This is a genomic window from Stenotrophomonas sp. 3(2025), from assembly GCF_052665395.1.
In genome coordinates, this window is record NZ_JBQOIF010000021.1 from 1 (window position 1) to 54,797 (window position 54,797).

The 54,797-nt window shown below is 64.7% G+C and carries 57 protein-coding genes (1 of these 57 running past the window's edge); 26 read left to right on the top strand and 31 right to left on the bottom strand.

All coding sequences use genetic code 11. The features are described from left to right. Nucleotides 1-274: 274 nt before the first annotated feature. The 5 genes from ACUXVE_RS15290 to ACUXVE_RS15310 form a co-directional block, all read right to left on the bottom strand. A complete protein-coding gene (locus ACUXVE_RS15290) occupies nt 275-835 on the bottom strand; it encodes a queuosine precursor transporter (RefSeq protein ID WP_445514715.1) in 561 nt (186 codons plus the stop codon). A 74-nt stretch (nt 836-909) separates the two neighbouring features. Next, nucleotides 910-1,425, bottom strand: coding sequence for a hypothetical protein (locus tag ACUXVE_RS15295; RefSeq protein WP_025878222.1), 516 nt, complete (start codon nt 1,423-1,425; stop codon nt 910-912). A gap of 32 nt (nt 1,426-1,457) precedes the next feature. After that, a complete protein-coding gene (locus ACUXVE_RS15300) occupies nt 1,458-1,949 on the bottom strand; it encodes a hypothetical protein (RefSeq protein WP_093820978.1) in 492 nt (163 codons plus the stop codon). Between the two features lie 18 nt (nt 1,950-1,967). After that, entirely contained in the window at nt 1,968-2,816 is an 849-nt protein-coding gene (locus ACUXVE_RS15305; RefSeq protein ID WP_445514716.1) for a DUF2145 domain-containing protein, read from the bottom strand. 150 nt (nt 2,817-2,966) lie between these two features. Beyond that, the gene (locus tag ACUXVE_RS15310; RefSeq protein ID WP_025878217.1) at nt 2,967-3,926 is read right to left on the bottom strand and encodes a mitochondrial fission ELM1 family protein; all 960 of its coding nucleotides are present in this window, start codon (nt 3,924-3,926) and stop codon (nt 2,967-2,969) included. A gap of 122 nt (nt 3,927-4,048) precedes the next feature. Between ACUXVE_RS15310 and ACUXVE_RS15315 the strand changes: the two genes are divergently transcribed. Together ACUXVE_RS15315 and ACUXVE_RS15320 are read left to right on the top strand one after the other, a co-directional pair. Then, nucleotides 4,049-4,639: a malonic semialdehyde reductase gene (locus ACUXVE_RS15315; protein ID WP_025878215.1), complete on the top strand. Its 591-nt coding sequence runs from the start codon at nt 4,049-4,051 to the stop codon at nt 4,637-4,639. Nucleotides 4,640-4,724: 85 nt separating this feature from the next. Continuing rightward, the gene (locus ACUXVE_RS15320; RefSeq protein WP_025878214.1) at nt 4,725-5,435 is read left to right on the top strand and encodes a YceI family protein; all 711 of its coding nucleotides are present in this window, start codon (nt 4,725-4,727) and stop codon (nt 5,433-5,435) included. A gap of 207 nt (nt 5,436-5,642) precedes the next feature. On the opposite strand, the gene ACUXVE_RS15325 is transcribed toward ACUXVE_RS15320, so the two are convergent. Then, on the bottom strand, nt 5,643-6,044 hold the full coding sequence (locus ACUXVE_RS15325; protein ID WP_315830253.1) for a hypothetical protein: 402 nt from the start codon (nt 6,042-6,044) through the stop codon (nt 5,643-5,645). 285 nt (nt 6,045-6,329) lie between these two features. Here ACUXVE_RS15325 and ACUXVE_RS15330 point away from each other — a divergent pair, with 285 nt between their 5' ends. Then, nucleotides 6,330-7,163, top strand: a complete 834-nt coding sequence (locus ACUXVE_RS15330; protein WP_445514717.1) for a hypothetical protein — start codon at nt 6,330-6,332, stop codon at nt 7,161-7,163. Between the two features lie 73 nt (nt 7,164-7,236). On the opposite strand, the gene ACUXVE_RS15335 is transcribed toward ACUXVE_RS15330, so the two are convergent. Together ACUXVE_RS15335 and ACUXVE_RS15340 are read right to left on the bottom strand one after the other, a co-directional pair. Beyond that, nucleotides 7,237-8,034 (bottom strand): siderophore-interacting protein, encoded by a 798-nt coding sequence (locus ACUXVE_RS15335; RefSeq protein ID WP_222387864.1) that lies wholly within the window; start codon nt 8,032-8,034, stop codon nt 7,237-7,239. A 59-nt stretch (nt 8,035-8,093) separates the two neighbouring features. After that, a complete protein-coding gene (locus ACUXVE_RS15340) occupies nt 8,094-8,654 on the bottom strand; it encodes a PadR family transcriptional regulator (RefSeq protein WP_445514718.1) in 561 nt (186 codons plus the stop codon). Between the two features lie 648 nt (nt 8,655-9,302). Between ACUXVE_RS15340 and aceE the strand changes: the two genes are divergently transcribed. The 3 genes from aceE (at nt 9,303) to ACUXVE_RS15355 (ending at nt 14,417) form a co-directional block, all read left to right on the top strand. Further along, complete coding sequence (gene aceE, locus ACUXVE_RS15345; RefSeq protein WP_445514719.1) at nt 9,303-11,990, top strand: pyruvate dehydrogenase (acetyl-transferring), homodimeric type; 2,688 nt, start codon at nt 9,303-9,305, stop codon at nt 11,988-11,990. 112 nt (nt 11,991-12,102) lie between these two features. Then, the gene (locus ACUXVE_RS15350) at nt 12,103-13,431 is read left to right on the top strand and encodes a DNA cytosine methyltransferase (RefSeq protein ID WP_445514720.1); all 1,329 of its coding nucleotides are present in this window, start codon (nt 12,103-12,105) and stop codon (nt 13,429-13,431) included. After that, on the top strand, nt 13,431-14,417 hold the full coding sequence (locus tag ACUXVE_RS15355; protein WP_445514721.1) for a PmeII family type II restriction endonuclease: 987 nt from the start codon (nt 13,431-13,433) through the stop codon (nt 14,415-14,417). The genes ACUXVE_RS15350 and ACUXVE_RS15355 overlap by 1 nt, the downstream gene beginning before the upstream one ends. A gap of 230 nt (nt 14,418-14,647) precedes the next feature. On the opposite strand, the gene ACUXVE_RS15360 is transcribed toward ACUXVE_RS15355, so the two are convergent. Both ACUXVE_RS15360 and ACUXVE_RS15365 read right to left on the bottom strand, forming a co-directional pair. Beyond that, nucleotides 14,648-15,421 (bottom strand): HNH endonuclease, encoded by a 774-nt coding sequence (locus ACUXVE_RS15360; protein ID WP_445514722.1) that lies wholly within the window; start codon nt 15,419-15,421, stop codon nt 14,648-14,650. 198 nt (nt 15,422-15,619) lie between these two features. Beyond that, nucleotides 15,620-15,763, bottom strand: coding sequence for a hypothetical protein (locus ACUXVE_RS15365; protein ID WP_445514723.1), 144 nt, complete (start codon nt 15,761-15,763; stop codon nt 15,620-15,622). Between the two features lie 223 nt (nt 15,764-15,986). Between ACUXVE_RS15365 and ACUXVE_RS15370 the strand changes: the two genes are divergently transcribed. Beyond that, nucleotides 15,987-16,580 carry a hypothetical protein gene (locus ACUXVE_RS15370; RefSeq protein ID WP_445514724.1) on the top strand — a complete coding sequence of 198 codons (594 nt, stop codon included), beginning with the start codon at nt 15,987-15,989 and terminating at the stop codon, nt 16,578-16,580. Between the two features lie 8 nt (nt 16,581-16,588). Here the strand turns inward: ACUXVE_RS15370 and ACUXVE_RS15375 are convergent, their stop codons facing one another. The 7 genes from ACUXVE_RS15375 to ACUXVE_RS15405 form a co-directional block, all read right to left on the bottom strand. Then, complete coding sequence (locus tag ACUXVE_RS15375; RefSeq protein ID WP_445514725.1) at nt 16,589-17,191, bottom strand: XVIPCD domain-containing protein; 603 nt, start codon at nt 17,189-17,191, stop codon at nt 16,589-16,591. A gap of 833 nt (nt 17,192-18,024) precedes the next feature. After that, nucleotides 18,025-18,504: a hypothetical protein gene (locus ACUXVE_RS15380; RefSeq protein WP_445514726.1), complete on the bottom strand. Its 480-nt coding sequence runs from the start codon at nt 18,502-18,504 to the stop codon at nt 18,025-18,027. A 372-nt stretch (nt 18,505-18,876) separates the two neighbouring features. Then, the gene (locus tag ACUXVE_RS15385) at nt 18,877-19,239 is read right to left on the bottom strand and encodes a hypothetical protein (protein ID WP_445514727.1); all 363 of its coding nucleotides are present in this window, start codon (nt 19,237-19,239) and stop codon (nt 18,877-18,879) included. A 99-nt stretch (nt 19,240-19,338) separates the two neighbouring features. Next, complete coding sequence (locus ACUXVE_RS15390) at nt 19,339-19,707, bottom strand: hypothetical protein (RefSeq protein ID WP_445514728.1); 369 nt, start codon at nt 19,705-19,707, stop codon at nt 19,339-19,341. A gap of 476 nt (nt 19,708-20,183) precedes the next feature. Then, the gene (locus ACUXVE_RS15395; protein WP_445514729.1) at nt 20,184-20,405 is read right to left on the bottom strand and encodes a hypothetical protein; all 222 of its coding nucleotides are present in this window, start codon (nt 20,403-20,405) and stop codon (nt 20,184-20,186) included. Nucleotides 20,406-20,509: 104 nt separating this feature from the next. Next, the gene (locus ACUXVE_RS15400; RefSeq protein ID WP_445514730.1) at nt 20,510-21,835 is read right to left on the bottom strand and encodes an XVIPCD domain-containing protein; all 1,326 of its coding nucleotides are present in this window, start codon (nt 21,833-21,835) and stop codon (nt 20,510-20,512) included. A 20-nt stretch (nt 21,836-21,855) separates the two neighbouring features. Beyond that, a complete protein-coding gene (locus ACUXVE_RS15405) occupies nt 21,856-22,725 on the bottom strand; it encodes a hypothetical protein (protein WP_263930246.1) in 870 nt (289 codons plus the stop codon). A gap of 206 nt (nt 22,726-22,931) precedes the next feature. Here ACUXVE_RS15405 and ACUXVE_RS15410 point away from each other — a divergent pair, with 206 nt between their 5' ends. Further along, nucleotides 22,932-23,531 (top strand): hypothetical protein, encoded by a 600-nt coding sequence (locus tag ACUXVE_RS15410; protein WP_445514731.1) that lies wholly within the window; start codon nt 22,932-22,934, stop codon nt 23,529-23,531. Between the two features lie 33 nt (nt 23,532-23,564). On the opposite strand, the gene ACUXVE_RS15415 is transcribed toward ACUXVE_RS15410, so the two are convergent. Further along, complete coding sequence (locus ACUXVE_RS15415) at nt 23,565-26,552, bottom strand: XVIPCD domain-containing protein (protein ID WP_445514732.1); 2,988 nt, start codon at nt 26,550-26,552, stop codon at nt 23,565-23,567. An 11-nt stretch (nt 26,553-26,563) separates the two neighbouring features. Beyond that, nucleotides 26,564-27,064 (bottom strand): hypothetical protein, encoded by a 501-nt coding sequence (locus ACUXVE_RS15420; RefSeq protein WP_127564123.1) that lies wholly within the window; start codon nt 27,062-27,064, stop codon nt 26,564-26,566. A 246-nt stretch (nt 27,065-27,310) separates the two neighbouring features. Here ACUXVE_RS15420 and ACUXVE_RS15425 point away from each other — a divergent pair, with 246 nt between their 5' ends. From ACUXVE_RS15425 to ACUXVE_RS15450, 6 genes are all read left to right on the top strand, one after another. Beyond that, nucleotides 27,311-28,237, top strand: coding sequence for an XVIPCD domain-containing protein (locus ACUXVE_RS15425; RefSeq protein ID WP_445514733.1), 927 nt, complete (start codon nt 27,311-27,313; stop codon nt 28,235-28,237). Next, nucleotides 28,234-28,869 carry a hypothetical protein gene (locus ACUXVE_RS15430; protein WP_099782605.1) on the top strand — a complete coding sequence of 212 codons (636 nt, stop codon included), beginning with the start codon at nt 28,234-28,236 and terminating at the stop codon, nt 28,867-28,869. Before ACUXVE_RS15425 ends, ACUXVE_RS15430 begins: the two co-directional genes overlap by 4 nt. 2 nt (nt 28,870-28,871) lie before the next feature. Next, on the top strand, nt 28,872-29,882 hold the full coding sequence (locus ACUXVE_RS15435; RefSeq protein ID WP_445514734.1) for an XVIPCD domain-containing protein: 1,011 nt from the start codon (nt 28,872-28,874) through the stop codon (nt 29,880-29,882). Between the two features lie 179 nt (nt 29,883-30,061). Continuing rightward, nucleotides 30,062-31,210, top strand: coding sequence for a YncE family protein (locus ACUXVE_RS15440; protein WP_445514735.1), 1,149 nt, complete (start codon nt 30,062-30,064; stop codon nt 31,208-31,210). Nucleotides 31,211-31,353: 143 nt separating this feature from the next. After that, nucleotides 31,354-31,929 (top strand): hypothetical protein, encoded by a 576-nt coding sequence (locus tag ACUXVE_RS15445; protein WP_445514736.1) that lies wholly within the window; start codon nt 31,354-31,356, stop codon nt 31,927-31,929. A gap of 40 nt (nt 31,930-31,969) precedes the next feature. Then, nucleotides 31,970-33,067, top strand: a complete 1,098-nt coding sequence (locus ACUXVE_RS15450; RefSeq protein ID WP_445514737.1) for a hypothetical protein — start codon at nt 31,970-31,972, stop codon at nt 33,065-33,067. 47 nt (nt 33,068-33,114) lie between these two features. On the opposite strand, the gene ACUXVE_RS15455 is transcribed toward ACUXVE_RS15450, so the two are convergent. Then, nucleotides 33,115-33,513 carry an XVIPCD domain-containing protein gene (locus ACUXVE_RS15455; protein WP_445514738.1) on the bottom strand — a complete coding sequence of 133 codons (399 nt, stop codon included), beginning with the start codon at nt 33,511-33,513 and terminating at the stop codon, nt 33,115-33,117. A 234-nt stretch (nt 33,514-33,747) separates the two neighbouring features. Between ACUXVE_RS15455 and ACUXVE_RS15460 the strand changes: the two genes are divergently transcribed. Then, complete coding sequence (locus ACUXVE_RS15460; RefSeq protein WP_445514739.1) at nt 33,748-34,206, top strand: hypothetical protein; 459 nt, start codon at nt 33,748-33,750, stop codon at nt 34,204-34,206. Between the two features lie 22 nt (nt 34,207-34,228). Here the strand turns inward: ACUXVE_RS15460 and ACUXVE_RS15465 are convergent, their stop codons facing one another. Continuing rightward, a complete protein-coding gene (locus ACUXVE_RS15465) occupies nt 34,229-34,711 on the bottom strand; it encodes a DUF4440 domain-containing protein (RefSeq protein ID WP_445514740.1) in 483 nt (160 codons plus the stop codon). Nucleotides 34,712-34,937: 226 nt separating this feature from the next. Between ACUXVE_RS15465 and ACUXVE_RS15470 the strand changes: the two genes are divergently transcribed. After that, entirely contained in the window at nt 34,938-35,750 is an 813-nt protein-coding gene (locus ACUXVE_RS15470; protein ID WP_445514741.1) for an alpha/beta fold hydrolase, read from the top strand. 24 nt (nt 35,751-35,774) lie between these two features. Then, complete coding sequence (locus ACUXVE_RS15475; protein WP_099782623.1) at nt 35,775-35,945, top strand: hypothetical protein; 171 nt, start codon at nt 35,775-35,777, stop codon at nt 35,943-35,945. 4 nt (nt 35,946-35,949) lie between these two features. Here the strand turns inward: ACUXVE_RS15475 and ACUXVE_RS15480 are convergent, their stop codons facing one another. Continuing rightward, a complete protein-coding gene (locus tag ACUXVE_RS15480) occupies nt 35,950-36,666 on the bottom strand; it encodes a hypothetical protein (protein WP_445514742.1) in 717 nt (238 codons plus the stop codon). 93 nt (nt 36,667-36,759) lie between these two features. Here ACUXVE_RS15480 and ACUXVE_RS15485 point away from each other — a divergent pair, with 93 nt between their 5' ends. The 3 genes from ACUXVE_RS15485 to ACUXVE_RS15495 all read left to right on the top strand — a co-directional run bounded on the left by ACUXVE_RS15485 (nt 36,760) and on the right by ACUXVE_RS15495 (nt 39,294). Continuing rightward, nucleotides 36,760-37,416, top strand: a complete 657-nt coding sequence (locus ACUXVE_RS15485; RefSeq protein WP_445514743.1) for a hypothetical protein — start codon at nt 36,760-36,762, stop codon at nt 37,414-37,416. 110 nt (nt 37,417-37,526) lie between these two features. Continuing rightward, nucleotides 37,527-38,243 (top strand): hypothetical protein, encoded by a 717-nt coding sequence (locus ACUXVE_RS15490; RefSeq protein ID WP_222387837.1) that lies wholly within the window; start codon nt 37,527-37,529, stop codon nt 38,241-38,243. 82 nt (nt 38,244-38,325) lie between these two features. Next, nucleotides 38,326-39,294 (top strand): polysaccharide deacetylase family protein, encoded by a 969-nt coding sequence (locus tag ACUXVE_RS15495; protein ID WP_445514744.1) that lies wholly within the window; start codon nt 38,326-38,328, stop codon nt 39,292-39,294. Nucleotides 39,295-39,297: 3 nt separating this feature from the next. Here ACUXVE_RS15495 and ACUXVE_RS15500 read toward each other — a convergent pair whose 3' ends face one another. The 4 genes from ACUXVE_RS15500 to dmeF all read right to left on the bottom strand — a co-directional run bounded on the left by ACUXVE_RS15500 (nt 39,298) and on the right by dmeF (nt 42,102). After that, on the bottom strand, nt 39,298-40,140 hold the full coding sequence (locus ACUXVE_RS15500) for a class I SAM-dependent methyltransferase (RefSeq protein ID WP_445514745.1): 843 nt from the start codon (nt 40,138-40,140) through the stop codon (nt 39,298-39,300). Between the two features lie 76 nt (nt 40,141-40,216). Continuing rightward, on the bottom strand, nt 40,217-40,540 hold the full coding sequence (locus tag ACUXVE_RS15505) for a hypothetical protein (protein ID WP_445514746.1): 324 nt from the start codon (nt 40,538-40,540) through the stop codon (nt 40,217-40,219). A gap of 75 nt (nt 40,541-40,615) precedes the next feature. Next, nucleotides 40,616-41,032 carry a hypothetical protein gene (locus tag ACUXVE_RS15510; RefSeq protein WP_025879201.1) on the bottom strand — a complete coding sequence of 139 codons (417 nt, stop codon included), beginning with the start codon at nt 41,030-41,032 and terminating at the stop codon, nt 40,616-40,618. Nucleotides 41,033-41,124: 92 nt separating this feature from the next. Beyond that, a complete protein-coding gene (gene dmeF, locus ACUXVE_RS15515; RefSeq protein ID WP_445514747.1) occupies nt 41,125-42,102 on the bottom strand; it encodes a CDF family Co(II)/Ni(II) efflux transporter DmeF in 978 nt (325 codons plus the stop codon). A 50-nt stretch (nt 42,103-42,152) separates the two neighbouring features. Between dmeF and ACUXVE_RS15520 the strand changes: the two genes are divergently transcribed. Beyond that, complete coding sequence (locus ACUXVE_RS15520) at nt 42,153-42,437, top strand: metal/formaldehyde-sensitive transcriptional repressor (RefSeq protein WP_445514748.1); 285 nt, start codon at nt 42,153-42,155, stop codon at nt 42,435-42,437. A 76-nt stretch (nt 42,438-42,513) separates the two neighbouring features. On the opposite strand, the gene ACUXVE_RS15525 is transcribed toward ACUXVE_RS15520, so the two are convergent. Continuing rightward, complete coding sequence (locus ACUXVE_RS15525; protein WP_025879198.1) at nt 42,514-42,891, bottom strand: MerC domain-containing protein; 378 nt, start codon at nt 42,889-42,891, stop codon at nt 42,514-42,516. Nucleotides 42,892-42,961: 70 nt separating this feature from the next. Between ACUXVE_RS15525 and ACUXVE_RS15530 the strand changes: the two genes are divergently transcribed. Next, nucleotides 42,962-44,287 (top strand): GTP-binding protein, encoded by a 1,326-nt coding sequence (locus tag ACUXVE_RS15530; protein ID WP_301870231.1) that lies wholly within the window; start codon nt 42,962-42,964, stop codon nt 44,285-44,287. Between the two features lie 195 nt (nt 44,288-44,482). On the opposite strand, the gene ACUXVE_RS15535 is transcribed toward ACUXVE_RS15530, so the two are convergent. Continuing rightward, a complete protein-coding gene (locus ACUXVE_RS15535; protein WP_445514749.1) occupies nt 44,483-46,090 on the bottom strand; it encodes an ATP-binding cassette domain-containing protein in 1,608 nt (535 codons plus the stop codon). A gap of 166 nt (nt 46,091-46,256) precedes the next feature. Then, nucleotides 46,257-47,156: a LysR family transcriptional regulator gene (locus ACUXVE_RS15540; protein WP_033830227.1), complete on the bottom strand. Its 900-nt coding sequence runs from the start codon at nt 47,154-47,156 to the stop codon at nt 46,257-46,259. 228 nt (nt 47,157-47,384) lie between these two features. Here ACUXVE_RS15540 and ACUXVE_RS15545 point away from each other — a divergent pair, with 228 nt between their 5' ends. After that, complete coding sequence (locus tag ACUXVE_RS15545) at nt 47,385-48,563, top strand: serine hydrolase domain-containing protein (protein WP_445514750.1); 1,179 nt, start codon at nt 47,385-47,387, stop codon at nt 48,561-48,563. Continuing rightward, nucleotides 48,560-49,744, top strand: coding sequence for an MFS transporter (locus ACUXVE_RS15550; RefSeq protein ID WP_222387828.1), 1,185 nt, complete (start codon nt 48,560-48,562; stop codon nt 49,742-49,744). Before ACUXVE_RS15545 ends, ACUXVE_RS15550 begins: the two co-directional genes overlap by 4 nt. Before the next feature lie 168 nt (nt 49,745-49,912). Here ACUXVE_RS15550 and ACUXVE_RS15555 read toward each other — a convergent pair whose 3' ends face one another. Continuing rightward, nucleotides 49,913-51,532, bottom strand: a complete 1,620-nt coding sequence (locus ACUXVE_RS15555) for an EAL domain-containing protein (RefSeq protein ID WP_093820921.1) — start codon at nt 51,530-51,532, stop codon at nt 49,913-49,915. A 228-nt stretch (nt 51,533-51,760) separates the two neighbouring features. On the opposite strand from ACUXVE_RS15555, the gene cycA reads away from it, so the two are divergent. Together cycA and ACUXVE_RS15565 are read left to right on the top strand one after the other, a co-directional pair. Then, the gene (cycA, locus tag ACUXVE_RS15560) at nt 51,761-53,134 is read left to right on the top strand and encodes a D-serine/D-alanine/glycine transporter (RefSeq protein ID WP_445514751.1); all 1,374 of its coding nucleotides are present in this window, start codon (nt 51,761-51,763) and stop codon (nt 53,132-53,134) included. Between the two features lie 528 nt (nt 53,135-53,662). Further along, the gene (locus tag ACUXVE_RS15565; protein ID WP_445514752.1) at nt 53,663-54,439 is read left to right on the top strand and encodes a lytic transglycosylase domain-containing protein; all 777 of its coding nucleotides are present in this window, start codon (nt 53,663-53,665) and stop codon (nt 54,437-54,439) included. Between the two features lie 7 nt (nt 54,440-54,446). Here the strand turns inward: ACUXVE_RS15565 and ACUXVE_RS15570 are convergent, their stop codons facing one another. Next, nucleotides 54,447-54,797: the final stretch of a hypothetical protein gene (locus tag ACUXVE_RS15570; protein WP_222387824.1), read on the bottom strand. It continues 1,173 nt past the right edge of the window; the window shows 351 of its 1,524 coding nt (coding positions 1,174-1,524); its start codon lies off the right edge, out of view — the gene reads right to left on this strand; its stop codon occupies nt 54,447-54,449.

Sequence of the window (54,797 nt, forward strand, 5' to 3'; positions counted from 1 at the left end):
GACCGTTGGTCGGCACAATCCCTCAGCTGCGATGAACCCTGAAGAAGCGTGCCGACCAACGGTCGGCACCCACCGGGCTCAGTGAGAGCGCCAACCAAGGTTGGCAGCTACCGGATCAATGGTCTGGCGATGGCTTTTCATTGGTAGGTGCCGACCGTTGGTCGGCACAATCCCTCAGCTGCGATGAACCCTGAAGAAGCGTGCCGACCAACGGTCGGCACCCACCGGGTGAAGGGAGTGCGCCAACCAAGGTTGGCACCCACCGGTGAGGCAGTCAGCTCGCTGTACGCAGCGGCGCCATCTTCCACAGCAGCGCGCGGAAGGGGGCCAGCAGGCACACGCCGATCGCCAGCTTCACCGCCAGGTCGCCCGCCGCCCAGCTCACCCACGGCAGGGTGGAACCGGCGAAGGCGATTGACCAGAAGATCGTGGTGTCCACCGTGGCGCTGCAGGTGGTGGCCACCATCGGTGCGCGCCACCAGCTGCCGCGGCGCAGGCGATCGAATACGGTGATGTCCAGCAACTGGGCCACGATGAAGGCCGAGCACGACGCGATCGCAATGCGCGGTGTGGCCACCCACACCGACAGCAGCACCGCCACCGCAAACCCGATCCACGCCACGCGGCGGGCCGGGCCCGGGCCGAAGCGGCGGTTGATCAGGTTGCTGACCAGAAAGGCCACCGGGTAGCTGAAAGCACCCCAGGTCAGCCAGTCATTGATCGGGTACTGCACCAGCACGTTGGACAGCAGCACCACCGCGCCCATGGCCAGCACCGCCAGCACCAGGGCGCGGGCGGTCAACGGGGCAAAAACAGGCGCAGGACGCACGGACATGGCGAGCCAAGGGACAAAGGGGATCGCCCATTATCCGCCCGGCCCGCCTCAACGCCAAAAACGGCCGTTCAGTTTTACAGCTGCTCGCTCAGCGCGTCGCCGGCGGCGTAGGCGGTCGGCACATAGGCCAGGGCCTTGCCGTCACTGTTCTTCACTGTCCAGCCGGCACCGGCATCGGTCGGGTCGAAGCGCACCTGCTGGCCCACCACGAAACCGGCCACCGGGTCTTCGCCCTCGATCGCCGGCCACTGCAGGGTGGCGGTCTGGTCGGCCTTGTCCGGCACCTGCAGCTGCACCTGGCGCTCGCCAGCGGCGGTGGTCGCCACCTGCTTCACTTCCATCGGCGGCAGCGGTACTGCCGGAGTGCGCTCGGCCACCCGGCCATTGCGCTCGCTGGCCTTGAACGGCGCCTTGGACAGCGCGGCCAGGCCCATCGAGGTGGCCAGCGGAACCGACACCACGATCAGCGAAGTGACCAGCACGCTGGCCTGGCCGCTGTTGATGTGCGGGGCGGCACCAGCGTGCACGGTCGGCACCGTCAGGGCCGAGAGCAGCAGGGCGGCGGCGGGGGCGCGCAGGGAACGAAGCATGGTGACCTCCTGGTCAGGATGAAGGCAGCGGCTCAGCGCTGCGTATCGAAAATGTCGCGGGGGCCGGTGGCCTCGGGCAGGTATTCCAGCGGCCGGCCCTGGTTGTCGCTCACCCGCCAGCCGTTGCCCGATTCAGCAGGCTCGAAATTCACGGTCTGGCCCACGTTGAACTGCACGGCCGGGTCACCGGGGCGCTTGGGCCATTGCATGGACGCGGTGTTCTGCGGGTTGGCGGGGTCCTGCAGCAGCACTTCGCGGCGGCCATCGACGGTGGTGGAGATGGCGCTGACCTGCATCTGCGGCAGTTTCACCGCGCCCCGGCCTGCAGGCACGCCGGTATCTTCGGCTTCCTTGGCCGCCGCCGCTTGCGCAGCCGCGACCATCGGCGCGGACATCTCCAGGCTCGGCCCCTCGGGCACGCTGTTCTGGATGATCACGATGCGGCGCTCGGCATGTGCCGGCGCTGCAGACAACAGGCTGCCGGCCAGAAGCACGGCCAACGCGGAAAACTGCAGGTTGCGCATCATCTTCTCCTTGCCAGGTCAGGGCGCAGCGGCGGCAGTGTCGGCCGTCGCATGCGCAATGGTCAGTTCCTGCTGCAGCTGGCTGCGCTGGTGCAGGAAGTCGAATACCGATTCCACCGTCACCACCGAGTAGTTGCCGGAAATGCGTTCGCTGGCCGGATGGTCGGTGGTGGTGGCGTTGGCCACGAACAAGCGCGCACCCACGCGCTTGCCCAGGCCGATATGCAGCACGCTGGGCTGGTACTTCTGCGCGCGCAGCCATTGCTGTGCCTGTTCGCGCTTGACGATGACCGGGCCCTCTTCGGCCTGCGCCATCGCTGCGGCCAGCACTTCCAGGATCCACTGGTTGGAATTCTGGAAGTCGGTGGCGAACGGATAGGCCACCACGTTGTAGTTCGATTCGTGCAGCGCCTTGGGCTGGATCGCTGGCGCAGCCAGCATCCGCTTCAGTGCAGCCTGCAACGCCGGGGGCGGCACGCCGATGCGCAGATCGGTATGGGTGCCGCTTTCACCGACGAAATTGCCCAGGCCCTCGCGGTACAGCTGCGAGCTGTCGGTCTTGCAGCGGTTGAGCAGGTGCATCGCGCGCCAGCGGCCGTCGTCCTCGCGCAGCAGGAAGGCCAGGTGGCTGTGGCGTAGGCCGTAGCGGCTCAGGTCCTGGCCGCCACGCGCGGCGATCACCACGTCCACGTCGGGCAGCGCATCCAAGCGCTCGGCCGTGGTCCACGCCACATCGAACATCGCCGCCTGCGCGGCTACGCTGGGGTAGCGCTCGCGGCAGGTGCCGCTGTCGGCCCATGCCGGCGCGGTGGCCAGCAGGCCCATCGACAGCAGCAGGGCGCAGCGCAGGCGATGCAGACGTTCCATGTATACCGCTCCAGACGCGGGCAGGCCCGCGCGCCGATCATACCCGCATCGCTGGAATCAGCGCTCCACGGGGGGGAGGTAGTGCCGGCCGCTGGCCGGCATCCGCATGTACGTCGCCGAAGATCATGAGTTGCCGGCCAGCGGCCGGCACTACCGTGATGCCAGGCGCGCTTTGACCTCGGCGGCAATCCGCGTGGTTTCGCGCAGCGGTTCGATGCGGTCGTACTGCCAGTCCAGCCAACGCGGCTGCAGGCGCCCGCGCTCGCGCAGCTGCTGCTGGAAGCGTGCCAACCGTCCCTGTGCGGTATCGGCCAGGGCCACCATCACCGGCATGCGGGTGGCGCTGGCCTCGGACAACAGGTTCACCGAATCGGGCGACACCACCACCCGGTTGGCCCAGCCGAGCAGGCCGGCATACGGGTTCACGCCATCGCCGCCATCGCCCCAGATCACATGCGGCAGATCGGCGAACTTCGCGCGCAGGATCTCGGCCAATGCCGGCGGCGTGCGCCGCGACGTCGTCGCCAGCAGGCTGCCGCCCTCGCTGCGGATCTGTTCGGCCAGTGCCTGGAACACATGCACCATCGCGGTTTCGTCCCACGGCGCCAGCGGCGTCGGGCCGCCCACCAGTAGCGCGGTGCGCGGGCCGGGCAGGGTGCTGAAGCTGGCGAACGCCGCGCGGCCCCAGGCCAGCCAGTCATCGTCCACCGGGTTCAGGCTGCCGATCAGGGTCAGCACGTTGCTGCCGCGCAACGCGTCATGTTCGGGCACCACCACCACGTCCCAGTGGCGGGAGCCGATGCGCGGGTCGAGGATCTGCACCACCTGGCTGCCGCGCGCACGCAGTACGCGCAGCGCGCCGGCGGCCTGGCGGCCACAGCCGATCGCCAGCGCGGGCGCATCGGCGGCGAGGGTTGCCAGGGCTTGGCCGTAGCCGTGCACATCACCGGGCAAGCGCCGCGGTGCCAGCCAGCGCCATGGCGCCCGGGGCTGCAGGATCAGGGGGCGGTGGGTGCCTTGGCGCAGCGCCGAGGCCAGCGCGACCGCCTGCCGGACATTGCCGGCACGGCCGTCGGTGACCGTCCAAGGCGCGCTCGATCGTTTCACCATTGGCATTAATTCGTTTCAGCCCTGCTGGGTGTTGCAACAGTCGCGACACTCTACACTGCGGATCGACGTTTCGCCCCGCGCCGCCCGCGGGCACAGACCTTAGCCGCCCTGGAGATCCACCGATGTCCCACGCGCTCGACGCTGCTGCACTGGACCAGTTGTTCCGCACTGCCCGTACCCAGAACGCCTTCCTCGACAAGCCGGTCGAAGACGCCCAGCTGCACGCCCTGTACGACCTGCTGAAGTGGGGCCCGACCGCCGCCAACGGCAGCCCGGCACGCTTCGTGTTCGTGAAGTCGGCCGAAGCCAAGGCCAAGCTGGCCCCGGCCCTGTCCGAAGGCAACCACAACAAGACCCTGGCTGCCCCGGTCACCGTCATCGTGGCCTTCGACCAGGACTTCCACGAGAAGCTGCCGTACCTGTTCCCGCACACCGACGCCAAGGCCTGGTTCGACGGCCCGCGCGAAGGCCGCCATGAAGGCGCATTCCGCAACGGCAGCCTGCAGGGCGCCTACCTGATCCTGGCCGCACGCGCGCTGGGCCTGGATGCCGGCCCGATGTCCGGCTTCGACAACGCCAAGGTCGACGAAGCCTTCTTCGCCGGCACCAGCATCAAGTCGAATTTCCTGGTCAACCTGGGGTACGGTGACGATTCGGGCCTGTTCCCCCGTCTGCCGCGTCTGTCCTTCGACGAAGCGGCGCGCATCGCGTAAGTCGCTGTATCGGTTTCGGGCCCGCCCGCCGTGGCGGGCCATTGCTGCACTGTGTTCCCACCCTACGATCCGGAGAGTTCCTGAGATGAGCGCCACCCGTAAACTGCTGCTGCCGCTGGCCCTGACCCTGGCCATCGCCGCCTGCTCCAAGCCGGCCGACACCGCCGCCCCGGCGGCCGATGCTGCTGCCCCGGCCGCCACCGAACAGGCTGCCACCACCCCGGCCGCCGATGCCGCTGCTGCCGCCCCGGCCGCTGCCGCCATCACCATCGCCTCGGGCACCTACAAGCTCGACCCGACCCACACCGACGTGTTGGCGCAGTGGAGCCACTTCGGCTTCTCCAACCCGAGCGCACACTTCGGCAACGCCGAAGGCACTCTGGTGTACGACGCCACCGACGTCACCAAGTCCACCGTGGAAGTGAAGCTGCCGCTGAGCGGTCTGAACAGCTTCACCGCCAAGTTCGACGAGCACCTGAAGAGCGCCGATTTCTTCGACGCTGCCAAGTTCCCGGCTGCCAGCTTCAAGAGCACCAAGGTCGAATCGGCCGGCACCAACAAGCTGACCGTCACCGGCGACCTGACCATCAAGGACATCACCAAGCCGGTGACCCTGGACGTCACCGTCAACGGCGGCGGCGAGCACCCGATGGCCAAGGTTCCGGCCGCCGGCTTCGATGCCACCACCACGATCAAGCGCAGCGATTTCGGCGTCGGCGCCTACGCCCCGAACGTCAGCGATGAAGTGAAGATCCGTATCACCACCGAAGCCACCGGCGAGAAGCCGGCGGCTTGATCCCTCCCGCTCACTCGTCGTGAGAAGGCAGAAGGCCCGCTGAAAAGCGGGCCTTCTTTTTGGCGGCTTCCTGGACGGGTCGCTCGATTGCCTGATTGGCCGATTGCCGAATCAATTGGTGGCCCGATCGTCTGGTAGTGCCAACCTCGGCTGGCGCACGAGCACTCCGCAGGCCAACCAAGGTTGGCCACTACCAGGTACAGGCGCTCAGCGCAGCGTACCCAGCCACGCCGCCGACGCTTCGCTCGGGCTCTGCTTGGCCTTCACCGCCAGCCCGCTCACGCGCACGAACGTCTGCGCCGCCTGCGCCACTACCTGGCGAGCGATCAGCGCAGCCTGCTTGGTCGTTGCCTGCTGCTTGCGCAGCTGCACGATATGCACCGACGGGCGACCGACCGGCGCGTACTTCTGGTCGCGGCGCAGGATGTCGGCCACCTGTGCCACTTCGTGTTCGGCCTGCAGGTAGCGGTGCTGTGCCTCGACCAGCTCACGCAGCGGTACGCGCGCCGCTGCCGGGTCGGCAAAGGCGGACAGCGCTGCATCGCAGGCGGCATCATCAGTGAAGCGGGTACGCAGCGTGTCCACGCTGGCCAGGGTCAGTTTGGCCATGTGGGCCTCGTTGCTGCAGGAAAGGAGCGCGATTGTCGCATTGCTTGCCGGGTCGTGCCGGCCGCTGGCGGGCGACTGCAGGGGGGCGTGCGGACCAACGGTCCGCACCCACCGGCGGACCAACGGTCTGCACCTGCCGGCTGGCCGACGGTCTGCACCTGCCGGCTGTCCGAGGGTCTACACCCACCGGCTGGCCGACTGTCTACACCCGCCGGCGGCAGAGAGCAGCCGAGCATCGGGTCGCGGTTACCATGGCGGCCGCACTGAACCACGGAAGGCAACACCATGCAGGAAGCGCAGTACTGGCTTGGCGAATTCTGGACCGGCCTGAGCATGCTCGATCTGATCGGCGGCAGCGTGCTGGGCACGCTGTTGGGGCTGGTGCTGGGTATCTTCGCCTGGCGCGGGCTGCATCGACGCGGTTGGCTGCGGCGGCAGCGGCGTTGGCACCACGGGCTGCTGGCCTCGTATGTGGTGCTGCTGCCGTTGCTGGTCGCGTTCTTCGGCCTGCAACTGGGCTTCACCGCCGGCGCGCATCGCGCGCTGTTCAAGCAACTGGACCACTTCCAGCCGCACCTGCAGACGATGGTGGAAGGGTGGAGCAGTGGCTTCACCGCCTCGCTGGAAGACGAACGCATGCGTGCCGCGCTGCAGAGCCAGGGCACGGTGGGTGACGTTGCCGATTCGCTTGCTGCGATCTACCTGCACGAGCATCCGCTGCCCGGCGTGGATCGTCTGGGTAACGGCCCGATGGCGCGCGGCGTGGGCTGGGTGATCGGCAAGGTGCGCGCCGGGTTGCTGCGCGCGATGGTGGAAGACACGCTGATCGACAAGGCCGGCACTGTGGGCCTGGAGCCGAAGATGGTGCGTGAGGCGCTGACCATGCGCATGGATGAGCTGCTGCATACGCGCGGCGTGCTGCGGCTGGTGAAGGCGCAGATCAACGGCATGATGCCGGGTGTGTACCTGGGGTTGCTGCTGCCGCTGGCGATCATTGCGCTGCTGCTGGCGCTGGAGATCTGGGCCGCGCATCGGTTCGGGTGGAAGGGTGGTGCTGCGCCCCGGCTGGTAGTGCCGGCCGCTGGCCGGCAATTGCAGGATGCTGCCGAAGAGTCATGAGGTTGCCGGCCAGCGGCCGGCACTACCCGTAGAAGAGCGTGCGGACCAACGGTCCGCACCTACCGTTTTGCGGTCAATCGCCGTCCTGTTCGTCCGGGTGCGCCTTCCAGTAACCGGTCGAGCGGATCCAGTCGCGCGGCACGCCCAGGTGGCCTTCGATGAACTTGCGCATCATCCGCGCGCGGCGCGATTCGGTGGCGATCCAGTAGAACGTATCGCCCTCGGGCACCTCGAAGTCGGTCAGCATGTCTTCCAGCAGCGTGCTGCTGGCGGCCGGGAAGCCGTTGCGCTCCAGCCAGTGGATGCGCACGTTCTCGTACTGCGGTAGATCCTGGCGCTCGTCCTCGTCTGCCACCTCGATGTACGCCTGCACCTGCGCACCTTCGGGCAGCACGTCCAGCCAGCGGGCGATGGCCGGCAGCGCGGTCTCATCGCCAATCAGCACGTAGGCGTCATAGCTGTCGGCCACCACGAACGAGCCGCGTGGGCCGCCGATCACCAGCGTGTCGCCGGCCTGTGCGCGCTCGGCCCACGGCCCGGCAATGCCCTGGTCGTGCAGCACGAAGTCGATGGCCAGCTCACCGGTTTCGTGGTCCCACCAGCGCGGGGTGTAGTCGCGTGCCGGCGAAGGCTGCTTGCCCTCGGGGTAGCTGCGGCCCTCGGCAGTCAGCACCGGCAGCACCGTCTCGCCGCTGGCGTTGGGGAAGAACAGCTTGATGTGGTCGTCGGCGCCGGGCGAATCGAAGCCGGCCAGGTCGTCGCCGCCCAGCACGATGCGGCGCATGTGCGGGGTGACGGTCTCGGTGCGCAGCACCGTCAGTTCACGGAAGCGCACATCCAGGCGCAGGCGCGAGTTGTGATGTTCGGTCATGGGGGTACCTGTTGGAAGGTCGCGCGGGGGCGCGCGGCATGGGGGAGACCTGGCTGGAATCAGTCTGGCTGGGTCGTTGAGAAGGGAGAAGGCGCGTTGTCGCCCAGGCCGTTGATCAGCGCCGAGGCACGCGACAGCAGCGCCGCCACCTGCTCGGCTTCGCCGTCGGCCCAGCGCCCGTGGTGGTGCACCAGCGCCCGCTTGAACTCGCGCAGCGCGGCGGCCAGCGGCGCCGGCAGCGAGGCCTTGGTGATCTCGCGGGCGCGGTCGAATGCGCGCCGCTGTGCCAATCGCACCTGGCTGCGCTGCACCTTCAGTTCGAACTCGCCAGCGGTGGTGATGCGGAACACACGGCGGCCGTCCACCTCTTCCGACGCCACCCAGCCGGCCTGCTCGAAGCTGGCCAGCAGCGGGTACATGGTGCCGGCGCTGGGGGTATAGGCCTGCATGAACATGGTGCTGATGTGCTGCATCAGCTCGTAGCCGTGGCGCGGCTGCTCGCCGATCAGCGCCAGCACCAGCAGGCGCAGGTCGCCACGGCTGAGCACGCGCGGCTGGCCGTTGCGGCGGGGTACCGCGGCATCGTCGGTGCGGCTGCGAGGGGAAGGGGATCGGCCCATTTCGATATATCGGTAACGTGTGCTGCAAACGATATATCGATAGGCCAAGCGCGGCAAGCAGGATTCCGGCCACAACGCTTGCCGGATCGGGCCACGCAGCCAGGTGCCGCAAGGGATGCGGGGGATAGATGCGCGCGGCGCAGGCCACCGTTGCGCGGCCTGACATCCGTATCGGGCCACGCAACGGCACTGCGGGTTTCCGCCCCGGGCAGGGGCGCAGCAGACGAGCGGCGAACCGCGGGAAGGGGCCTGCTCGCCGCCAACCGTGCGCAGCGGCTCGGTTCGCGTCGAGAGGCGCGCGCGACACGTTGTCGCGGGTTCAGCGGCAGCCCGTCAGACAACGCCGACATGGCGCCGGCCTTGCCCCACAACGGTCATCCATGGCGGTAACACTGCGTCCTGCGCATGGGCGCAGCAGGCCGCAAGCGACAGCTGGCGCAGCCCTTGCAGGCAGCCACAGCGGCCTGCCGCAGCGCGTTGTCAGCGCTTTGTCCCGCGGGTGGACGTCCCGGGACAGGCCTTGCAGACATGGGTGGCCTGCATCCATACGCCAGCGTAGCCAAGTGACGAAAGCCCTTGGTGCGCTACACTTTGCGGTCTAGAAATCTATCAACAGTCGCGCGCGTGCGTGCGGTAATGGGAGCGCTAATGAACTGGTTGAACGAGGTGCTGAACAACGACCCGAATCCTGTGGAAACCCAGGAGTGGATCGAGTCGTTGAAGGCCGTTATTGATGTCGAGGGCCCCGAGCGCGCGCATCAGCTGCTGGAAGGCATGGTGGAACTGACCCGTCGTTCGGGTGCCTATCTGCCGTTCTCTCCCACTACCGAATACGTCAACACCATCGAGCCGCAGCTGGAGGCCAAGAGCCCGGGCAACGCCGAACTGGAATGGCGCATCCGTTCGATCATCCGCTGGAACGCGATGGCCACCGTGGTGCGCGCCAACCGCAAGCCGGGTGACCTGGGCGGCCACATCGCCTCGTTCGCCTCCGGCGCAACGCTGTACGACGTGGGCTTCAACCACTTCTGGCGCGCCCCCAGCGAAAACCATCCGGGCGACCTGCTGTTCATCCAGGGCCACAGCGCCCCGGGCATCTACGCGCGTTCCTTCCTGGAAGGCCGTATCAGCGAGGAGCAGCTGGACAAGTTCCGCATGGAAGTGGACGGCGGCGGCCTGTCGTCGTACCCGCATCCGTGGCTGATGCCGGAATACTGGCAGACCCCGACCGTGTCGATGGGCCTGGGCCCGCTGGCCGCCATCTACCAGGCGCAGTTCATGCGCTACCTGGAAAACCGTGGCCTGATCGAGAAGTCCGACCGCAAGGTGTGGTGCTTCATCGGCGACGGCGAGAGCGACGAGCCGGAAACCCTGGGTGCCATCGCGCTGGCCGGCCGTGAAGGCCTGGACAACCTGATCTTCGTGGTGAACTGCAACCTGCAGCGCCTGGACGGCCCGGTGCGCGGCAACGGCAAGATCATCCAGGAACTGGAAGGCGTGTTCCGTGGCGGCGGCTGGAATGTCATCAAGCTGCTGTGGGGCGGTTACTGGGATGCCCTGCTGGCCAAGGACACCAATGGCGTCCTGAAGAAGCTGATGATGGAAACCGTCGACGGCGAATACCAGAACTGCAAGGCCTTCGGCGGCGCGTACACCCGCGAGCATTTCTTCGGCAAGTACCCGGAAACCGCTGCGATGGTGGCCGGTCTTTCCGACGACGACATCTGGCGCCTGAACCGTGGCGGCCACGACCCGCACAAGGTGTACGCCGCCTACCACCAGGCCGTGAACACCAAGGGCATGCCGACCGTCATCCTGGCCAAGACCGTGAAGGGTTACGGCATGGGCAGCGCCGGTGAGGCACTGAACCCGACCCACCAGACCAAGAAGCTGGACGACGAAGCGGTGCGCCACTTCCGCGACCGCTTCAACATTCCGGTGACCGACGCGCAGCTGGCCGACGGCCAGGTGCCGTTCTACCACCCGGGCCCGGATTCGCCGGAAGTGCAGTACCTGCAGGAACGCCGTGCCGCGCTGGGTGGTTACCTGCCGCAGCGCCGCCGCAAGGCCGAAAAGAGCTTCAACGCGCCGAAGCTGGAAAGCTACGAGCGCCTGCTCAAGAGCAGCGGCGAGCGCAGCTACTCCACCACCATGGCCTTCGTGCAGAGCCTGAACATCACCCTGCGCGATAAGGAACTGGGCCCGCACATCGTGCCGATCGTGGCCGACGAAGCCCGTACCTTCGGCATGGAAGGCCTGTTCCGCCAGATCGGCATCTACGCGCCGTTCGGCCAGAAGTACAAGCCGGTCGACGCCGACCAGCTGATGTTCTACCGCGAAGACCAGAGCGGCCAGGTGCTGCAGCAGGGCATCAGCGAGCCGGGTGCGATCAGCTCGTGGATGGCCGCCGGTACCAGCTACTCGGTCAGCAACGTGCCGATGCTGCCGTTCTACATCTACTACTCGATGTTCGGCTTCCAGCGCGTGGGCGACATCGCCTGGCAGGCCGCCGACATGCGTACCCGCGGCTTCCTGCTGGGTGGTACCGCCGGCCGTACCACGCTGAACGGTGAAGGCCTGCAGCACGAAGATGGCTTCAGCCATCTGGTGGCCGGTGGCATTCCGAACGTGCGCAGCTACGACCCGACCTTCGGCTTCGAAGTGACGGTGATCCTGCAGCACGGCACCAAGGCGATGATGGAAGATCAGATTGACGAGTACTACTACGTCACCCTGATGAACGAGAACTACACCCACCCGGAAATGCCGGAAGGTGCGGCCGAAGGCATCGTCAAGGGCATGTACCTGCTGACCGACGCCGGCAAGCCGAAGAAGGGCGAGCTGCGCGTGCACCTGCTGGGTTCGGGCACCATCCTGCGCGAAGCCATTGCCGCGGCCGAGCTGCTGGACAAGGACTTCGGCGTGACCGCCGACATCTGGAGCTGCCCGAGCTTCAACGAACTGCGTCGCGATGGTTTCGACGTGGAACGTGCCAACCGTCTGCATCCGGAAGGTGAGCAGCGCAAGGCTTACGTGACCGAGCTGCTGGAAGGCCGCCAGGGCCCGGCGATTGCCGCCACCGACTACGTGCGTGCGTATGCGGACCAGATCCGCGCGTTCGTGCCGATGTCGTACACCGTGCTGGGTACCGATGGCTTCGGCCGTTCGGATACGCGTGCGAACCTGCGCCGGTTCTTTGAGGTTGACCGGTACTACATCGCGCATGCCGCGATTGCGGCGCTGGCGAAGGACGGGAAGATGACGGCTAAGGATGTGGCCCGGGCGATCAAGCAGTACAAGATTGATCCGGAGAAGGCTAATCCTGTTGGGGTTTGATTGATTTCAAATTCTAGGCTAGAAGGAAGGGCGGCCTAAGGTCGCCCTTCTTCGATTCAGTGTTAGCCCAAATTCTTAAGCGATATCAATACTTGCGCCAGCGAAAAATCACATGAAGTACAAAGTTGTATCACTCTTCTCTGGAGCGATGGGGCTCGACATCGGGCTGCATCAGACCGAACGGTTCGATTTGCTCGCTGCAATTGAGAAGGTTCCGGCATTCTGCGAGACCGCTCGTGTGAATATAGAGCTGGGCAATATCTCTCCGGGCGCTGTCGTATTCGAATCCGATATCTGTGCATTGGACCCGATGGATGTGCTTGATCGTTTGAAGATCAAGCCGGGTGAAGTCGACGTGCTTGTGGGAGGGCCGCCATGCCAGACGTTCAGTACCGCAGGGCGGCGGGGTACGGTCCAAGATCCTAGGGGAACCCTTCTCTGGCAGTTCCTCAGATATGTCCAAGTCTTGCAGCCAAAATTTTTCGTAATGGAGAACGTGCGAGGACTTGTTTCAGCTGCGCTTAAACATCGTCCGATTGCTGAGAGAAAGACTCGTCCTCTAGAGCTGGATGAGGAGCCCGGATCCGTCCTGCGACTCTTTGCCAAGGATCTTTGTGAGCTGGAGGGGGCCAAATACGCCATGGAGGCGTTCGAGGTGAATTCCGTGAATTACGGGGCTCCTCAGATTCGGGAGCGCGTTCTATTCATTGGTAATAGATATGGCGCGAAAGTTAGTTTTCCCGACCCAACCCATGGGCCGATAGGGGAAGGCCGGCAACATGCTGGACCTGATCTTTTTCCTGAAAATCCACTTCTTCCCTGGGCCACTTTAAGAGATGCGTTGTCTGGGCTTGATGATCCAAATCCGCAAGTTGTAGATTTTAGTGAAAGGAAAAAGAGCTTCCTTGAAAAAGTGCCGCCGGGCACCAACTGGAGAAGCCTCAACGAGGCTGATCAGAAAGAATCAATGGGAAAGGCCTGGTTCGCCAAAGGCGGGCGCTCAGGTTGGTGGCGTCGTCTGACATACGATTTGCCATGTCCAACGCTCATGACGCTCCCCAATCATGCCAGTACTTCACTTTGCCATCCGGAGGAGACACGCGCACTTTCGGTTAGGGAGTATGCGAGAATTCAAGAATTTCCTGATTCGTGGAAGTTCAGTGGTAAGCTCGCTGAGCAATATACGCAAATAGGAAATGCCGTTCCTACTAGGCTTGGTAAGGTTGTCGGGGAGCTTGTTGCGAAGGAGTTGGATAAGCTAAAAGAGCGGCGCTGGAGAAAGTACCCAAGCTCGGATGCGCCTTTTAAAATAACCTATGTTCAGTCTCACATCAGAACGCGGTCATGGTTCAGGGACGGTCAGGCTGAGGTCTGGGGAACTGGGGGAGATGCGAGTTATAGTCTGCCCAAGACTCGAAAAAAATCAAAAAATATTGGCTAATGGAGTTGGCTTTGGCGCGAAAGAATCCGAATATTCCAGATGCGAAGCACGTTGCGTATTCGAAATCCTTAATACTTAAGTCGCTCGATGCTTTAGATGGTGACCGAGAGGCGCATCGAAGAATATTTTCAATGGAGCGGGAATTTCAGGGTAAGATTCGCGCCCATATCGCGGCGCTCCCCGCGGCGAGTGCGAAATTCAAGAATTTCAACACTAGTCCGTTTGTTTTGATGTTCTACGCGCAATCGAAGAACTATACAAAAATAAGCGAGATAGTCGGTGATATCCTCCCTGCAAAGCGCTTTTCCTCTATGGAAACCTCTGCTGGACGCATGATGGAGGAGGTGGCTCTTCCGGTCTATGGTTGGGAGATTGTTCCAAGTGGCATGCATACTCCAAACTCTGCACTCGACGGCCGGCGAGTCGAGGGGGATGTGCTTAAGGTTGTGACGCTAAAGAGTGGTCCGCGTTGTTTGAATGATGAAATGAGCGAGAACTTTGCGGATAACATCTTTGCACATGGGCCGGCTTGGCTTGAGGAGAGTGGTGCAAAGACTCTTGATTTCACTTACGGCGTTTTGTATGGCACTAAAAAGCAGTCCAATAAAAAGGATTGGCATATACTTGGAAAGCTTGCAGCTAAGCTTGGTACCAACAACGTTACCCATTCGCCGAACAGGCAGTGGAGTATGGGGTTCAAGATTGGGCAGGCTGCGTCAAGTGCAACCGTAAGGGTTGGTGATGAATGGTGGGGATTTTTAGGGGGGCGGTCGTGCCTTTTGGAGGTCTGCTGCGCTCTAATTAGAGCTTGTGTCAGGGCCGGGGCCTCTGATGACGCTGGGACAAACTATGAGATATCGGATCTTAAGGATATTGTTAGCTTGCCAGCAGGACTCGCAGGGGCCAATTTTGCTATTCTCCAAAACAGCCAGATTCCATGGTTGCTTTTTCTGATGCGGCACTTCTGTGATGAGTTGAATGACTAATTCATTTGCTTTCTAATTTTGGCGATCGAATTATTCGGTAAATGATGAGCTGGGCTCTCCGATATTTCTGATGAATTTTCGGGTTGTGGTTGGCGCTTCTGTTAAAGCTGTTTTTATTTTTTTCTTTTGATCATTTGTGAATTTATTTCTGTGTTTGCAGGGTTGTCTGTAATTCTAGATCGAAAGTCAGTGGGGCTGCCGCTTCAATTTTAGCTGGAGTTCGTCGGTACTCAGTCACTCCATGAGCAGCGAGAAAAATGCCATGCCAGTGACTGAGGGTTTGCCGATTGTTTGGGATGAGCCGGGAGCGCCAAAGGCCTGCCGCTGAGCTCGCTATAGACCGAATCTCTCAGACTGGGATTGATCAGAATTCGTAACGCAGTCGGATCTACTGAGATGAGATAGAGGTCAAATAGCGTGTGAATGTCGGCACGCAGCAGAAGCCCATTGCTTACGACATTGCTCGTACGGCCAGAATAGGGCCGTATATGAGCCGCCTCCAGCGCGTCAACCACATCACAGCCCGTCATTGCGCAGCGACCGACGTATGCTTCTAGCAGAGACTTGCGGAAGGAAGGCTGGCCGCGACGGCGCACGATGGTCGCGAGCACACGATCCCGCTCCTCAACGTCATTGCTGGCGGAGAACTCACCGGAAGCCTCGACAGCCCTGGTCTGCCGTTCCAGCAACTCTTTCGTAGGCCCAGATACAGAAGTGGGTGCGTCCCCGGTGCGTGCGAGTAGGCGAGTCAACTGCACCTCAATCTTAGCGCCGACATTTGCTGCCGGGCGAAGGCCCGGAAGCCAAGATTTTCCAGCCCGATCCAGAACATGAGAAATATTCTGCATTCGGTACTCCCAGGCCTTGATAGATCGACCGTGGCGTTCCGCGAGCTCTCGGTACACCTTGGCCTTCTCTAAATCAGACCCATTGGCCAGATGTGCTTCCATATGGCGGTAGGCCTCAACCGCGGCAGCCAATTCGTCTTCAGTCCATCTGCTCACAGCTTTCCCCGATTCATGACCGCACGTGGCGTTCCTGAGGAAAGTATGCAGTAAACGACACGTCGAGCCGCTTTCGGCCAATCTGGACGTGCGGCGCTGTGTCAGTAGGTGTCGACCGCATCGGATGCGAGCCGCTCGGAGCCGGCTGCGTCCATCAACACATCAAGCATGAGCGGGCTACTCTGGTGCAACAGCACGTCAAACGACGTGGCCCACTTTAGGGTTCCAGCCGAAGCCGCGTCTAAAGCGCATCATCTCGGCCCAGATCGTAGCCATCACCAAACGCATGCGCCGCTTCTCGCGGCGGCAAATCCGCAGGCAGCCAAGCAGCAGGTCATCCATACCGCTAGGGTCGATGGCAAACAGCCCTACAGCGCCTCGTCAAACGCCTTCGGCCACTCCACGTCGATCCTGGTCCTGGTCATCCTTCTGGGGTAGGGCAAGATGGCCTGAGGGTGTCTCATGGAGTAGGACGGCACGCAAGACGCCACCTGGCTATGCTGTCGATTGCAGATCCATCAGGGATCGTAGATGCTCGCCTAAGTGAATTCGGGGTAGGAGTACCATGGAAGGCATCGTTAATCGGTTGATGGAACTTCACGGCGGTCAGCTGCTAACCCCGCTCGCAATATGTGCGGCACTCGTCCTGATCTTCAAGGCACTGTCGGGGCTCCATCAGACCCGAGGGTCTGCCCGGAGGGAGTTCCTCGAACTCTTCCAGGAAGTCGACAAGAAGGACGACCTCTGGCTGTCGGTCGCCGTGAGGCATCACTTCGGCGTATATCTGCCTGTGTCCGTCATTCGTCATCTTTGCAAGCTGGATCAGCCAGCGCGCGCAATCTTGGAGATTGCTGACGCGTGGCCGCTTGTCGATCTTGACGATGTAAGCGGCGAGATTCGATGGCGCAGCAAACGGCACGCTAACCCGGTAACCCGTCGCCGACTTGCATTCGCGTTCCTGGCGGGCTACTTCGCCTCCGCTTTGTGCGCTACCTTGCTTGCGTACATTCTGGTTGTTGGGCAGGTTTCTGCCCGAGTGTCATTTGTCTACTGGGTATGGGTTGCACTTGGCGGTGTAGTAGCGCTCTATTGTGCGCATCGCTCAGACCTCCTCCGAACCGGCGGTCCATCGCTCAAGCGCTGGCTCGGAGTCGAGTAATCAAGCCTCTACATCGCAGGCGGAGAAACACGCTGTTGCTGTTCCTGCACACGCTGCATGTCCACGGCCTGCTCCTTCGCCTGTCGATGTCCAATCGCCTCCACCATCCCCATGCTCTCCTCCACCGGGCGCTGCGCTGCCTCTGCGGTCGCCATATGCGTGCGCATAGCGGCTGGGTTGGCTAGGTCACCCTGGACCACAAAGATGTTCTGTGCGGCAGGCAAGTTGGCAGTCTGTTTGCTCAAGAGGACGTGGTCCGCACGCGTGATTCCGGCATCTTTGGCGGCGGCCAACAGACTGGCCGACAAGCGTTCACTGGTTTCGTCGAACGCGCGGCCGTTCGCCCTATCCAGAATCTCGAATTTGCCACGGATCTGGTCGAAAAACGTCTGATCGCCCGCACTCAGTAGGCGAGGGGCGTGCGGCGCGTGGTCTAAAGCACGGTCAGCCTTCTCCTCCGAAAATCGCGTCAGACTACTGGTGTTGTTCAACTCGATCCGGCCATATCCGTCTTTGCCCAGGTCGATAATGGGGAATACTTTCGCTTTGCCAAGATCCAGGCCATTGCGCTCAAGCTGACGTGGGTCCAGCCCTAGCTCGCGTAGATCCACCCGAATCTCGGCGGGGGGGGGCTGCCTCGCCAAAGCGCTTCGTAGCCCTGTGCAATCGAAGAAATAGGGGAGGCGCCGTAATAGTTCCGGTAGTCCGAATCTCCATTGCGGCCCAGAGTTCCGGCGCCGTCATAGAAGCATCTTTCAACCGCTGGTGTTAGCCGAGGGCCATCCTTATGAGGCAGCGTCGTCCAATCCTTGTAGCTGATCCCTGCGGCTAGCCGGGGAGCGCGGCCGGATCGGTCCATGCAGCGCGAGGTGGAATCCTGAACGAGAAGCTGCTCCAGTTCAGAGTCTGATGCATCGGGCGAGAAGTTCTTGTTGCGACTGCTGAGGCTCGCAGGCCGCTGATTTCGGCCATCGCCTCCTCCTTTCGCCCCCAGTCCAGATACGTTCGCACCTCTGCGGTTACATCAACACGCTCGTCAAAATTTCGATATGCCTGAGTCATCGCAGCGCCATAGGCATGCGTGAACTCGGAGAGCGCATCATCACGATAGGGAGTCAGAACGCCATGCATGCCCTCGTGGCCCAGCACTTCGGTAACCAAGCCTAGGCGTGCGGTTCCACTCCATTCGGTGAAATTGCTGGCGCTAATGTAGACGGTACCATGTTGGCCATCCTCGCCTGCCTCATAGTGGCCGCCGTTGTGTTCGCCATGGGAAACCTTGATTGCCCCAATCTGTCTCTTCTCAGAAGTATTACCCAGAAGCGTATGAAGGTAGGGAGATTCGACGATGGACTAGCGAATGACATCCTCGGCACCTTTCGGTAGGCGAGGATCCTTGGATAGATGACCGAGCAAGAGCTCTCTACGCGCGCATCAACTGCCTTCACGGCACATCTCCTGCAAATCGCACCTCGTAGACGCAGGTATCCGCAGCTGTACCCCCCGCAACGTAGGTCAGCAGGTCGGCATAGAAGACCGTGCCGCCATCGGACGAAGTGCGGCGGTACTGCTGCAGGCGCCCTCTCTGGAAGGCACGCTCTCCGCCTCGCATGTACCCGGTCGCTGCTAGCGCCTCTCCTGCGGCTGCGGAAGTCCAGAAGCAGGGAGCGTGCGGGTCATCCGTGAGCGGCTTCTCGCCGGGTCTGAAAACGGAGATGCCGTGATAGGGCACCTTCATGCCGCCCGTCAGACCGCCATAGCTGGCATGGAACGCATAGCCATCAATCATCGGTTGGTTTTCAGCCTTGCCACCCGCACGGCCCGGCTCAATTGGCATCAGCGTGATCTTCATGGCCTTGGTGAACGCATCCTCCGAAGCATCGGTGGTCTCACGCAGCGAGGCGCTGTTGGAGGGTGGCTGCATCTAGTGGCTGGGATGGTGCCGGCGCGCTCTGCACTTGCCTTGCAACCGGTGCGAGGTCCGCTCTATTGGTCGCTGTGTCAGCCGTGGGCGTGCAGGCGGTGAGCGCAGTGAGCAGGGCAGAAAGGCCTGCAGCACCGAAATATGGGAGCAGCCACGCCGATGGCGGCCGGCAGCGAGCTGCGCTGCACTTCTTCGAGAATAAGGCCGACAGAGAATTCATCCAGAAGCGTCCAGCGTGCATCAGCGCGTCCCATGCGGTGGTTGCCTCCACTATAGGGTGCGTATAGCGCCCGGTTCCAGAGCAGCCGCACACACTTTCACACTGAATACGTAGTGGTGCGATGGGCCCAGAACCGGCTGCACTCACCCTCGCTAAGCGTACTCCCGCTCCGCCACAATCCGCACCCTCCAATGCAACATCAGCGGCACAATGCACGGAACATCAATCCACCTATCCGCAAACAGCACAATCACAAGCCGCTCCATCGAGTTGTCCACCAGCATCACAGGCTTCCCATGGCAACTGACCACGAAGTACCTCTCCTCCGGCTGCAACGCGCCCTGCACCACGCCTCCGCGCACCAGCCGCACGGCATCCTCGCGCATGACGGCGAACTCGACATCAGACACCTTTCGCAGCGTCCAAAGGTTCAGCCCAAGCCTGGGCACAAACCAGTTGGCGATCACCGCACGCAGTATCGTCAGCAGGACAACGGCATAGATCACAAGCCTCATTGGAAGCTCTACAAATAGCTGATGGACAACAAGGCGAGCGGGACGCGACAACGCGTCAGCAGCCCGCAGCGTGGCGGCAGATGCCCGAGCCCAACCGGGCTACTCCCGCACTTGCAATCGCTCAGCAACCTGCGCAGTCAACCCCACGCACGCCATCATCAGTCCTTCCATCACCCGGTCCCCTAGGTACTCCTCTGGAGCACCGTTCTGCCGCGTGCGCTCTGCTGCCAGCAACACCTCCTGCACCACACGCAGGCCAGCCAGGGCGCAGTCCGCGTCCGCCAGCTCCAGACAGCGCCCAGGCAATTGATGCCGCTCCGGCCAAGGTTGACCATCCGCAGCCGCCCCCGTCCCAATGCGCCGCAGCGTGGCGACAAAGGCGTTGGGATCGGCGGACAGTTCGTGCTCCGGCTCTGCGTTGGCCGGATCGTACTGCGCGTGCAGGGAACGGAATTCCGATGCGTTCATGGCAATGCTCCGTACAGGACAGACAGCAGCGCCACCGATAAAGGCGGCGGACGATGCGTGGCTCGAAAACCGGTAAGTGTCAGACCGGCGGATCCGAAGACCCCCACGCACCGCCCGCCATGGAACGCGAACGGATTGCCAGCCGGCGCCACGCAGAGGTGACGCCGGCTGACAAGCGTAAACATCTGACACTTAGACGGGTTTTCGAGGCCCGCGCCACCGGTGCTCGGTGGCATGCCAAGGTGTACCCGCACAGATGCCAAATGCCAAGAAGTCGCAGGCTACTGAGGCTGCAAATGCTGACGCTTACGGCATTGTCGCATAGCGGGGAAGCGGCACATCGCCTGTGGCGCGGGGCTTTCGAGCGATGTTAAGCCGTCACGCGTATGGGCATCACGCTGCACGGTTTCGGTGTGGTGCTGTCCCAATTGCGACAGCTCGCTAACGGGGCTGCGATGCAAAGAGTGGCGAATGCGTCACCGCTCGATCTGAGGCGCCAATCCCGGCCGTGGCCACAGCGCATCGTCGCGCTCCAGGTCGTAGTCGCTGCCGAACGCCAGCGCCGCCTCGCGCGGCGGCAGGTCTGCGTAGCAGCCCAGCAGGTACTCATCCATGCCGGCATCGCTATGGTCGATGGCGAACAGGTGGAGGAGCTCCTTGTCGAAGGCTTCCAGCCATTCGGTGTCGATCTTGGTCATGGTCATCCTCCAACGGTGCAGGGAGGATGGCCTGAAGGTGTCTCATGGGCTTGGAATGAAGCTGCCCCAGGCAATTTCCGCGGAGGCGCCAATCGCGACGGACTTCACCCCATACGCGTGGAGTGACTCTGCTGTTCCTGGATGCGGGCGTCCAACGCCTGCTGCTCGTTCTCGCGAGCAAGCGCGCGTTGGTCGCCAACAATAGCCAATTGCTGCAGGGATTCCACCATTGGCGTTTGTGCCGCCACCGCTGTTGGCATACCTGCGCGCAGGTGGGCAGGGTCGGCCGGGTCTCCCTGCACAACAAAGATGTTGTGCCCGGCCGGCTGGCTGGCCGTTGCATTGCTCAACAGCACGTGGTCGGCACGCTCCAAGCCCTGCTCACGCGCCTTCACGGTCAAGCTGGCGGTCAAGTTCTCACTGATCGCGTCGAATGGCCGGCCGTGCTTCTCATCCAGCGCGGCTACACCTTGGCGAATCTGCTGGTGCAACGCGTAGTCGGGATGGCCCGGCGCAATACTCGCCAGGCGGCGTCCTTCGGCGGACGGAAGTTCGCGCTCTTGGTTGGAAACCACAAGTGGGCTCTTGGCGATTTCCCTGTAGGGATCATCGGGATGGAACTGAGTCGCTTTGACCTCGCGCTCCAGGCGAACCTCACGGGTCTCGTTCAGGCGCGAAATCTCCTTCGCATCGGTTTCCTTCGTTGTTACATCGATGGGAGGAACGCCCCGGGTGTGGCTCCAACTGCCATCCTTCGCGTTGTACGTGTGGTAATCGATCTTGGTACCGATGACGTTGGGGTCGACAGCGTCGCGCTGCAGGGTCGCCAATGCCTCGAACTTGCTGAGCTCTACGAAGTAGAAGTGCCCGGCGGGCTGGGGCATGTCCAGGTGCACGCTGACCGCGGTCTTGCCAGCACGGAACGCACCGCCGGCCGTATTGTCGAGCATGTTCTGCCAGACTTTTTCTGCCGCCTGCTCGCCCTTGCTGTGCTCTGTGGCGACCAGCAGCATGCGCGGTGTCCAGCAGTTCACGTTGAGATCGTTGGCCTCGAACGAGACATCGTGGGTTTTGAGTGTGCTGGTATAGGGCAGGTTGAGGGCCAGCTCTGGCCTACCCGCTCCCATCCATTTTTTGCGTTCGGCCAGATCATTGCTGATCAGTTCTTGACCGAACGTCTCCTGCCTGCGTTCAGTGAAATCTACATTTTCGTTACTACCGAACAGCTTCTCCTGCTGCTCGGCGACCGCTGTTGCAAAGCTGTTGGCGACCCGGCCAGGCAGGCTGTCGTTGCGTACAACACCCAGCGCCAACAGCCCATAGCCATCGTTGTCGGGAAGCTGTGCGAGGTAGTTCCAGTAAAGCTCTCGGTTCCCATGCTTGGCATAGAAATCCAGGACTTTAATGTCCTTATCGGTAAGTCCGCTCATGGTTCATCCTTGAAGTTCGATCACGACTTGGCGCGATAGCGGCGCAGAAGCTCGCGCACTGCAGCTTCCATGCGCTGCCAGTCGCTCAGCATCACGCGCGCGTAGGTCATTTCGATAGTGATGCTGTCGTCCAGATCGACCATGGAATGACGGCACATGGCAACTCGATCACCGTCGGCGCGTTCAAGTGCCTTGCCATGCGCAACCAAGCCATCGGGAATCCTGTCCGCAGGATCGCAGCTGATGAACGTTCTCAGCTGGCCATCTGTTGAACGCGCCACGTACCAGTCCGGTTCCATCTTCGGATTGTGCACATAAGGCACGCCCAGCTCCTGTTCCGAATCCTTCGCATAGGCGGCCAGCAACGAGGGATCGATTGCATAGGGGGTCAATCCCAATCGTTCGGGTTGTGCTACCCGCAGATCCAAGCGCTCCACGGGGTCCCTGCGTTCCAACGATCCTGCCTCGGACGTGGCGTCGTTGCTGGACCGTCGTGCGAGGTAATCGGTGATGGGTACCCGGTCCAGGTAGTGCAGCTCGATCAGAACCTGCCGTCGGCTGTCCTGGGTTGTACGTACTGGACGGTCACCCGGCGGCGCTGCGTCAAAGTCAGGCCAGAACAAGGTGAGCATGACCCCACCATCGGCGAAGGGACCGATCTGGTTGTAGTAGAGATTGGCCGGGAACATGAAACGGTGCGGCCCCAATGTGGCCTCGACCGGCTGCGTGGTATAGGTATGTCCGCCCACCGTGCGCGGGCTGGTTGCGTCTTCGGACATGGCGGTTCCGTTCTGGTCCTTTTCCGTGGATGGAGACTTCGCACAGGCGGTCGCGCTTAACACAGCCACCAAGGCGAAGGACGCGAGCCGGCGAGCCGGTGCTCTGCTCATGGGCGATTTCCTTGCGTGATCGAAAACGACTATAGAGCGGCGGGGAGGGAAGCTCCAGTGGAAGCGTTTCTTCACGAGCTACGTGAAGCCGGGTATCTCCTACGATGTGGATCCAATTCAGAACCGGCCGGCTAGCGCGGTGTATAACAGCCCAAGACTGCCTACCGGCATGTGAGGAACGGATGCAACACATACTGAGGCCATGGATGGTACTGCTGCCACTGCTGTTGGGTGGCTGTGGCACCCAGGCCCCCCAGATGTACGACGATGGTTTCCCCGTCGCCAAGCCGATGGATCTGGTCCACGCGGGTGCGACGGTAGAGGCGCGTTTTGTGCTGCCGCCGCCCTGGGAGAAAGACCCCAAACCTCGCACGTTCCTGATCGGCTTCCGTACCGGTGGGCCTGTCAAGCGCCCGGACATGAGACCGGGAGATGTCGACTTCCTCGAAGACGCCCGGATTCCCCTGAAGGTGCAGCTTTGGAAGCTGGAGGGCAGCACCGAGACGTCCATCGCGCTGCACGCCTTGAATCGCGATCTGCCCGCTGTGTGGCAGGGAAACCGATATCAACCGACCAAGGGCGATGTATTCGAATACAGGAATGCCGTCGGCGCGGATTCGAACAGTCTGGTCAATGCAGGGAAGTACGACATGTCACTGGCCTACCGGGAATACGAGGTGGCCCGTGCCGATTCCGGGGATCTGACGGCCGGCAAGTACCGACTGAAGGTGACCAACCTTCAGGGCAACCCAGAAGTTGCACATCTCAACATCGAGCTTCTCGTCGCCAACTACAACGTGAAATAGAGCCGGCGCCAGCCAAGGCCTCACGCGTGGCGATCACCCCATACTCGCCGCCCGTCCCCTCACTTCCTGCTGCATGCGCTCCTCCTGTGACTGCTGCTCAAGCTCACGGCTCATGGCGCGCTGCTGGGCATCCTGGCTCACGCTCTCGTACTGCTGAAGCGATTGCTCGACTGGTGTCTGAGCGGCCTGCGCTGTCGGCATCGAGGCCCGTGCATGCGAGGGATCATTCAACTCGCCCTGCACCAGAAATACCGTGTGTCCGGCAGGGTTCTGCACGGTCGCGTTGCTCAGCAGCACGTGGTCTACGCGCGACAGATCGTTGTCTTTGGCCAGCACCAACAGGCTGGCGCTCATCCGCTCGCTGATCGCGTCGAAGCTGCGCCCGTGTTTGGCATCCAGTGCCGCAACACCATCGCGTATCTGCTCGTAGAGTGGGTGGTCAGGGTGACCCGGCGACAGCGGGCCACCTGCGGTCCGGGAATCCTCCACGGCCTTGCGGGCCTGGTCGTGCGCCGCATGGGCGGGGTGTTCCTGCGCCTGCACCACGGCGGGGATAGTCGGTTGTTCGCGTTGCTGTCCCTCTGCCTGCGGCAGGGGAGGGGATGGCGACCGATGGACCGCTTGCATCCTCGCCATGTCCTCCACGGTGGTGGTGGAGGTCAGCACCATGCGGTTGCCCGCTGCAGTGCCGAAGGACGCGATGGCGCTGTCCGGGCTGGGCGCGTGCGTGCGTGGATCGGGCATCAGCTCCAGCGTGATGTCGGCCTGTTTTCCAACGGCGGCAAGATTCTGTTCAACTGCGGCGGTGGTGGCGGCAAGCTGCTCCTCGGTGCGCGGAATGCCATGTTTCGCGTACAGCGATTCCACCTGCCCGCGCACACCCTCAGGCGCGATGTGCACGGTGGCCTTGATCTGCTCGGCCATCCTGCCCATGTCCGCAATGCCGGCGTTCTGGCTCTGCCAGGTGATTTCCAGTTCATCGCCGACGTTGCGATTGGCCTGGCTGTTGTAGACCACGCCCTCGTGCAGCCACTGGCCATCCGCCTGGCGGCTGTAGCTACGGCCGTCGCTCGCACGCAGAGTATTGGCGCTGTCCTGCGCATCGCGGATTGCCTGCGGGATGGACGGGTTCTGGGCGTCGCCGAAATCACTCCAACGGCCTTGCTCGTGGGCCACCATGTACCGCGCGGCCACGGCCGCCTTGGTGTTGGCCGCGTTCTGCGCGATGACGGTGCGCGACTGCTCATCCAAGGCGGGTTCGCGCTCCGGCGGAACAGGCTCGCGTCGCGTGATGGGCGTGCGCCCATCTACGACCTCCTTTATCTCCAGCTCCCATTGCCGAGATACGGTATCGCGCACGAACTCCCTTCCGGTCTCGAAGGCGCTGGGTGGCGGCTCTTTCAAGCCGCTGGCACTCATTCGATAGGGATCCCGTGGCGGCGGCAGGTTGGCCAGGCCCAGCTCGTAGGAGGCGCGGGCGGCCTGCCAGTTCAATTGGCGCTCCAGCGTGCCAGTGGCCACATAGTCGGCGCTGAAGGTGACATCGGCGCCCTGCGCCGTTTGTACTGGCCGTACTTCCACGCCAGTCCCCAGATCAGCGCTCTGAACTTGCTGTTGCTCGGCGCTGCGCAGCCAGCGGCCATCCGGGTCTGCCGGGTTGCGCGCCCAGGTGCGCTGCAATGGATCCTGCTGGATATAGACCCGCTCGATGTCCTTCTGTTCGGCCCACTTCTCACCCAGATGGGCGCCCAGCACACCGCCACCGATGCCAGCGACGACAGCGCCCGGGCCCGTCCACGAGCCGGATACAAGGCCAATGCCTGCACCTGCTGCGAAGCCGCCGAGCGCGCCGCCCAGGTTGCGGCCGACGAAGTGCGCCGAGGTTGAGTCTGCGCCTGTGGTGTTTCCTTGCGAGTTCAGTTCCACCCATTTATGGCCGGAGGTGGCGAAGTCATGCGCCATCAAGGCGACGCCGGCAACGCCCAATGCCTTCATGCCGGGGTTTACGCCGTGGGGTACAGCTTCGGCTGCTGTTGCCGCACCCGGAGGCCCGCGTGGCGCGCCCGGTTGCAGCGTTGAATGCGGAGTTGGCTCAGGCAGATCGGCGAACAGACGAGGCCCTGTGGACAGCGCCGAGCGAGCAGCGACCCATTCCGCGCGGGTGGTCGACATCTCGCTGAGATTGAGCGAACTGAAGTCGTGCAGCGGTTTTTCGAAAAGCGTCTTGCTGACGGCGTCATAGCCATCGATGGGCTTGAGGTGCAGGCGCACCTGGGCCACATCGACCGCTTGACCGCTATTCGTAGCAGCGTGCTGTGCGAGGGTGCGCTCGAGGGTTTGGTACTCGGCGGCAGATTGGATTGCAAAGGCCAGAGGCTCTGGGCCGAATTCGCTTATGGGGTAACCATTGATGCGGACGGTGGGGTGGTCGAGAGCGGTGGTTAGTTCAAATTTGTCGAAGCCACGTCCGGACTTGGCCCCATCGACGAATGCCACCAAGGGCCTATCCGTGGCAATGGCGTTCTCGAAATACTTTGGACTGCCCGCATTCCACATGATGTCCTGCAGCGCTGCTCTATGATTGCCCGCCCAAGGTTCCGTCCCCTGGGCATTCATGAAGCGCTCGAGCCCTCGCTCCATGATCTGGAACTCAGGGTGTTTTAGAGGGTCCGTCCTCATCTCGTCGATGAAACGTCCCCAAGGCGTGTCACCAATGATGCCGGCCCTGCCGTTCACATCCTTTGCATAATTCTTGGCATTGTCAAAATTCAGTTGCCCGCTGCGGTCTGTCGCAGAGAAACCAAGATAGTCTGTGCCTGCGGGAAGCTCAGGGGGATGTGCTTGCATCCTGGTAGCGACGTAGTCAGCGTAGCTCGAAACGCCATCAGGCCCCGATTGAGGTGATCTCAGATAGGAGATCACCTCTTGCTTCTGTTGCATTGTGAGCGGGCTGCTGTCAGAAGTGTTCTTCGCTCCGCCCAACGTGGCGAGAGCGAAACTGTCGAATGTGAACTTGGACATGACGGCCAGCCTCAATCCGCACGCACGGGATTGACTGCTTCAGCCAGGATGATGGCGCCTCCATGATGAGGAGGCGCCAAGCCAACTGTGGAAATATCGTTACGAGCAAGTGCTTCGGGCGTGGTGATCGCCACGTATCGCACGCCATACCTCGCACTGCTGTGGTCCATGTTTGCCAGCACCAGCCCCTGCGCGACTGAGCATAGGAAGGCGAAGTCACTGTCCTGATTATTCAACGTCTGCTTGAAGCCGAGGACGGACTTCAGGACCCAGTCGCGGCCCAGATCCAGGGTAAAGACGCGTTCCCGTCCATTCTGTGTCTCAACCATCTCGTCGCATCCAAACAGCCCTAGTCCGTCAACTCTCTGGCCATTGAGATAGAAGAGATACTGATACTCGGTGTGGCTCGGATCTTCGGGGGGGCTCGCTGGCAGGATGCGCGGTGCCGTGATGGTCACGCCGGTATGGCGATCGACTGCGGAGCCTGGCTGACGCTCAAATTCCAGCGGCATGATTGATCCTTCAATGGAGTCCGGTTGCAGGCGATGGGATCCAAGGGTTCCACCGCGTCCTTTTGCGGACTATACGGACCTCATCCTGGCTGCTCTATAGGCTCCGGTCCTAAAGGCCTCCGTACTGCTCGCTGGTTCACACATTCAGCAAGCCGATTCCGCCACCCGAGTCGCGTCCACCTGCCCGCGAACCCACCTATGCGATCATCCGGCCAGGACCGCAGTACCCAACAAGGCTGAGCAGGCATGGAGCAAGCAACACGCTACACGGTAACCCTCTTTCTGGCCGCGCCCGGCACCCCGCTGAACAGCGGCGGCAGCTCACCGCGCGGGCACATGTATTTCCAGACCGCCTCCGGCGAGGAAGCGCACAGCTACGGCTTTGCACCGCCGCGCCTGCCGACCGATGAGGCCGCTGCCGGTGTGCAGTACGCCGAGGTCGTACACGACGATGCCGACGAGCACCGCGACCCGTATTACAGCCGTACTCTCGAGATCAGCGAGGAGCACTACGGCTGCCTGCGCGATTTCGCCGAGGAGCCGGCCGAGTTCGGTTTCGATGTCGATCGCCCGGCCACCATCAACCGCTGCAGCGATTTCGTCTGGGCCGCGCTGCACTATGCTGGCCTGCATTCGCAGCCGGCACCGCTGGACGGCGGTAGCAACCTGGGCGAGTTTGCGGTGCTGTTCAACCTGCCGGAAATCCAGTGCCTCGCGGCGCCATTCCCGGCCAGTGAGCTGAATCGCGAACAGCACCACCCGATGCCCGAACGCGAGGCCGAGCTGCACCGCGAAGGCGGTCGCCCGAGCGACGAGCCGCCGCCCAGCCCGATGGAAGTGGCCGGCACGCTGCTGGACCCCTCGCACCCGGATCACCGGCTTTTCGCGCAGCTGATCCAGAAGGTGGCCGAGCTGGACGCCGCACACGGGCGCACCTTCGACGACACCAGCCAGCGCATCAGCGCCAGCCTGCTGGTGTTGGCCAAGCAGAACAACCTGTCCCGCGTGGACCACGTGCTGCTCAGCCGGCCTACCAAGAGCAGCCACGAGGCCGAGAGCATCTTCATCGTGCAGGGCGACCGCGATGACCCCGGGCATCGCCGCGCGAGCATCGCTACTGAAGTAGCGGCACAGACGGATGTGGCGGATTCGCTGCGGTTGAAGGAGCAGTGATCGTGCAACTGCAGCGGGTGCTGGTGACCTTGGTTGTGCTGGGCGTGCTGGTGGCGTGCCGTGCATCATCAGCACCTGAGGTAGCGCCCACGCTTCTGACACCAGCGCAGGCTGCGGCCCGGACCGTGGTCCCGTTCACGCGCGCAGTGCAGTTGCAGAAGGCCGGGCGAATTGCTGAGGTTACTTTCGACCTGCCCGCGCCTCAAAAGCCGGCCATTCCGATCCTGAACGTCGGGCTGCGGCTGCAGGAAACCGACGCGCGCCGCCTGCTGGATGCGTCGGAGAAGATCACGCTGGGAAGGCTGCCAACGCGGCTGCGCTTGGAACGGATCGATGCCAGCACGCCTGGCCCTGTACAACTCTGGCAGCGCACCCGCGATGGGCGTGACTCGCAGAAGATCCCCGATGATGGCGTGGTGACGGACTTGACGACCGGGAGCGTTGATATCAACAGTCTTGCCGAGGCGGGGTTGTACTCTGAAGAGGTGCTCTATCGCACGCTGCAGTTGGCGCAGGTCGGGGGAATTGCACCGGGGCGCTACGTTCTGGTGGTAGATCTTGTTGAGGATCGACCCGAGCTGGAAGGCTTGAAAGCAGAATTGATCGTTGGCTACCAATCACTAGGAAAGTAGATATGCACAAGGACGGCGCCGAGCGCTACAGCGTGACCATCCATCTGGCGGCTCCCGGTACACCCCGTTACGGACGTGACGCTGAGGGGAACAGGTTGCTGCTGGAGCCATCGTTCGCGGGGCACATGTTCTTGTCGCTGCGTCGCTCGGGCGAGCCTTTGCCGGAGAGCGTTGGTTTCACCTCGGCGGGGACGAAGGAAAACCCGAACAGGGGCAAGGTCGATGACATGGATGTATGGGTCTACGACAACCCTCGCTTTGAGCGAACGATCGAGATCAGCAAGGAGCAGTACGACCGCATCCTCGAGTTCTCGGCTGATCCGAAGAAGCACGGCTTCGATATGAACTACGACTTCTTCTCCAACGCCTGTACCGATTTCGCGTGGGGTGCGCTGAACCACGCAGGCTTGCGGCCAGTGGGGCTGGCGGGGGAGATCAACAACTACGAGGGTGCCACCAAGGTTCTGGACAACATCCGCGCCGTCAACGCCATTCCTCAGCAGGTAAAGGGCAGCGAGCTGGACAAGGTGCAGTGGAACCCGATGCCGAAACAGACGTTCCGGGAGTGGATGTTCACTGAGAATGGCGAGCATCTTCGCAATAGCTCCATCGCCGCGGCCGGAACCCCCGCCGATCCATCCCACGCCGATCACACTCGCCTAAATCAGCTTCACCAGCAGGTGGCCGACCTCGGAGCCTTCGGCGCCCAGAACGGCAACGTCAGCGCCAGCCTCCTGGCACTCTCCAAGGAGCAGCAGTTCACGCGCGTAGACGATGTGCTGCTCGGCGAGCGCCGTGGCGATGCCGCCCCCAACCTCTTCATCGTGCAGGGCGACCGCAGCGACCCGCCGCATCAGCGCGCCAGTCTGCCGGCAGACGTCGCCGCGCAGACGCCGGTGGCCGCCTCGTTCGAGCGCATCGAGCAACTGGCTCAGGCACGGCCGCAGCGTGATGCCCAGCGTCAACAGGAAGAGCAGCAGTTGGCCCAGGCGCACGCCCCGCGCATGGTCTAGCCGTCCAGCGCCGAACAGCGCGTCCGCCATGCATCCGCAGGCGGACGCCACGGCCCCTACCTGCTACCATTCCCGCGCTACCCAGCCAGCCCACCCCGCGCAGACAGATGCAGGGCCGGGCCGTCGAAGAACGGCCCCGCGAGCCAGGACACCCTCCGTGCCCATTGAAGGACGCTCGCATGATCCGCAATTCCCTTTTCCGTTCGGCCGCGCTGGCCGTCGCCGTGTCGCTGAGCCTCGGTGCTCCGACCGCCTTCGCCGCTGAAGCCGCCGCTGCCACCAGCCCCGCCACCGCCGTGCAGCGCCAGGCCATCGCCCAGGGCCTGTACGAGCTGGCTTACAGCCCCAAGCAGAACGCCGTGTTCGTTGCCTCGTCCGGTGGCTTCGGTGACAACGCCGGCCCGGCCCAGGTGCTGCGCCTGAACCCGACCACGTTGGCCGTGGAAACCCGCATCCCGCTGGAGCGCAAGGCGTTCGGCGTGGTGCTGGATGACGCCCACGACCGCCTGTACGTGGGCAACACCGTGGACCTGTCGGTGAGCGTGGTCGATACCGCACAGAACAAGGCCATCGGCACCGTGCAGCTGATGGAGAAGAAGACCGGCAAGGACGGCAAGGCCGCCTACACCCACGACCTGCGCGAGCTGGTGGTCGACAGCGCCGCCAACCGCCTGTACGTGACCGGCCACAGCAGCCAGCCGGATGTGAGCAGCGTGCTGTTCGTGATCGATACCAACACCCTGAAGGTGATCAACACCATTCCGGGCCTGGGCAACGCCAAGGCGCCGGGCCTGGCGCTGGATGCCGCCAACAAGCGCGTGTACACCAGCAATCTGCTGGCCGATCTGGTGGTGGTCGGCACCGACTCCAACAAGGTGGAAGCCCAGCACAAGATCGCCGCCGAGCAGCCGATGAACATCGCGCTGGACCCGGCCGGCAAGCGCCTGTTCGTGACCGACCAGGGCTCGGAAATGCTGCGGGGTTACCAGGCCAAAAGCAGCGGGCTGGTCAGCAAGCACCCGGGCCAGCGCGTGCTGGTGCTCGACCGCAGCAATGGCAAGGAACTGGCGAGCATCCCGACCGACGCCGGCCCGCTGGGCATCCTGCTGGATGCACCGCGCAAGCGCCTGTACGTCACCAACCGCGAAGCCGGTACGGTGACCGCGTACAACAGCGACAGCTACCAGAAGGTGGCCACCTACGCCGTGCCGACGCACCCGAACAGCCTGGCGCTGGATGCCAGGAACAACGTGCTGTACGTGAGCATCAAGAACGGCGAGAAGGATGCCAAGGGCTCGGACGAGAGCGTGGCGCGTATCCAGCTGTAAGGGATGGTGCCGGGTCATGCCCGGCAGCTGGCTGCTGGAAAAAGGCAGGGCTTTTTGCCCTGCCTTTTTCTTCACCTGGTTGCGGTCCCCACCACCAACCCGCTAGGGTTGAAACCCATGGCAGGGAGCCAAAGGATCTGAACATGCTGGGTATCCACCGTTGGCTGCGCGTTGGCCTGTTGATCATCTTGAGCACCGTGCTGGGTGCCTGTTCCAGCCGCATCCCGGAGCCACCCGAACCCCTGGAACTGACGCAGCCGATTACGGTGGATCAGCCCGGCCAAGAGGTGCGGTTCGAGTTCGAGACGAATGCGCGCAATTTCGATCCAGGCCGCACCTATGCGCTGGAGCTTGAGGTGCAGCGGCAAGGCGGGCGCGAGAACGGCGAACCGGACATGCGCAAGTTGAATCTTCCCTTTGAGGTGTCACTGCAGCGATGGGGCGCAGGTGCCTGGCAGGACGTTCCCACCCATGACAGCTACCAGGCACTCGCGCTCAACGCGGGGAAGCCGCTTCCTGCATGGCACGCATCCACTGCCTGGCGCTATGCAGCGTTGAGCGCGGGCAGCGGTGGCGAGTATCGATGGAGCATCGTTGCCCTGCCGTTGGATCTTGATGCCCGTTACCGGCTGGATGTGCGCACGGTTCAGCCCAGCGCCGAGTTGAAGCACTATTCGGCTCGTTTGAAGGTTCACGCCGCCCGCCCGGTTGGAAAGTAGTCAGCAACTCACCCTTGGAAGGAACTGAAGGAGCCACCTTATGGATAAGCCGCGCTATACCGTAGAGATCGTCATCGCCGCACCTGGCACGCCTCTGATGGACCCGAAGACCGGTCGACAGGAGGTCCTTGACGGTGTTCCGCAGACATCCTCTCCAGGTCATATGTTTTATGTCCTGCATGCATCAGGCGAGCCCGCGAAGAGTTTCGGGTTCGCACCCAAGGTACACGGAAGCATCAACGGGCCCGGTGACATCATGCCGGATGATGCAGATGTCTATAAAGACCCGCGCTACACCCGCACGCTCGAGATAAGCGAGGAGCAATACAAGAAGCTTGAGGCCTTCGGTTCGGACCCGGAGAAGTTCGGCTTCAGCAAGCACTACGAGGACGTGCGCCACAACTGCGTGGACTTCACCTGGGAAGCGCTGAACCACGCTGGCATCGAGCGAAAGAGAAGCATCGACGTGAATGCTTTTGGAGGTCCCGCAGGGCAGCTCTTCCCGGACGTCCGCATCCCTCTGGACATGAAGGGTGGAGGCAAGGACGGTTTTCGCCCGCTGCGCAACATCCACGGCGTGGACAGCATCGAGCCGCCGTTTCCGAACAGCGATCTCAATCGTACGAAGACCAATCCGATGCCCGAGCGCACGTGGAAGCATCGCTTGCTGAGCGAGAACGACGACATCGGTGAGCGCAGCGGTGAGCGGTTGGCCAACGACGCACGTGTGCCGGGTGACACATTGCATCCGCTGGACCAGCGGGTGCGTGCGGCGCTGGGGGACGCGGCCGAGCGCCAAGGGTTGCCGCCGGGACAGCAGCCCGAGCTGTTGGCGGGCCACCTGACGCGATTGGCAGTGCAGGGGGGCTACACCGAACGCGATACCTTGCGAGTGGCTTTCAGTAGTGGCGGTGCGGCGGACTCGCCGGGCTATGTCTTCCTGCAGCGCACGGGCGACACCGCCTCACCGGACCCGGCAGCGAACCGCCAGCGTCTTTCGCTGGCCGATGCCCAGCAGGGCACGGTTGAAGAGGTGTACCAGCAAGCCAGCGTGCAGCATCAGGGCCGTGAGTCCAGCCGCGTCGCGCAGGAAGATCAGCTGCAGCAGACGCAGCACGCTCAGCCCCGAATGGGCTGATACCGGCCCATGCGACAGGCGTCGGTGGCATCGACGCCTGACGGCATTCACCCCATGCGATGCGCAGGGTTCTGCTGCTGATCCTGCGACTGTGCATCCAGCGTCTGCTGCTCGGCCCGCCCCGGCTGCTGCCCACCCAGCCCCAGCTTCTGCAGTGACTGCTCGGCCGGCGTCTGCGCGGCCACGGCGGTCGGCAGCATCGCCCGCAGGTGCGCCGGGTTGGCCGGGTCGCCCTGCACCACGAAGATGTTGTGCCCGGCCGGAAGGTTGGCCGTGGCGTTGCTCACCACCACGTGGTCGGCGCGTTCCAGACCCTGTTCACGGGCTTTGACGGCCAGGCTGGCGGCCACGTTCTCGCTGGTGGCGTCGAACGCACGGCCGTGCTTCTCGTCCAGCGCGGCTACGTTCTGGCGGATCTGCTGGTGCAGGGAATCATCAGGGGTCATTGGGGGCTCCATGTGGCCGCTACCGTGTGGCCGGATGTGGCCAGTGTAAAACGGTCGTGGGCTGCGCCGGTAACCGCTTTGTTGCTAGCCTGTGGCCCGGGGCGCAGGGGATGGCGCCCGGCTGCAATGGGATGGAGGGAGAAGGTGGTACACGGGGAGACAAACCGGATACGGGGGCAGGCGGCTGCGCGGTTGCTGCTGGGCATGGGGCTGTGGGCCTGCGCAGGTATTGCAGTGGCTGACACGCCCGTGGCGGCGGACGATCCCGCTTGCCCTTCGCAGGACTTCACCCGTTTCCTGCAACGCTTCGCCGACCCGGCCGATGACCGGGTGCGCCTGCGTTACACCTCCGACCCACTGGAGTACGAGGTGCCCATGCATACCGTGCGCGATGACCACGAGGGGCTGGCGCCCACGCACGTCGTGCTGGAGCAGGGTGCCGCGCGGTTGAAACGTTTCAGCTACCGCTACCTGGCCGCGTTCGATCTGTTCGTGCCTTCACCGGCCAGCCGCGATCCGGCCGCGCTGGAGCACATGCGCGCCGGCACCTACCACGCGCCCACACGTATCGAAGCGATCGATGACAACGGGCAGCGCGTGACCTTCGGCAGCGACGCCGAGCGCGACGCCTATACCTTCGCGCGCCGCTACGGCTGCTGGATGCTGACGCGCGCCAGCAACCTGCGCGACTGAGCGGGCGTTGTGGCGCTGACGATCACTTGTCTGCCGGGCGGTGGTCGTAACTGATCACCCGCTCGGCCTGCCATTGGCCGTTCACGCGGCGCCAGACCTGGATGAAACGGGCCTGGCCGGTCCAGCGCTCAACGCCATCGGCGCCGCGCTCATGGAAGCGGTGATCGCCCATTTCCAGGGCGCGATCGTCCTGCAGCGGAAAGACCTGCAGCGAGCTCTCCACCAGCTCGCGCCGCAGGTGCCAGCCTCCCTTGCGCGCGTTGTCGCACAGGGTGGCCACGCTGCGGCGGAAGTCCTCGCGGCTGTTGGCGGACTTGCCGTCCTTGTCATGGAAGAACTCCATGTCTTCGGTGGTCATCGCGGCGGCCCTGTCGGCATCGCAGGCATCGAAGGCCACGGCGAACAGCTGCGTATCGGCCGCGCGGATCTGCTCGCGCAGGGTGTCGCTGGAGGGGGAGGTGCCGGCGACGGCGGCGGCGGCGAGCAGGGGCAGGGCGAGCAGCATGGCGTGGCTCCGTTGAGGACCGGCGCAGACTGGCATGGGCGATGGCGTACGGTAACCGGGGCATGACGAAACCGGCGCAGGGCCCGACCAATGCCGTCCATGCGGGTGCGAAATGTGCCGGCTGACCGCTGCCCGTGTACGCGATGTCATGGCCTGAGCCGGATCCATCACGGGCGCCTCCGGTGCGATTGCCTAGGCTGGGTTCCTCTTTCCCCCGGGAGTTCCCATGGCTACCTCCTCCGTCCGACTGCACATTGAAGACACCGGCGGCACCGGCCGCCCGGTCATCCTGATCCATGGCTGGCCGTTGTCTGCCGAATCCTGGAAGGCGCAGGTGCCGCTGCTGCGCGATGCCGGTTACCGGGTGATCAGTTACGACCGTCGCGGCTTCGGGCGCTCGGACAAGCCCGCCGATGGCTACGAGTACGACACCTTGGCCGCTGACTTGGCCGGCCTGATCGACGAACGCGACCTGCGCGATGTCACCCTGGTCGGCTTCTCGATGGGCGGTGGCGAAGTGGCGCGCTACATCGCCAACCAGGGTGAAGACCGCCTGCACAGCGTGGTGTTCGCTGCGGCCGTGCCGCCGTACCTGTTGAAGGGCGCGGACAATCCCGAAGGGCCGCTGACCCAGGAAAAGGCGGATGAGATGCGCCAGGGGCTGGAGAGGGACCGGGAGTCGTTCTTCGACGGCTTTACCCGCGATTTCTTCAGTGCCGACGGCAAGCTGATGGTCACCGAGGACGAGCGCCAGGCCGCCATCGCGCTTGCCCATCAATCTGACCAGACCGCTGCGCTGGGGTGCATGAAGGCGTTCGCCACCACCGATTTCCGCGCGGACCTGAAGAAAGTGACCGTACCGACGCTGGTGCTGCACGGCGACAGCGATGCGACGGTGCCGTTCGAAGGTTCAGGCAAGCGCACGCACGCGGCCATCGCCGGCAGCGAGGTGGTGGTGCTGAAGAATGCGCCACATGGCTGCAATACCAGCCACGCCGATGACTTCAATCTGGCGTTGCTGGAATTCCTGAAGAAATAACACCCACTACGGCATCATCCGCACATGCCCACTGCCCGCACGCCGCCCTGGAAGAAGCCCAACCCGAAGGGCCAGAAGACGCAGCCGCTGACGGAAGCGCAGAAGGCGGCGGCGCGGCAGCGGGCAGAGGAGAACGGGCGCCGTTACCCGAACCTGGTGGACAACATGTGGGCGGCGAAACTGCCGCGCGGTTGAAGCCTTACTGGCTGTTGCGCCCCAGCCATGGCTGCCAACCCCATTCCCGCCAGGGCGCGACGGTGCGGGGCTGTATCGTCAGCGTAACGTTGGACGATGCGCTGCACTGGTGCAGGGCATCGCGCAACAGGGCCGCATCCACCGGCTGCGCCGTGGCCACCTGCAGCAGCGTGCCGCGGCGCCGCACCTGCACCGGCAGCACTCCGTGCACCTCGACCGGATTGCCTGTGCGGGCTCTGCGGTAGCGCATGGTGATGGGGCGGACAGTGCGATGCAGCACAGGTGCGCAGGCGTCCAGCAGGTGCAGTTGCTGCTGCATGGGCGCGCGGACCTCGATGACGGTGGAGGGATATCCCAAGGTGCTCTCGACCAGCACCTGGAAGCGGGCGCCATCGGGCATCAGGTAGACGGTCAGGGCCACCGTGCCGATGAACGCCATTGCCGCGAGCAGGACCCAGCTGCGCGGCACCTTGGGCGGCTGGGTGAAGCGCTGCAGGCGCGGTCTGCGCCGAAGCATGCGGCGATAGCGTCGCTGTGCTGCGGGGCGGTGCAGCAGGCTGTCATCCGGCAGCGCAATCACGCGCGGCGGGAGGCGGGCCAGCCGCGCATTGATCATCCGTGCGCCAAGCATCGCAACCAACCCGCCAAGCAGAACCGGCAGCAGGGTACGCACGAGCAGATACAGCCCTACCATCGCCAGCTCTCCTGAAGGAGTGGACATGATGGCGCATCGCCCAAGCCGATGTCGCATCTGCCAGCCGACAGCGATCATCCGCTTGGCTAGCATGCGCGTCCACTTGCTGGGGAACACGCCGTGACCGCTTTCACTGCCCGCCTAGGGCGCTTCTTCGGCGCAGGGCTGATGTTGTTGCTGCTGCAGGTGGTGGCACTGCTCTCGGTCGGCTTGGCCGCGGGCTACTTTCACCACCGCGTGGACCTGCTGCTGGAGCCACTGACGTTATCCTGCGGCGGCGCCGATCCGGCCGCGCGCCTGCACGTGGCCGAGCACCTGCTGGCACGTGCCGGCGCGCTGGACGACTGGCAGCCGCTGTGCTGGCTGCCGATGGCAACGCTGGTGCTGGCCCTTCTGGGTACGCTGCTGGTCTGCGTGCACTGGCTGCGCCATGTGGATGCACCGCTGCGCCGCAGCGCTTGGGGGCTGCTTGCCCTGCATGCGGCGGCGCTGCTGCTGGCGAGCGTGATGCTTCGACTGTATGAGCATGTCTGGGCGGGCATCACCACTGCGCTGCCTGCAGCATGTATGACAGACCTGACACCAGACGGACATGCGCTCCCGTCCTCGATACGGCGATGGCTGTTGCAGATCTTCGCCAGGGCCGAGCTGACGCCGCCGCACGCACCTGATGCGCTGGCCATCATCCTGTGCGGACTGCTGATGGCAGCGATGGTGGTCGGCCTGTGGCTGTGGCGCACCACCTCGCAGCTGCGCTACAACAGGGTACAGACGTGACAGACTGTGTAGCGCGTCCTGCGGAAGGCCGCAATCGTGCTGCATCTGGTCAGAACACTGTCTGCGTGTTGATGTTCAACGAGAACGAAACTGCGATACCAGGAGGAGGAATGATTCGGACGCTTTGGAAATGGGCACGCAGCACCGGCGTGGCCAAGTATTTGCTTCTGCTGGCGTTTCCGATGTTCGGGCGGCCGCTGCACTTTGTAGCAGGGGAAAGCCGCAGGAGCTATGCATCGGCGCGGTTCGGTACAGTCGCGCTACCCCTTGCGGCAGCAGGCATCTGGGTCTGTGCCATGATCCTGTTCTTTGATGGCGTTGCCACTGAACTGGTTCCACGACTGAATGAGACACTTGGCGAGATGGCAGCCTATCGCCGCATGAACCTTCTCAACAGCTTGGTGAGGTGGGAAACGGCACTGCTGATCCTGGTGATGGTGGTCGTTTCTTCCTACATCCGTCACGGCTATTACCTTCTGGCGCGGAGCGTGGTTGCGCGATTTTCGGTGCCGGGGCCGGTCATTCCCAGGAAGTACTTTCTCGTTTCCACGTCGTCAACGGCGCTCCTGTATGGCATTGCAGGCGTGCTGTTCGGCTTGGTCCAGCGCTATGGTGTTGAACACCGCGCACTCATCGAGAGCGTTGTGGTATCGCCGTGGTTTGCTGCGCTATTGGCTGTTTTTGGAATCGCCAATTTTGTCGGCTGGCGCAATAGAAGAGCGGCACACGTTGAGCTTTATGGGTCACCGCTTGCGTCGACGTGCGTTGATCTTGCGGTCATCCCGCTGTTGATTGTCCCGCTGATATTCATGATGCTTGTGATGTGAGGGCGAATCTGGAGGCGGGGCTGGGACGATCTCCAGAAGCTGGGTTAGAGTCGCGGACACCTTCTCTCCCAAGGCCGACCTGATGCGTTCATCGCTGCATGCACTGACCTTGCTGCTGCTGTCCCTGACCGTCCACGCTGCCGAAGTCGACCGGCGCATCGCGGTGACCATCGACGATCTGCCGTGGGCGCGTCTGGATGAAATCGTGCCGGCCGATCTGCAGGCACGCCATGCCGCACTGATGGCGCAGCTGCGCCAGGCCGATGTGCCGGTGGTGGGCTTCGTCAACGAAAACAAGCTGGAAGTGGATGGCCAGGTGCAGCCGGCGCGCGTGCAGATGCTGCGCGACTGGCTGGATGCCGGCTACGAACTCGGCAACCACACCTGGTCGCACATGGACCTCAACGCCAAAGGCGTAGCGGCATTCCAGCAGGACTTCCTGCGTGGCGAGCAGGTGCTGCGACCGCTGCTGGCCGAGCGTGGACAGACGCCGCAATGGATGCGCCACCCTTACCTGCGTGCGGGCCGTACGCCGGAAGACCGCGTGGCGATGGACGTGTTCTTCAAGCAGCACGGCTACCGCGTGGCACCGGTGACGGTCGACAACGGTGAGTGGGTATGGGCCTTCGCCTATGCCAACGTGATGAACGAGCAGCCCGATTCACCCCAGCGCGAGGCGACGCTGGCGAGCCTGCGCAAGGGCTATGTGCCGTACATGCTGAACAAGGTGGATTACTACGAGCAGCAGTCGCAGGCGCTGCTGGGGTATGCGGTGCCGCAGGTGTGGCTGATGCACGCCAACGAGCTCAACGCGGCGACGTTCGCCGAGCTGGTGGCGGCCACCAGGCGCCGTGGCTATCGCTTCGTGTCGCTGCAAGAAGCCGTGCGCGACCCCGCCTACGCGCGCGGCGCCGAGGGTTACAGCGGTCGCTATGGGCCGAGCTGGCTGCACCGCTGGGCGATGGCCGAAAACAAGCCCAAGGCGTTCTACGCCGGCGAGCCGGAAGTGCCGAAGTGGGTGATGAAGCTGGCCAAGGTGGACGGCGAGTGAGCGTCAGCGCTTGACGGCCAGCACGCCATCGAGCGCCAGCTCGGCCTTGAAGCCGGCCTTTTCCAGGCGCTTGGCGACCTCGCGTGGCACGTCGCGGCCGCTGGTCAGCTTGTTCGGCGCGCCGGTGTAGTGGAACAGGCGGCCGCCCTTGCGGATGACGCGGGCGAGATGGTCGTAGAACACCTGCGAGTACAGTTCGCCGGCAATGCCGAAGCGCGGCGGGTCGTGCAGGATCGCATCGACGCTGTTGCTGGCGACCTGTTCGATCTGCTGCGAGACGTCGCCGTGGCTGAAGTGCAGGCGGCCGCCCGCGGCGGCTGAGTCAGGATCGGGCGACCACGGATTGAGCGTGCGCAGCCACATCACGTCGGCGTTCTTCTCGAACGAGCGGATCTGGCCGACGCCGGCCTCCAGTGCGCAGGCGGCGAAGTAGCCGAGCCCACCGCAGGTATCGAGGAGGCTTTTGCCCGCCGGGGCGACCAGCTCGACCTTGCGGCGCGCGTCCTCGAACGGCGACAGCTTGGAGGTCGGCAGCATCTTGATGCCGTCGATCTCGAAGGTCGGTGCGCCCCACTCGGTCGGCACCAGCTTGATCAGCGAGCCGCTGAAGCGGGAGATGGAGCAGAACTCCTCGCCATCCCAGTAGTACAGCGTGCGGTCCTTCAGCTTGCCCGGCCACGGATAGTGCTGGCCGCGGAAGGTGAAACCCTCGGCATCCAGCTGTACCGCCGCTTCGCTGCGGCCCAGATCGAGCGAGCCCTGCCATTTGGTGGCGCCCTTGTCGTGGGTACGGCGCAGGGTGTCAGCGCTGTCGCGCGTCAGCAGGGGGCCGGAGTAGTGGGGCACGGTGCGTACAGGGGTGGTTCGGGGGAGGGCATGGTACCGCAGGCGCTGTGCAGCCGAGCCGGACATGGGCGCGGCGCTACCGCAGGTCGGTGCAGCTGAATCCGTGGATGGTTCCCTCTCCCGAGATCAGGCCGACACCTCGTGAGGGCTGCATGCCCTCCAATGCGCAAGATCGGCGATGGGCATCCTGGGTGGCGGCTGGCTGCCGGTCGAAGTCGTAGCGCATGCTGCCGTCTTCCTGCAGCAGCCAGTGCACGGTTACGCGCTCGGCGCGTTGCCCCTCGATCTCCCAGTCGAAGGTACGCATCACCACGATCTCGCCATCAGCGGTCTCACGCACCTCGTCGTAAGCACCCTGGGTCTTTGCAACGATTGCGGCCAGCAGGAGAAGAGCGGTCATCGGAATTCCTCCTCGAAACCGGCAGCGTGTGCCAGCGGCCTCGTTGAGGCCATGGGAAGAATTGCAATCTGGCCGCTACTGGCACTTGACCGCATACACCGGCCCGGCACCGATCAGCAGCAGCGCCATGTAGTCGCTGTCGCGTGCCCGGGCCTTCAGCGTGGCGCCGTCCTTGACGCGGAAGATGCCGAAGCCGCCGGCCATCCGGATCAGTGCGCTGTCGATCTGGTCGGCGTCATCGCGGAAGTACTGCTGGATGTCGCTGCGGCTGGCCTTGTACAGCGCATTGGGTTCGCGCTGCCAGTGGCCATCGCGTTCGAACGAGACGAAGTACTGGCTTGCTTCCTTTTCGATGCGGAACTCGGCGGACTTGCGCGGGCTGGTGGCGAAGCAGCCGAGCATCGGGTCGGAGGAGAACGGCAGCTGGGTATCGCCGGAACAGGCCACCAGCAGCAGGAGGGCACCGGGCAGCAGCAGGCGGAGCGTGCGCATGGGATGTCCCGACGGGGCAGGTGCGGCCAGTGTAGGCAGCACGCAGCCGTGGCCGGTACAGATTTTCGGCAAGAACCGCCGCCCTGCTGGCGTCACGCGTTGCGGTGGATCTCCACAGTGATGTGCACCAGTTCCTCGTGGATCGCCAGCGCCTGGCGCACGGTATCCGGATCGAGCGTGGCATCACTGGTGACCACGCTGGCGGCGACGGCGTACTTGCCGCGCCCCACCTGCCACACGTGCAGGTCGGCCAGGCGTGCCGGCCACGGACCCTGCTCGATCACTTCGCGTACCTCGGCCACCACCGGCGCATCCATCTGCGCGTCGAGCAGGATGCGGCCGCTGTCGCGCAGCAGGCCGATTGCCCAGACGGTGACCAGCACCGCGCCGACCAGGCCCATCACCGGATCCAGCCAGGTCAGGCCGAGCAGCTTGCCGCCCAGCAGGGCGACGATGGCCAGCACCGAGGTGGCGGCGTCGGCCAGCACGTGCACGTAGGCCGAACGCAGGTTGAGGTCGTGGCCGTGGGAATGGTCGTGGTCGTGATCGTGGTGATGACCATGATGATCGCCATGGTCGTGCCCGTGTCCATGGTGGTGATGGGCGTGGCCGGGACTGTCATGCAGCCACCATGCGCACAGCAGGTTCACACCCAGGCCGACCGCGGCGATGGCGATGGCTTCGTTGTAGTGGATGGGCGCGGGCACCCACAGGCGTTCCAGCGATTGCACGGCCATCAGCGCGGCGACGCCGAGCAGGGCGATGGCGCTGGTATAGCCGGCCAGGATCTCGATCTTCCAGGTGCCGAAGGCGAAGCGCGGATCGTGCGCATAGCGCCGTGCGCAGCGGTAGGCGAACACCGACAGGCCCAGTGCCAGCGCGTGCGAGCTCATGTGCCAGCCGTCGGCCAGCACGGCCATGGAGTTGAACCACCAGCCACCGACGATCTCCACCAGCATCATGCTGACGGTGAGCCACATCGCGCGGCGGGTGTTGCGTTCGGCCAGCGGATTGCCGTCGTCGAAGCGGTGCTCGTGGCGGCGGGCGGCGGCGAGGGCGTCCAGGTGCATGGCGGCGGTCAGGCTTGGGTGGATACCCCCATAGGGTATATGATCTCGGCATGGCCCATGTACACGGAAATCGAAAGCAGCTTCTGACCCGGGTGCGCCGCATCGGCGGGCAGGTGGCGGCGCTGGAACAGGCATTGAACACGCCCGAGGGCGAGACAGGCGACTGCGCCGACGTGCTGGTGCAGGTGGCGGCCGTGCGTGGCGCTGCCCACAGCCTGCTGATGGAACTGCTGCACGAGCATCTGCAGGAACACGTTGTGGGCGCGGAAGACCCGGCGCAGCGGGCGGCCGAAGCCGAGGTACTGGTGGAACTGCTGCGGCGTTACGGCAAATAGCTGGGTAGTGCCGGCCGCTGGCCGGCAACCTCATGACCTGCGGACGTAGCCTGCAGTTGTCGGCCAGCGGCCGGCACTAGCTTCTGCGGTGCCGGTGCTGCGCGTTCCACAGGTGCGTGGCGGCCAGCAGCAGGCTGCCGGTGACCGTCAGCGGGGTCTCCCAGGCGTGCGAGGGCAGTGCCAGCGCCCCGGCCATCAACAGTGCCAGGCCCATGCCCGCGCTCAGCCATGCCAGCGCAGGCAGCGGCTGGCGGCGTTCGGCGCGCCACAGGGCAAAGCCGGTCATCGGCAGCGCGATGGCGACGAAGACCAGGTGCACCCACTCCGCTTCGGCCCAGACGCCGAACAGCGGCAGCGCGGCCGCCAGCAGGGGCAGGGCCAGGCAATGCAGCAGGCACAGGCTGGACAGGGCGACGGCGCCGGCATCAAGCAGGGCGGCAGAGGGCGACTTCATGCGGGGAGGATTCCTTGCGCGACAATTGTTATACAGTAACATTTCCATTCCGCAGCCAGCCCGCTCCGACATGAACACTGTTTCCCGCGCCGACCGCCGCCTTCCGGTCACCGTGCTTTCCGGCTTCCTCGGTGCCGGCAAGACCACCCTGCTCAACCAGATCCTGCGCAACCGCGATGGCCTGCGGGTGGCGGTGATCGTCAACGACATGAGCGAGGTCAACATCGATGCGCAGCTGGTGCGCGATGGCGGCGCCGAACTGCGTCGCACCGAAGAGACGCTGGTGGAGTTCAGCAACGGCTGCATCTGCTGCACGTTGCGCGACGATCTGCTGCAGGAGGTGCGGCGCCTGGCCGACAGCGGCCGCTACGACTACCTGCTGATCGAATCGACCGGGATCGGCGAGCCGATGCCGGTGGCGGCGACCTTCGCGGTGCGCGACGAACACGGCTTCAGCCTGAGCGATATCGCACGGCTGGACACGATGGTGACGGTGGTGGATGGCAGTGCCTTCCTGGCCGATTTCGGTTCCACACTGCGCTTGGCCGAGCGCGGTCAGCAGGCGGGGCCGGATGATGACCGTGGCGTGGTCGACCTGCTGTGCGAGCAGGTGGAATTCGCCGATGTGATCGTGGTCAGCAAGGTGGACCAGGTGGACGACGAGGTGCTGCAGGACACGCTGGCCGTGCTGCGCGGCTTGAACCGCGACGCGAAGCTGCTGCTGTCCCGCTTCGGCGATGTTCCGCTTGCCGAGCTGCTGGATACCGGCCGCTTCGATTTCGAGCGCGCGCAGCAGGCCCCCGGTTGGGTGAAGGAACTGCGTGGCGAGCACACGCCGGAAACCGAGGAGTACGGCATCGGCAGCTTCGTCTATCGCTCACGGCGGCCGTTCCATCCCGCCCGCTTCGCGCGCACGTTGCAGCACGGCATGCCCGGGGTGATCCGCAGCAAGGGCTGGTTCTGGCTGGCCAACCGCATGGACTGGGTGGGTGAGTTGAACAGTGTGGGCGCGGCCACACGCACCCAGGCGGCGGGCTTCTGGTATGCGGCGCGCGAGCGGGTGCGCGCCGGCCAGGAGGACACCACGCCGCTGCTGCCGCCAACGCCGCTGCCTTACAGCGATCTGGGCTGGGCCCGGCAGCAGGCCGACTGCTGGAGCGCGCCGCTGCCGGACGTACGGGAATTCCCGGACGCGGCCGCGCACTCGGCGATGGCACGCCTGTGGCATCCGCTGTGGGGTGACCGCCGGCAGGAGCTGGTGGTGATCGGCGTGCACATGGACGAGCGTGTGGTGCGGTCGGCCCTGGATGCGTGCCTGCTGAACGACACCGAGCTGCAGGCCGGGCCATTGCTGTGGCAGCAGATGCCGCAGGCGTTCCCGGTGTGGAAGCGTTGATGCGTCTGCGCCATGCGTGGATGAAAGGCTGGCAGTAGATCCACGCCACGCGTGGATGAAAGGCTGGCAGTAGATCCACGCCATGCGTGGATGAGAGGCTGGTAGTAGATCCACGCCATGCGTGGATGAGAGGCTGGTAGTAGATCCACGCCATGCGTGGATGAATGACTGCAGGAGCCGAGCACCCGCTCGGCCCTACAACGCATCGCGCCACCGCCAACCTGCGTCACCGACCTGCAGCACCTGCGTTGGCCGCAGGGCCTGCAGCAGGTGAGTGTCATGGCTGACCATCAGCAACGCCCCCGGCCACGCCGCCAGCAGCTCTTCCAGCGCCTGCAGCGCAGCAAGGTCCAGCGCGTTGCCCGGCTCGTCCAGCAGCAGCAGCTGCGGGGCAGGATCGGCGTACAGCACGCTGGCCAGCGCACCCTTCACCCGCTCGCCATCGCTGAGGCCGCTGGCCGGGCGCTGGACGCGCTGCGCATCCAGGCCCAGCAGGGCAAGACGCGTACGCAGTTCACCCGCATCGGCCGCGGGATTCGCAGCGCGCACGGCATCGAGAATGCTCTGTTCACCTGCAAGCCCCAGCAGTTGCTGGTCGAGCAGGGCCAGCGGCGCATGCCGCTGCACCTGACCGCTGCGCGCCGCCAGCTGCCCGGCCAGCACGCGCAGCAGCGTCGACTTGCCGCTGCCGTTGTCGCCCACGACGGCGATGCGCTGGCCGCGCCGGATCTCCAGCTGCAGCGCCGCGTCGCAGCCATGCGGCAGCACCAGATCGTGCGCCTGCAGCAGGCGGGCCTGGCCACGCTCGCCTTCGCCACTGAACAACGCCAGTTCTGGCGTCACGTGTACTGCCGCAGCGGCGGCGCGCACCTGCGCTGCGCTGGCCTGCAGGCGATCACTCTGGATCTGCTGCGCACGGCCGTGGCTGGCTTCGGCGCGCTGCTTCTGCCGACCGAGCAGGATCGGTGCCTGGTTGGCCTCGCGCGCTTCGCGGTTGCCACGTGCCTGCCGCTGCTGCTGGCGCTCGTTCTGTTCCCGCGCGCTGCGTTGCTGCTGCCGGTGCTGGGCACGGGCATGCTCCAGCTGCGCGGCGGCGGCCTCGCGTTCGGCGGCGCGTGTGTCGGCATAGTGCTGCCACGGTCCGCCGTAACGATGCAGGCCGTGCGCGTCCAGTTCGACGATCTGCGCCATCTGCGCGAGCAGGCCACGGTCGTGGCTGATGGCCAGCAGGCCGCCCTGCCACTGCTGCAGCTGTGCGTACAGCTGGTGGCGATGCCGGGCGTCGAGATGATTGCTTGGCTCGTCGAGGATCAGCCAGTCCGCGCCGCTGGCCCACGCGCCGGACAGCGCCACCTGCATCGCCTGGCCGCCACTGAGCCGGGACGCGGGCTGCGCCGGATCAAGGTCGGTCGGCAACTGCATCGCCTGCCACTGCTGCTGCAGGCGTTCGCGCAGGTCCCAGTGGTCGCCCACGCAGGCGAAATCGGCTTCATCGATGCTGCCTGCTTCGATGCGCGCCAGTGCCGCCAGCTCGGCGCCGACGCCGGCCAGTTCACCCACCGTGCCACGTGGCGGATAGCCCGGCGTAGGCAACAGGAACACCTGGCCACTGCGGTGCACGCGGCCATCGTCGGGCGACAGCTGGCCGGCGAGCAGGCGCGCGAGCACGCTCTTGCCGGCGCCATTGGCGCCGACCAGCCCGGTGGCCACCGGTTCAAAGGAAAAGGACAGATCGGAAAACAACGGTCGGCCATCGGCCAACCGATACGACACGCGATCGAGCGTGAGGGAATGCGAAGTCATGCGACCTCCATGGATGCCTGGTTCTCCCCTGCGCGCAGGGGCGGGAAGAGTCGGGCCGTCTAGTGCGAAGACGGCGGCATCACTGGCGCATTGGTCGCGAGCCTCGGTGGGGAATGAGCGGGCAGTATAGCGCCGCGAGCTGAATGGTCGCGGCCGTGGCGCTGGGTTACGGCACCGTATCCAGCCGGGCGCCGACAAATTCGATGAACACCCGCAGCTTCGGCAGCACGTGGCGGCCGGAGGGCCACAGCAGGTGGAAGATGCCGCAGGAATGCACGTGCTCTTCCAGCACGGTGACCAGCCGGCCATCGGCCAGTGCATCGCGCACCGAATGCACCGGCACGAACGCCAGGCCTCCGTCGCGCAGCGCCAGTGCCACCCGCGCTTCGATGGTGTTGGCGACCAGGTGCACCGGCAGATCCTGTGCTGTTTCGCCTTCGGGCCAGAGGATCGGCCATGGCTCGAGCTTGCCGGTGCTGGGGAAGCGGTAGTGCAGCAGGCGGTGCTGCAGCAGGTCGGCCGGCGTGCGTGGAACGCCATGCCGTTGCAGGTACGCCGGCGATGCAACCACGCGGCGTGGGAACACCCCGAGGCGGCGTGCGGTGAGGCGTGAATCGCTGGGCTCGCCAACGCGCAGCACGGCGTCGAAGCCTTCCTCGATGACATCGACCAGGCGATCGCAGAAATCCAGCTCCAGCCGGATGTCCGGGTAGGCCGCCATGAACTCGGCCATCAGCGGCAGGGTCAGGTCGCCCACCAGCGGCAGGCTGATGCGCAGGGTGCCGCTGGGGGTTGCATGTTGCTGGGCCAGTTCGGTGCGTGCGGCATCGCGTTCGTCGAGGATGCGGCGGCAGCGTGCCAGGAACAGCTGGCCCTCGGCCGTGAGGGTGATGCTGCGCGTGCTGCGGTGGAACAGGCGCACGCCGAGTGCGTGTTCAAGCCGGGCCACGCACTTGCCGGCGGCCGAGGCGGAGATGCCCTGCACGCGGCCGGTGTCGACGAAGCTGCGGGTGTCTGCGGCGTGGACGAAGGTCTGCAGGTTGGCCAGGTTGTCGAGGACGGACATGGGGAAGGTCGCTGCGAAAGTGGGCAGGGTAGGGCGCGGCAGTCCGGCCCGCTTACGTGGCCCGCGCAACACTGCGGTGCGCGGGCCTGGAGGGTCGCTGCGGCCCAGTGGTTCCGGGCATCATGCCGATTGCGGACCTTGCGGTCCATGATGCACGGAGCCCCGCCCCGCTTTTTGCCGGTGCCGGAGCTGCCTACCGTGGCGGGCCTCTCTCCACGGATCACCCCGATGACACTCGCCCTTCCTGTTGATACCGCACCGGCTCTGCCCGCGGTGAGCGCACTGCTACAGACCGTGCATCCGCAGCGCCTGGTCGGTGCGGTGGTACTGGTGCGCGAGCACGGCGTGCTGCGCCACGCCAGCGCCAGTGGCCTGGCCGACCGTGAATCGAACACGCCGATGCGCCGCGACCACCTGTTCCGGCTGGCCTCGGTGAGCAAACCGCTGCTGACCACGGTGATCCTGCGCCTGGTAGCCGAGGGGGTGCTGGACCTGGACGCGCCGGTGCAGCGCTGGTTGCCGGCGTTCCGCCCGGCACTGGCCGATGGCAGCCGCCCGCCGATCAACCTGCGCCAGCTGCTCAGCCACAGCAGTGGGCTGGGCTACCGCTTCCTGGAAGCCGATGCCCAGGGGACTTATGCGCAGGCGGGTGTGAGCGATGGCATGGACGCGAACCCGGTGACGCTGCAGCAGAACGTGCAGCGTATCGCGCAGGCACCGCTGTTGTTCGCGCCGGGCAGCCAGTGGCTGTACTCGCTGGGCGTGGATGTGGCGGGCGCCGTGGCTGAAGCGGCCACCGGCGAAAGGTTGCAGGTGTTGTTCGACCGGTTGTTGGCGCAGCCGCTGGGCCTGCGCGACACCGCGTTCGCCACGGACGAGGGCGCTCGTCTGGCCACGCCGTATGTCAGTGACACGCCGCAGCCGCATCGGTTGCGGGAGGGCGAGGTGGTGCCTGCGTTCGAGGGATCGGTGGGCATCGAATACAGCGTGGCGCGGGCGACCGACTCACACCGCTATCCGTCGGCAGGCGCGGGGCTGGTGGGCAGTGCCGATGAGGTGATGGCCGTGCTGGAAGCGTTGCGCGATGTGCGCGCCTCGCAGCTGCTGCCGGACAGCTTGGTTGCACAGATGGGAACCCCGCAGGTCGGCGAGCTGGGACCGGTTGATCCGCCGGGTTGGGGCTTCGGCCTCGGCTTTGCGGTGCTGCGTGATGCAGCGGCCAGCGGTACACCGCAGACCGCAGGGACATGGCGTTGGGGCGGTGCTTACGGCCACAGCTGGTTCGTGGACCTGGCGCGTGGCCTGAGCGTGGTCACGCTGACCAACACGCTGTACGAAGGCATGCATGGCGCGTTTGTCGATGAACTGCGCGATGCGGTGTACGCCGATCTGGAGACGCTGCGATGAGCGGCCACGCAATTGATGCAGGGGCTCCGGCGGGTGAAGCAACGCGCTTGCCGTGGCGCGGGCTGCTGGCACTGGCCGGTGGTGGCTTCATCACCCTGCTGACCGAAACGCTGCCAGCGGGCGTGCTGCGGCCGATGGGCGAAAGTCTCGGCGTCAGCGATGCGGCCGCAGGGCAGCTGGTGAGCGTGTATGCACTGGGCTCGGTGCTGGCTGCGTTGCCGATGACCGCGCTGACCCAGCGCCTGCCACGTCGTCCGCTGCTGCTGGCGGCGATTGCCGGCTTCATGGTGGTCAACACCGTGACCGCGCTGAGCCACGACTACGTGCTGACCCTGGTGGCGCGCTTCCTGGCGGGTGTGGGCGCGGGCCTGCTGTGGTCGCTGGTGGCCGGCTATGCCGCGCGCATGGTGGTGCCGGAACTGCAGGGAAGGGCGATCGCGGTAGCGATGATCGGCTCGCCGCTGGCGCTGTCGTTGGGAGTGCCGGCCGGCACCTTGCTGGGCCAGCAGATCGGGTGGCGCTGGGCGTTCGCGTTGATGAGCGTGCTGGCGGTGTTGCTGCTCGGCTACGCCCGATGGGCGCTGCCCGCGTTGCCGGCGGCCGGTGCAGGCCGGCGCATGTCGCTGGGCTCGGTCTGGCGCATGCCCGGCATCCGCAGCACGCTGCTGGTGATGGTGCTGTACGTGCTGGCGCACAACGTGCTGTACACCTACATCGAGCCGTTGGCAGTGCAGGCCGGCGCCGGGGCGTGGCTGGACCGGCTGCTGCTGGCATTCGGCATCGCCGCGATCGTGGGTATCGCCATCGCCGGCTGGGGCGTGGACCGCCACCTGCGCGCGCTGGTGTGGGCCAGCGTGATCGGCTTCGTGATGGCGGTGGCTTCGCTGCTGCTGTGGCCAGGCGTGCCGGGCGTGCTGCTGTTGGTGACGATCCTATGGGGCGTCGCGTTCGGTGCGGTACCCACCCTGTTCCAGACCGCCCTGGCCCGCCGCGCCGGTGCCGCCGCCGACCTGGCGCAGTCGATGCTGGTGACCGGCTGGAACCTGGCCATCGCCGCCGGCGGCGTCGGCGGCGGCCTGATGCTGCAGGCCAGCGGCGCCCAGCACCTGGCCTGGCTGCCGTTGCTGCTGCTGGTGGTGTGCGGCCTGTGGGTCTGGGCGCGGCCGAAGGCCTGGACGTAGGCGTCGATCGAGGATGACGGGGTTGCCGGCCTGCGGCCGGCACTACCCCGGCCGATGCTCAACAGCGCGCGCGAGCGTAGCGACCCGGTGAGGCGCTGACGAAATGTGTCCGGCCAACCCACGAACAGCTTTATGCGACCCACCACGAGGGGCGGCGCCGTTCGCCGGCTACTCCCCCGCCTGCTCGCGCTCGAACGGCACGCTGCGCGGATTCTGCATGTGCTCCCGCGCCGCACCGTACTGCTGCTGGCGCTTGCGGTGGAAGGCGATGAACTCATCGCGCGGCAACGGCCGCGAGAACAGCCAGCCCTGGCCGAACTGCACGTGCTGGCTGTGCAGGTAGGCCAGCTGCGCTTCGGTTTCCACGCCTTCGGCCACCACCCACAGGCCCAGCTCGCGGGCCATGCCGATGATGTGCGGCGTGACCGGGCTGGTCGCGCTTTCGGTGCCGATCGCATCGACGAAGGACTTGTCGATCTTCAGTGCATCCAGCGGCAGCTGCTGCAGGTACTGCAGGCTGGAATAGCCGACGCCGAAATCATCGATGGCCACGCTGTGGCCCGCGCGCCGCGCCGCGGCCAGCATGGTGCGGGCACGGTCGATGTCGAGGAAGCCATGCTCGGTGGCCTCCAGCCAGATCTGCTGCGGCAGGATGCCGCTGCCGGCCATGCGCTGGGAGATCACCTTCAGCGCACGTCCGCTGCTGATGTCCTCGGCGGCCAGGTTGATCGCGATGTGTGCAGTGCGATCCTCGGCCAGCAGCTCGCGCATGTCGGCAACCACGTTCTCGATCACCAGATCGGTGATGGCCGCAATCATCCCGGCTTCTTCGGCCAGGGGAATGAACAGGTCTGGACGCACCTGGGTACCGTCGGGGCGTTGCCAGCGCACCAGCGCTTCGGCGCCAACGCAGATGCCGGTATCCAGTTCGATGATGGGCTGGTAGTGCAGGTAGAGTTCGCGGCGACGGATGGCGATGCCCAGTTCGCCACGCATCGACAGCCGGCGTCGTGACAGCCAGATCACCAGGCCGGCACCGGCGGCGGCCATCAGCAGACCCAAGGGCACGAACAGCCACGCCTGCTGCCGGAAGGTGGCGGCCAGCGCGGTGCGGGGCGCTGTTGCGATCGCCAGCCATTCACCGCTGCGCGCGCTGGCATACAGGGTGTCGCGGTCAAGGCCATCCCCAGGTTCGCGCAGCAGCTGCTGCAGCAGGTCAGGGTCCATGCCATCCTGCTGGGTCAGCAACCGTCCATCCGGACTTGCCAGGGCCAGCCGCACGTCCGGATCGACGATGACGTCGACGAAGCGCCGAGGGTCGACCAGCACGTCGTAGGACCCGTACATCATGGACAGCATCGGCCGTCGGCCAGCCGCCTCGGGGCGCACGTTGACGGTGATGCCGGCGCCATCGCTGGTGACGTGGTCCGGCGTGGGCTGGTCCACATCCTGCTGGAACGGTCCCCACGACGTGCAGCGCAGCTTGCCGCCCTCGAAGTAGCCCATCTGGTCCGACGACGGCGTGGTCATCACCAGGGTCTGCATGCGCTGGATGTGTTCGGCCCCGCAGGGCGGCAGCACGGTGGCCTCGGCCGACTTCAATGCCGCCAGCGCTTCCTGATAGGACACTTCGGTACGGCGCAGGCTGCGCTCGGCGATGGCATGCAGCCGCTGCTGTTCGACACTTACGGCACGGTCCCAGGTGGCATAGACCATGACCGCGATCGGCACTGCAGCGGCCAGCACGGCCAGGACGGTGCCGCCGATGATGACCCGCAGTCGGCTCATGACCGGGGCTCCAGAGAGGTGTGCAGGGCTGGGCACATGGGCGGGGCCGGTCCTTGGGCGATGGCGGTATATGAACACGGCGCAGGGCTGGGCGGAATGGGACAAAGGCGGTAACGGGTCACATTGTGGTGAAAGTGACACGTGCTGACGGCCCTGGGCCGTCCGGCGCTGGCGTTGTGGCAGCGGGAGGACTACCGTCGAACGCTTCACCCGCCCCTTCCAGCGCCCATGACCGAGCCCGCCACGCCCCCCGAGCACCTGCGCCGCAGCCTGTCCAACCGCCACCTGCAACTGATCGCCATCGGCGGTGCCATCGGCACCGGCCTGTTCATGGGTTCGGGCAAGACCATCAGCCTGGCCGGCCCGTCCATCGTGTTCGTCTACCTGATCATCGGCGCGATGCTGTTCTTCGTGATGCGGGCGATGGGCGAGTTGCTGCTGTCCAACCTGCAGTACAAATCCTTCATCGATTTCTCCACCGATCTGCTCGGGCCGTGGGCCGGGTTCTTCTGCGGGTGGACGTACTGGTTCTGCTGGATCGTCACCGCCATCGCCGACGTGATCGCCATCGCCGCCTATGCGCAGTTCTGGTTCCCGGGACTGGAAGCGTGGAAGCCGGCGCTGGCCTGCGTGATGCTGCTGTTGTCGTTGAACCTGGTGACGGTGAAGCTGTTCGGCGAAATGGAGTTCTGGTTCGCGTTGATCAAGATCGTGGCGATCTGCGCGTTGATCATCACCGGTGCTGGACTGGTGGCCTGGGGCTTCACTTCGCCCAGCGGCCACACCGCATCGCTGTCGAACCTGTGGAATGACGGCGGCATGTTCCCGATGGGCCTGGTGGGTTTCTTCGCCGGTTTCCAGATCGCGGTGTTCGCCTTCGTCGGCATCGAACTGGTGGGCACCACCGCTGCGGAAACGGCTGACCCCGAGCGCAACCTGCCCAAGGCGATCAACTCGATCCCCGTGCGCATCATCATCTTCTACGTGCTGGCGCTGATCGCGATCATGGCGGTCACCCCGTGGCGCCAGGTGGTGCCGGACAAGAGCCCGTTCGTGCAGCTGTTCGTGCTGGCCGGCATTCCCGCCGCCGCCAGCCTGATCAACTTCGTGGTGCTGACCTCGGCCACGTCCTCGGCCAACAGCGGCATCTTCTCCACCAGCCGCATGCTGTATGGCCTGGCCGAAGAAGGCCACGCGCCACGTGGCCTGTCCAAGCTCTCGCGCGCTGCAGTGCCGGCACGGGGCCTGCTGTTTTCCTGCCTGTGCCTGCTGGGCGGCACCCTGCTGATCTACCTGATCCCCAACCTGGTGACCGCCTTCACCTTGGTGACGACCCTGGCGACGGTGTTGTTCATCTTCGTCTGGTCGCTGATCCTGGTGGCCTACATGGTCTACCGCCGCCGCTACCCCGAGCGCCACGCGGCCTCGATCTTCAAGATGCCCGGTGGCGTGGCGATGTGCTGGGCCTGTCTGGTCTTCTTTGCTGCGGTACTGGTGCTGCTGAGCCTGCAGGCCGACACCCGCCAGGCGCTGATCGCCAGCCCAGCGTGGTTCGTGCTGCTGGGCGCCGGTTATTGGCTGCGGCGGAAGATGGCGCAGTAGTCAGCAAGACCCTCGCCAACAGATCAACGGCCTCGGTGAGTCCCATCCACGCATGGCGTGGATCTACGTGTCGACCAAGGTCGACACCCACCAACAGCCGCGTGGTCGACATCCTTCAGCCGCCGCGGGAGATGGCGCAGTAGTCAGTAACCCTCGCCAACAGATCCAACGGCCCCGGTGAGTCCCATCCACGCATGGCGTGGACCTACACGTGTCGACCAAGGTCGACACCCACCAACAGCCGCGTGGTCGACACCCACCAACAGCAGCACAGAACACCGTTCCCAGATCGCGGAAATCTGTCGAAGGCGGGTGGGTCTGGTTGCGGGGGCGTGAGCCGCATGGATGCGGCGACCGAGCTTACAGGGACGTACTTGCAGCGCCCCCGCAACCGGACCCACCCCGCCTACCTTCAGGAAGCCAGCTTCGGCTGTTGCTGCGGCCGTTGCGTCTGCGGGTGCCGGGCGCCGCCCGGCCGAACCCCCATTCACTCAGTGTTAGCGGCCGCAGCCGGATCATCCCGCCGCCATGTCCCTCCGTCCCGCCCTCGTCGCGCTGTTGCTGCTGTCTGGCCTGTGGCCGGGGCTGGCGACAGCGCGCACGGTCTACCGCTGCGTGCAGGGCAACACGGTCAGCCTGGCCACCGCACCGGAGCCCGGCTCGCGCTGCACGCCGAAGGAGATCAACGACAGTGCCGTGCAGACTCCCAACCTGTGGGGCAACATGGGCGTGTTCAGTGGCGTGCTGTACGAGCGCGAGCAGGACGGCAAGCTTGTCTACTCCACCCGCAACCTGCCCGGCTCGCGGGTGTTCCTGAAGTTCACCGTGGCCACACCGCCGGGCGAACCGGCGCATGAAGGCCTGGGCAAGGTCGGCAAGCCCCAGCTGGCCCAGCACGCAAAACAGTTCAAGGCGGCGGCCAAGGCCACCGGCGTGGACGATGCCTGGTTGCGGGCGATCGCCCACGCCGAGAGCAATTTCGACGCGCTGGCGGTGTCCAGCAAGGGCGCGCAGGGGGTGATGCAGCTGATGCCGGATACCGCGCTGGAATATGGCGTGCGCGATCCGTTCTCGCCGCAGCAGTCCATCGACGGCGGCGCCCGCTATATGCGCGCGCTGCTGCGTCGCTACAACGGCGACCGCCCGCTGGCAGCGGCGGCCTACAACGCCGGCATCGGTGCGGTGGCGCGCTACAAGGGCGTGCCACCGTATGCAGAAACCCTGGCCTATGTGGACAAGGTGATGGCCCTGTATACGCGCTACCGCGAAGCGATGGGCATCCGTATCGAAGTGCCGGCGAAATGACCGGCGATCAGCGCGATGTGGAAATGCTGTAGAGAGGGTAGCGCTCAATCCGGCCGACGCGGTTGATCGCGGCACGCACATCGGCACGCTGTTTCAGTTCGCGCCAGCGTTCGTCGGCCACCCGCTCCGCAGGCAGCGAGGGATACACGCGCATGTCCTGCAGGCTGAGCAGTGCGTCGGTGCGATCCTCTGCGGATTCCAGTTGGCTTATCAGCGCGGCTGCGGCGGCCTCCATGTCGCCTTCTTCAATCAGCAGCTCCATATGGATCTGGGGTGCGTCCTTGCGGTGGCTGACGATTTCCGCGCGCGCGGCCGCCGCTGCCGCCGGATCGTTGTTCTCGCGCGCATGCACGAAGGT

Coding starts and splice junctions, on each gene's coding strand:
- ACUXVE_RS15405 (WP_263930246.1), bottom strand. CDS start 22,725: ATGAGCAGAGCACCGGCTCGCCGGCTCGCGTCCTTCGCCTTGGTGGCT.
- ACUXVE_RS15325 (WP_315830253.1), bottom strand. CDS start 6,044: ATGGCCAAACTGACCCTGGCCAGCGTGGACACGCTGCGTACCCGCTTC.
- ACUXVE_RS15290 (WP_445514715.1), bottom strand. CDS start 835: ATGTCCGTGCGTCCTGCGCCTGTTTTTGCCCCGTTGACCGCCCGCGCC.
- ACUXVE_RS15380 (WP_445514726.1), bottom strand. CDS start 18,504: ATGCAGCCACCCTCCAACAGCGCCTCGCTGCGTGAGACCACCGATGCT.
- ACUXVE_RS15495 (WP_445514744.1), top strand. CDS start 38,326: ATGCGTTCATCGCTGCATGCACTGACCTTGCTGCTGCTGTCCCTGACC.
- ACUXVE_RS15445 (WP_445514736.1), top strand. CDS start 31,354: ATGCTGGGTATCCACCGTTGGCTGCGCGTTGGCCTGTTGATCATCTTG.
- ACUXVE_RS15510 (WP_025879201.1), bottom strand. CDS start 41,032: ATGCGCACGCTCCGCCTGCTGCTGCCCGGTGCCCTCCTGCTGCTGGTG.
- ACUXVE_RS15415 (WP_445514732.1), bottom strand. CDS start 26,552: ATGTCCAAGTTCACATTCGACAGTTTCGCTCTCGCCACGTTGGGCGGA.
- ACUXVE_RS15385 (WP_445514727.1), bottom strand. CDS start 19,239: ATGAGGCTTGTGATCTATGCCGTTGTCCTGCTGACGATACTGCGTGCG.
- ACUXVE_RS15305 (WP_445514716.1), bottom strand. CDS start 2,816: ATGGAACGTCTGCATCGCCTGCGCTGCGCCCTGCTGCTGTCGATGGGC.
- ACUXVE_RS15450 (WP_445514737.1), top strand. CDS start 31,970: ATGGATAAGCCGCGCTATACCGTAGAGATCGTCATCGCCGCACCTGGC.
- ACUXVE_RS15455 (WP_445514738.1), bottom strand. CDS start 33,513: ATGACCCCTGATGATTCCCTGCACCAGCAGATCCGCCAGAACGTAGCC.
- ACUXVE_RS15505 (WP_445514746.1), bottom strand. CDS start 40,540: ATGACCGCTCTTCTCCTGCTGGCCGCAATCGTTGCAAAGACCCAGGGT.
- ACUXVE_RS15565 (WP_445514752.1), top strand. CDS start 53,663: ATGTCCCTCCGTCCCGCCCTCGTCGCGCTGTTGCTGCTGTCTGGCCTG.
- ACUXVE_RS15355 (WP_445514721.1), top strand. CDS start 13,431: ATGGAGTTGGCTTTGGCGCGAAAGAATCCGAATATTCCAGATGCGAAG.
- ACUXVE_RS15520 (WP_445514748.1), top strand. CDS start 42,153: ATGGCCCATGTACACGGAAATCGAAAGCAGCTTCTGACCCGGGTGCGC.
- ACUXVE_RS15555 (WP_093820921.1), bottom strand. CDS start 51,532: ATGAGCCGACTGCGGGTCATCATCGGCGGCACCGTCCTGGCCGTGCTG.
- ACUXVE_RS15330 (WP_445514717.1), top strand. CDS start 6,330: ATGCAGGAAGCGCAGTACTGGCTTGGCGAATTCTGGACCGGCCTGAGC.
- ACUXVE_RS15395 (WP_445514729.1), bottom strand. CDS start 20,405: ATGACCAAGATCGACACCGAATGGCTGGAAGCCTTCGACAAGGAGCTC.
- cycA (WP_445514751.1), top strand. CDS start 51,761: ATGACCGAGCCCGCCACGCCCCCCGAGCACCTGCGCCGCAGCCTGTCC.
- ACUXVE_RS15475 (WP_099782623.1), top strand. CDS start 35,775: ATGCCCACTGCCCGCACGCCGCCCTGGAAGAAGCCCAACCCGAAGGGC.
- ACUXVE_RS15365 (WP_445514723.1), bottom strand. CDS start 15,763: ATGGATGACCTGCTGCTTGGCTGCCTGCGGATTTGCCGCCGCGAGAAG.
- ACUXVE_RS15470 (WP_445514741.1), top strand. CDS start 34,938: ATGGCTACCTCCTCCGTCCGACTGCACATTGAAGACACCGGCGGCACC.
- aceE (WP_445514719.1), top strand. CDS start 9,303: ATGAACTGGTTGAACGAGGTGCTGAACAACGACCCGAATCCTGTGGAA.
- ACUXVE_RS15350 (WP_445514720.1), top strand. CDS start 12,103: ATGAAGTACAAAGTTGTATCACTCTTCTCTGGAGCGATGGGGCTCGAC.
- ACUXVE_RS15300 (WP_093820978.1), bottom strand. CDS start 1,949: ATGCGCAACCTGCAGTTTTCCGCGTTGGCCGTGCTTCTGGCCGGCAGC.
- ACUXVE_RS15310 (WP_025878217.1), bottom strand. CDS start 3,926: ATGGTGAAACGATCGAGCGCGCCTTGGACGGTCACCGACGGCCGTGCC.
- ACUXVE_RS15295 (WP_025878222.1), bottom strand. CDS start 1,425: ATGCTTCGTTCCCTGCGCGCCCCCGCCGCCGCCCTGCTGCTCTCGGCC.
- ACUXVE_RS15440 (WP_445514735.1), top strand. CDS start 30,062: ATGATCCGCAATTCCCTTTTCCGTTCGGCCGCGCTGGCCGTCGCCGTG.
- ACUXVE_RS15340 (WP_445514718.1), bottom strand. CDS start 8,654: ATGGGCCGATCCCCTTCCCCTCGCAGCCGCACCGACGATGCCGCGGTA.
- ACUXVE_RS15480 (WP_445514742.1), bottom strand. CDS start 36,666: ATGTCCACTCCTTCAGGAGAGCTGGCGATGGTAGGGCTGTATCTGCTC.
- ACUXVE_RS15315 (WP_025878215.1), top strand. CDS start 4,049: ATGTCCCACGCGCTCGACGCTGCTGCACTGGACCAGTTGTTCCGCACT.
- ACUXVE_RS15370 (WP_445514724.1), top strand. CDS start 15,987: ATGGAAGGCATCGTTAATCGGTTGATGGAACTTCACGGCGGTCAGCTG.
- ACUXVE_RS15435 (WP_445514734.1), top strand. CDS start 28,872: ATGCACAAGGACGGCGCCGAGCGCTACAGCGTGACCATCCATCTGGCG.
- ACUXVE_RS15550 (WP_222387828.1), top strand. CDS start 48,560: ATGAGCGGCCACGCAATTGATGCAGGGGCTCCGGCGGGTGAAGCAACG.
- ACUXVE_RS15425 (WP_445514733.1), top strand. CDS start 27,311: ATGGAGCAAGCAACACGCTACACGGTAACCCTCTTTCTGGCCGCGCCC.
- ACUXVE_RS15400 (WP_445514730.1), bottom strand. CDS start 21,835: ATGAGCGGACTTACCGATAAGGACATTAAAGTCCTGGATTTCTATGCC.
- ACUXVE_RS15545 (WP_445514750.1), top strand. CDS start 47,385: ATGACACTCGCCCTTCCTGTTGATACCGCACCGGCTCTGCCCGCGGTG.
- ACUXVE_RS15535 (WP_445514749.1), bottom strand. CDS start 46,090: ATGACTTCGCATTCCCTCACGCTCGATCGCGTGTCGTATCGGTTGGCC.
- ACUXVE_RS15540 (WP_033830227.1), bottom strand. CDS start 47,156: ATGTCCGTCCTCGACAACCTGGCCAACCTGCAGACCTTCGTCCACGCC.
- ACUXVE_RS15335 (WP_222387864.1), bottom strand. CDS start 8,034: ATGACCGAACATCACAACTCGCGCCTGCGCCTGGATGTGCGCTTCCGT.
- ACUXVE_RS15320 (WP_025878214.1), top strand. CDS start 4,725: ATGAGCGCCACCCGTAAACTGCTGCTGCCGCTGGCCCTGACCCTGGCC.
- dmeF (WP_445514747.1), bottom strand. CDS start 42,102: ATGCACCTGGACGCCCTCGCCGCCGCCCGCCGCCACGAGCACCGCTTC.
- ACUXVE_RS15390 (WP_445514728.1), bottom strand. CDS start 19,707: ATGAACGCATCGGAATTCCGTTCCCTGCACGCGCAGTACGATCCGGCC.
- ACUXVE_RS15465 (WP_445514740.1), bottom strand. CDS start 34,711: ATGCTGCTCGCCCTGCCCCTGCTCGCCGCCGCCGCCGTCGCCGGCACC.
- ACUXVE_RS15530 (WP_301870231.1), top strand. CDS start 42,962: ATGAACACTGTTTCCCGCGCCGACCGCCGCCTTCCGGTCACCGTGCTT.
- ACUXVE_RS15410 (WP_445514731.1), top strand. CDS start 22,932: ATGGTACTGCTGCCACTGCTGTTGGGTGGCTGTGGCACCCAGGCCCCC.
- ACUXVE_RS15490 (WP_222387837.1), top strand. CDS start 37,527: ATGATTCGGACGCTTTGGAAATGGGCACGCAGCACCGGCGTGGCCAAG.
- ACUXVE_RS15525 (WP_025879198.1), bottom strand. CDS start 42,891: ATGAAGTCGCCCTCTGCCGCCCTGCTTGATGCCGGCGCCGTCGCCCTG.
- ACUXVE_RS15420 (WP_127564123.1), bottom strand. CDS start 27,064: ATGCCGCTGGAATTTGAGCGTCAGCCAGGCTCCGCAGTCGATCGCCAT.